The sequence below is a fragment of the Flavobacterium sasangense DSM 21067 genome (genome assembly GCF_000686885.1).
GTDB lineage: Bacteria > Bacteroidota > Bacteroidia > Flavobacteriales > Flavobacteriaceae > Flavobacterium > Flavobacterium sasangense.
This window is the reverse complement of record NZ_JMLU01000026.1, coordinates 1-45531: the sequence shown is the minus strand read 5'-3', so window position 1 is coordinate 45531 and position 45531 is coordinate 1. Positions and strand designations below refer to the sequence as shown.

The window sequence follows — 45531 nt, the reverse complement described above, 5'->3', positions numbered from 1 at the left end:
GTGTGCTACTTGGAGACCGAGGATATCTGTCTGATAGTATACAACTCGATTTATTCCAATCAGCAAATATTAAATTGGAAACGCCAAAAAGAATGAATCAAGTGAATTATAAACCACAGCCGTATGTTTTCAGAAAAGCAAGAAAAAGAATTGAAACTTTATTCTCGCAACTGTGTGACCAATTTTTAATTAGAAGAAATTATGCTAAAACTTTTGAGGGATTTAAAACTCGAATTCTAGCCAAAATAACAGCATTAACTCTAGTTCAATATATCAATAAATTTATCTTTGATAGACCAATAAATAAAATCAAAAATCAATTAATTTAATTTCACCCAACGGGTTAAAATTAGTAAGTTAGGTAAAATCGAATGGCAGAAAAGTTATGGTGGTATATATGCTGATGAATTAAGATGTTTGAACAAAACTCAAGATAAAGGATATATTATTGGAGGCAATTCAAATTCAATTATTTCAGGTTGTAAAACAGAAGAAAATTTTGGATTATCTGATTTTTGGATTTTAAAACTTGATTTGAATGGAGAAATTATATGGCAAAAAACACTTGGAGGCGACAAAGATGAACAATTAACAACATTTTTTCAAACAAAAGATAAGGAATTCATAATTGGAGGAAGTTCAAATTCAAGCAAAAGTAATATTCAACTTAAAAGTCCAACTAATGGAACAGATATATTGGTTATCAAATTAGGTGAACAATTAGATGTTATTTGGCAAAAGATGTACAATTTTGGAAAAATTGATGTATTAAATTCTTTAATTCAAACTAATAACGATGAATATTTATTAGGAGGTTATGCAAAATCTGAAATAAAGATTGGTGCTAATTCTAAAATTAAAGATGATAAGGGGATTAATGATTTTATTGCTTTAAAAATTGATAAAGATGGAAATGAAATTTGGCAAAAAACTTTTGGTAGTAATGGAGCTGATGTAATAAAAAAGATAATAGAAACAAATGCTGGAGAGTATGTTTTAGGAGGAACTTCAAATCCTATGCAATCTTGCTTCATTGATTATGATTATAGAACTTCAAGTAAAAAAGATGTAGGTTTTAATAAATTTTTTGAAGAGAATAATAGTGTAAATGAAAAACTTGAATCGTTGAAACAAGAATTTAAAGAAGAACTTAATTCTGAAATCACGAAAAACATGAATGAATTAAAATCTATGACTGGGGTTTCAGATGATTCACCAATTAAATTTAAAACTAATGAAAATTCTTTAACAGAAGGGCTTTTAAACAATAATAGTACTACTACTAAGAATCAAAAAAAACTACCTGCTTCTGGTGAAAAAAACAACAATTTTGGTGATTCTGATTTCTGGGTCATTAAATTAAAAGATAAAGAAAAAAAGAAGAAAAATTCCTTTGAAATTGAGGCATATCCAAACCCAACTAATCAATTTACTAATGTTGTTATTGATTATGAATTTAAAACAGGAACAATAATCGTTGTTGATTTAGCAGGACATGTATTACAAGAGTTTAAAACTACAGAAAAAATTAACGCTATAAACTTAGCTAGTTATCCAGAAGGCATTTACATAGTAAATGTTAAAACTAATGTACAAGAAAATTCTGTTAAAATAATTAAAGTAAATAATAGCAAATAATAATGAAAAAAATATTTTTTTTAGTTTTTTTAGTTTCAAATTGTGTTTTTTCTCAAACTGGAATGAGAAACAATTATGATGTAAAATCTCCTAATGTATCTGATTTTATTAGGTATGGAAATATAGGTTCTAACATGTATGTTGGGGAATTAAATTTATCTATTCCATTACTGAATGTGCCAGTTAATGGGCAAAACCCAGTTGATTTATCACTTTCATATAATGCCTCTGGCTTTATGCCAAATAAAAGATCTGGAATTGTTGGATTAAATTGGAATATATACGGAATACCAGCTATTACTAGAGAAGTTAAGGGTTCGCCTGATGATCATATTGGAGCTCCCACTACACAAAACGGGATTAATGGAAGGTATGAACATGGATTTATGGTTGGGATAAAATATTTAAAAGATGTTAGTGCAACCCTGCCAAATGGTGTAGTTAATTCGAGTAATTTAATTTCTTTTTTAAATAATTCAGGTGATGAATTTTATAGTTACAGATTCAAAGGCGCTTCAGGTAGTACTACGAATTCATTTGAAACAACACCTGATGTATTTAGTTTTAATGTTAATGGAATTTCTGGTAAGTTTTTTATGAGTTCGGATGGTAAAATTAAAGTGATTACTGATAATCCAAATGTTATTACAGTTGATTTAACTAATTTCAATTTTCAGCCTTATACGGTAAATTGCACACCAATTAATTTATCTGAAATTAAACTAATAGATGGTAGTGGAAATAAATACTATTTTGGTGGAGAATCAAAATATCTAGAATATACATTAAATTTAAAATTATCTACTCAAACCTCAGATAACGTTGGTAGTCAACCTGTAATAAATACATGGTTTTTAAAAAGAATTGAATACTATAACAATGAAATTGTTTATTATAATTATCAAGATGATAATATTACCAATTCAAGTGATTTTTGTTTAGCGTCTGGAATGTTCTACCACGGAGGTACATTACAAAACCCAGAAAAATTGAAATTTATTTATATGAATGAAAGTGTTAATGATTCTAGAAATTTAAAACAATTTGCTGGAACAAGCTTAACAACTGGGGGAATTGGTAATTATTACACTTTGCACAAAAAGGCTTTTCTAGATAACATTTCAGGAACTAACTTTAATATTAAGTTTAATTATAGTTCTCAAGACTATGTGTTCAATAATAATAGCAATTTATTTGCTTTTTACAAGAGTTTTAAAGAATTTAAGTTAGATAATATTGTTTTAAAATATGATACTCAAGAAATTGAAAAAATTAATTTTACATATTCTTTAAAAGGTGGAATTAATGTGGTGGATTCTTATCCAAGATTGTTTTTAGATACAGTACAGGAAGTAGGGAGGCCGCCATATTCTTTTGAGTATGATATTTTGAACAATCAACAATTACCAAAGCCATCTACTTGTGCAATTGATTTTTGGGGGTTTTATAATGGAAAACTAACAAATGATGCTCCTCCATTTGGATATAATCAGCTAATACCACAAACTAGTGTAGATGCTAATGGTGATTTAGCATATACCAATGATATTAGAAATGCCGATTTTAATTTTTCTAAAATTGGAATAATTAAAAAAGTAACTTATCCGACTGGTGGGTATTCAGTATTTGAATATGAACCACATACATATTCCAAAAGATTAGAAAGAAGATTTGCGGGTGGTTTTACACCAATTTTGTATGATATTAATGGTATTGCTGGTGGAGTAAGAATTAAAAAGATTTATGATTTTGATGGCTCTCAGATTACAAATGTAAAAGAATATCAATATGAGGTATCGCCTAATGTGTCTAGTGGCATATTAATGCAGTGGCCAAGAACTAAAATTAGCTATAATACAATAATTAATATGCCAAGCGGTTGGTATAATGGTGTTTATTATAGTGGAGGAAATACACCAACAGATGTTCATATATTTCAATCTTCATCAATTAATATGAATACAATTGAAAATGCAATTATGAATTATTCAAAAGTAACTGAAAAAACTACATCAAATGGATACACGGTTTATAATTTTAAAAATTATTTTACTAACCCAGATAATAATGACTATGTTTCTACTCAGTTAACAGCGGGAACTTATACACCTGCGGTTTTACTAAATAATATTAATTTACTTCATAATGATATAAGTATTGAAAGAGGTAAACTTGAAAGTAAATATTCTTATAGTAACAGTAATACTCTAGTTCATAAGGAAGAATATTTTTATAATATTGATCCAAATAGGTTTACTCAAAATTCTCAAACTGCTCTAACAACTTATGCTTGGTGGTATAATTCAAAACAATATTACTATAATAATTTTTTAACTCAAACAAGAAGTACTTTATATAATTCTAGCGGTAGTATTGAAAGTGTACAAAATAGCGTATACATTTCTGCTCCTTCTTATAATTCTACAACAATGTCTAATCAAGATGTTTTGAGTGAAATGACCACTTTGTCAAGTGTAAACAATGAAATTATTAAAACAGAGTATAAATATCCTTGGCAAAACTACTTGACAACAAGTACTGAATTTTTAAATTTTAAAAATGCAAATATCATGTATCCAATTCGTGAAATTGAATATAGGAATGGTATTAAATTAAGTGAAAAATTTACTTTGTTTGCTAAAGATGCCTCGACAAATTCATTAATGCTTCCAAAAAGCATTTATAGTGCAAAATTTCCAAATTCATTAACAAATATTACTAATGTTGGAAATTTGGAGAAAAAATTCACATATGATTTATATGATGCAAAAGGAAACGTGTTGCAATACACTCAAGAAAACGGTATTCCAGTAACAATTATTTGGGGTTATAATAAATCATTACCAATAGCTAAAATTGAAAATGCTTCATTATCTCAAGTCGCTAGTGCCTTAGGTACAACCACTTCTACATTACAAACCACTTATAATGAAAGTAATATAAATGCATTAAATGGTTTAAGAAGTTCACTTCCAAATGCAATGATAACTACTTACATTCATTTACCATTAATAGGAGTAAGCGCAATAACTGATCCTAAGGGAGATATTGTGACATTTACCTATGATTCAAGTAATCGATTAAAAAATAGTAAAGATAAAAATGGTAACATATTAACCGAATATCAGTACCATTATAAAAATCAATAAGAAAATGAGAGCGAAGTATATATATATAACTTTTTTACTATTAAGTGCTTTTACTCTAACTGCACAAGTAAAGAAAAACAAAACAAAAAAATCTTCTAATCAAAATGCTAGGATTATTGAGCCAGGTGAATGTTATACTGGTTTTGGATTTCTTGATAATGATGGTGATGGATATGGAACAGGTCCTCAAGTGTGTTTAGATAATGTTATTGATGATAACATGTATGCCTCAATAGGTGGTGATTGTGATGATAATAATCCAAATGTTACAATTTCAAAATATTGGTATTTAGATGCTGATGGCGACGGATTTGGAGGAACTCAAACGAGTTCCAAGTTATGTTATCCACCAAATGCTTCATATATAGCTATTGGTGGTGATTGTAATGATTCAAATACTGCAATAAACCCTAATACTATTTGGTATAGGGATGCTGATAATGATACTTTTGGAAATCCCAATGTTACATTAGTGCAATGTTTACAACCAGTTGGCTATGTTTTAAATAATACAGATTGTGATGATACAACTAATACCATTCAATCTTCAATTACATGGTATATTGATTCTGATGGAGATGGTTTTGGTAATCCCACACCAAGTGCTAATAATCCCAAATTACAATGTAGTCAACCTGTAGGTTATGTAACAAATAATACTGATTGTAATGATAATGATGTGACTTTAAATGCTTCTTCAATATTTTATTATGATGGAGATGGCGATTCTTTTGGCGATCCTAATGTTACTATCACAGCTTGTTCTCAACCAGCTAATTATGTAACAAATAATTTAGATTTATGTCCAGGTATTTCAGGTTCATATCAAGGATGTGTAGTACCCACTTCTTCATCTTCTTTTGGTAATAGAAATTATATAATTACAACAACGCCAAAGATACCTGTTACAAATATTCAAAATATTTCACAAGCTAAAGATGTTGTGGTTAATATTACGTATTATGATGATTTAGGAAAACCTAATCAACAAATCGCAAATCAACAGTCAAATTCAGGAAAAGATATTATTACCCACATTGAGTATGATAATTATAACAGACAAGTTAAAGAATATTTACCCTTTGTGTCAACTTCTACAAATATGGCATTTGATACAAGTGCATTAACGAATACCTTTAGTTATCCAGAATATAATGGTCAATTTCCATTTTCTGAGAAACAATTCGAATCATCTCCTTTAAACCGTGTTTTTAAACAAGCGGCTCCAGGAACTACTTCTGACTGGGCTATGGGGAGTGGTCATGAAATAAAATTTGATTATTTGACTAATACAAGTACAGATGCAGTAAAATTATATGCTGCAACAGCAACTTGGAATGCAACAAATGAGGTTTTTGATATTGTATTATCTCAAACAGGTTCAACAACTTATGCTGCAAATCAATTGATAAAAACAGTTACTAAAGATGAAAATTGGACAAGTGGTAAGAATAATACAACCGAAGAGTTTAAAGATAAAGAAGGCAAAGTAATTTTAAAAAGAACTTATTCTGATTATATAGAGTTTAATCAGTATGAAGTAACTCATGATACTTATTATGTGTATGATCAATACAATAATTTAACTTATGTAATACCGCCATTGGTTTCAAATGTAACTAGTCAACTAGATGGATTGTGCTATCAATATAAATATGATTATAGAAATCGTTTAGTAGAAAAAAAATTACCAGGTAAACAATGGGAGTTTATAGTTTATGATAAATTAGATCGTGTTGTAGCTACAGGTCCCACATTTTCACCTTTTAATCAAGAAAGCACTTCAGGTTGGATGTTAACAAAATACGACGCATTTAACAGACCTATCTTAACGGCATGGCAAATTCAAACAGGAACATTTTCATCTGCTATTAGAAAAACATTGCAATCTTCATATAATAGTGCTATTGTTTTAAGCGAATCAAAATCAACATCAGATGTAACAATTAATATGGTAGGATTTAGATATACTAATACAGCTTTCCCTACTTCAGGTTACCATGTGTTAACAGTAAATTATTATGATGATTATAATTTTTCATTTGCTGGTACAATATATCAATCAGTAGAAGGACAAACTGTGTTTTATAATGCAACTAATAAGCCAAAAGGATTAACCACAGGAACATGGGTTAGGATATTAGGAGATTTTTCATCTACTACTGTTCAATCTGAAAAAGTTGTTATGTTTTACGATGAAAAAGCAAGGATAATAAGGTCTATTAAAACCAATCATCTAGGAGGATCCACACAAGTAGATTCTAATTTACAACCTATGACAGGAAGAACAAATTATACAGTTACTAGTCATAAGAAAGATACAGGTTCATTAATCATTATTAAAGAAGAATTTACATATTCTGACCAAGACAGATTAATTAAACAAACGCATCAAATTAATAATGGTGCCAAACAATTAATTGCAAGTCATAGTTATGATGAGTTAGGAAAATTAATCTCCAAATACATAGGAGGTAGTAATATTTCGGGATCTACAGGATTACAAAAAGTAAACTTTGAATACAACATTAGAGGTTGGTTAACAAAAATTAATGATATAAACAATCTTTCTATTGGTTCTGACCCACAAGATTTATTTGCTTTTAAAATTAGCTATAATCAGATTCAGAATCATGGAAATACTCCCATTCCGATGTTTAATGGTAATATTTCTGAAACCTATTGGATTTCAGCTTCGGATAATAACATTCGAAAATACATATATAAGTACGATAATTTGAACAGATTGAAAGATGCAATTTATATGCGTCCTAATACCTCTATTATAGGGAATTATAACGAAAGTTTAACTTATGATAAAAATGGAAATATAACCACTTTAAATCGCTCAGGTGAAAATGATAGTACAACCCCAATCAATATCGATGCCTTAACATATGGATATGAGTCAAATACGAATAAATTAATTAAAGTAGATGATACAACTAATCATCCTGCTGGCTTTAAAGAATTAGTAAACTCAACTACTGAATATACTTATGATGCAAATGGTAATATGACCAAAGATGACAACAAAGGGATAACTAGTATAACGTATAACCACTTAAATTTACCTAAAAGAATTATTTTTTCTGGAAATAATAATATTAGTTATATTTACAACGCTATTGGACAAAAAGTAAGTAAAACAGTGAGTACATCAGGCACTACTACATTCTATTTAGATGGTTTTCAATATACAGGGAATAGTTTAGATTATTTTCCACATGCCGAAGGGTATGTTGCAACAGGCAATAAATATGTGTTTCAATACAAAGATCATTTAGGTAATGTTAGAGTTAGTTTTAAAGAAGGAACAACACCAGGTACAACTACTGCTGCGGATATTATAGAAGAAAATCATTATTATCCATTTGGATTAAAACATAATAATCCATTTAACGGAACAATTTTGAGTGGTTATATAGCTGGTAATAAGTATAAGTTCAACGGAAAAGAATACCAAGACGAGCTAGGGCTTAATGTTACAGCAATGGACTTTAGAATGTACGACAATGCTTTAGGACGTTTTCATAATATTGATAAGATGACAGATATTATGCCATCGTTATCGCCATATCGTTTCGCATTTAATAATCCAGTTTTGTGGGGCGACCCAACAGGTTTATTAGAAAGTGGTGGCGGTGGAAAGGCTGTCAATGAAGAAAACCCAATAAAACTAAAAGAAGTAGAAATTGTAGCAACAAGGAAGTCTAGTGTTCAAAGACCAGCGAGTTTTGATTATGCTTTAGTTTCTATGAGTGACTGGAGAAGTCCAAAAAGACCAACTCTAGAGCAATACAATAAACATCATGGCACAAATTATAAATCAGTAGATGATTGGTATTACCATGAGAAGTATGTGCCAGCTCATAAAAAAATGACAACCGAAAGAAACCAAGCGGGTAGAACAGTTATTGGTACATTAACAGTATTGGCTACAGCGGGGGTTGGAACTGCTTATGCTTTGCCAGTTGCTGCTGCATGTTCTCCTGCTATTCAGTCAACATTTGCAACTTTAGCGACTAATCCAGTAATACAACAAAGAGTATTAGATGTTTCACTAAATGTGGGCTCTCAATTATGGGTTAATGGTGGGAATGTTGGTGACGTTAATTTAGTTGAAGCTTCAATGTCCGCTGTAAATGGTGCTGGAGCAACTGCTTTAGGGGAAATGGTAAATGTTAATGCAAACTCAATCAGTAGAGGAGATATTTTTGAAAAATCTTCTTATTCTCAGACTGGTGTTGCTGTTGCTGGGGGGTTAGCAAGTTATGGCTTTGGAAATGCAACAGATAGGCATTTGAGTGGAAGTGGTTGGAAAGGCAAGGTAATAGGTACATATTTTAAATTATTAATTGAAACTGGCTCAAATGGGGCTCCAAACTTAGTGAAAGATGAATAATAGTATACTAAATTATTTTAAAAAGAATAAGTATGGACTTATCTTTATATGTGTTGTTTTATTAGGTATTGTTCCTTTTTATATCAACGCAAAAATTAAATACAATGAAATTCAAAAGAACGGAAAAATTGGAATTGGAAAATTTGTTGAATATGAAAGAAAGCCAAAAACAAGAAATTATTATTTTGAGTATTATAATAAAAATAAAAAAATTAGGGATTTAATAAAAAATCCGCCTGATGGATTTCATAAAAATGTTGGGAGCTTTTATAAAATTAAATACTTAGACAAATATGAAAATATAATAGTTGATTTTGATGAAAAAATTACAGATACCGTAGCCATCTTAAAAGCAGGGTTTTCAAAAGAAGATATTGCAAATATGCCAAAATAGTAACATGATAACCATTCAAAAATCCTAAATTAAAATAGGATTAGTTAACTAGTTCGCAAAAAAATAAACGGCATTGATGTATGATTCAGAAATGCCGTTTAGAAATTACGTTCTAATATACACAATGGTAATTAGCACATCTTTATAAGCTGTACACATAAAGTAAAAAAGTAAAACAGATATAAATTAATTTGCAATTTTAAAATACATCTTTTAGTATTATTTAAACTAGAGTAATAAACAATAACAATGAAAAAAATATTTTTAGCAATACTTTCTATTAGCATTTTGGTATCATGTAGTAAAGATGATGCACCTTCTAATCAAGCAGAACGACCAGTAGATTTTTATGCTGCAGGATGTGATTACCCAGAAACAGGTAATGCAAAAGCTGTTTTGTGGAAAAATGGCGAGCCTACTTATTTAACAGATGGTAATTATAATGCCTATGCCTATTCTGTATTTGTGGAATTAGAGAATACACATGTTGTAGGTTTTGAAAATAATATTGGAAAGTATTGGAAAAACGGTGTTGATCAAACCACACTAACTCCACCAGCAGATTACTTTACTAAAGTACAAGTGATAAATGATAAAGTATATATTTTAGGTAAAGTTGGTACTGATATAGTGTTATGGGAAGATGGTGTGCCTACAATTATTTCAGGCTTTGTTGGCACTACAACATATCCGTGTGATTTTAAAGTGGTGGGTAACGATAAGTATGTTTTAATAAATAGTGATAATTCAGCAACTTTGTGGAAGAATGGAGTAAATACGGTTCTCTCAGATGGTGTAACTTCTGATACTCCAAGAGATTTATGTGTAACAGGAAATAATGTATATGTTTTAGCAGAAGAATACTATAATGGTATAAAAAAAATAAAGTATTGGAAAAATGGAGTGATTAATTATATTAATAACACTTCAAATAGTGTTTATGCATTTAATATTGATGTAAATAACAATAATGTATATATTGGAGGATCGATAAATTCAAAAGCACATTTTTGGAAAAATGGTGTAGCAACTCAAATTGGTTCGTCAACTGGCAATTCTTATTGTTATGGAATGCAAGTTTTAGATAATAATGTTTTTACAGTAAATAAGGATAATGGAAAAGCTAAATTTTTGAAAAACATTTCTCAGCTTTTTATTGATAATGTAAGTTACAATAGTGATCCGAATGAATGTTTTGTAATTTACAAATAATATCATGCATTAATGAAAAAAATAGTTGCATTTGTTTTTGTATTTCTTTCTCAATTGATTTTCTCACAAGGAGAAGCAAACATTTGGTATTTTGGTCAAAATGCCGGTTTAGATTTTTCATCAGGCAGTCCCGTAGCACTAACGAATGGACAGTTAAACACCTATGAAGGTTGTGCAACTTTATCAGATGCTTCGGGTCAGTTGTTAATGTATACAGATGGTGTTACTGTGTACAACAGAAATCATAATGTTATGATAAACGGTTCTGGTTTATTTGGTGATGCAGATAGTTCACAGTCTGCAACAATAGTTAAAAAACCAGGTTCAAATTCATTATATTATATTTTTACTATTGATGCTAACACAGAAGTAAATGGTTTTTGTTATTCTATTGTCGATATGACCTTAGATGGTGGTTTAGGGGCCGTGACTTCAGATAAAAATGTATTGATTTATACACCGACTTGCGAAAAATTAGGTATTGTAAAGCATGCAAATAATACTGATTTTTGGGTGGTAACTCACGGATGGAACAACAATAATTTCTATACCTATTTATTAAATTCATCAGGATTAAGTACTACTCCTGTTACAAGTTCAATAGGTTATATAGTACAGTCAATTGTTTTTAGTGATCCTTCAGGTCCCTCAAGAGGTTATTTAAGAATTTCCCCCAATGGTTCTAAAATAGCATGTTGTAATGCTAATGGAGGTTTTACTCAATTATTTGATTTTAATAATAATACAGGTTTGCTTTCAAATGAAAAAACTATAAGTATACCAGGTGAAAATTCATTTTATGGTGTAGAATTTTCTCCAAATAATGAAGTATTGTATCTTTCATCAAGTACAAGTAGGCGTATTTATCAATTGGATATAAATGCTGTTAATGTAGGAGCTTCGGCTACATTGTTATATTCAAGTTTTGTATATCCAGGTGCATTACAGCTAGCTCCAGACGAAAAAATATATATTGCTTTCTATAATCAGAATACAATTGGTGTTATTAACAATCCTAACACATTAGGTCTAGGATGTGATTTTCAACCTCAAGCTATTGATTTAGGAGGTAATTTGTCTAAATCAGGTTTGCCTCCATTTGTAACTTCTTTTTTTTACAACCCAGCCATACAACTTTCTGATAACTGCGAAGGTGACATAACAACTTTTAGTCTTAATAACAATCAAACAGTTTTATCCTCTATTTGGAATTTTGGTGACGGAAATACTTCAAACGCATTAAATCCTTCACATATTTATGCAAATCCTGGAAATTATACAGTAAGTGTAACAGTTTCAACCCCACAAGGTACAGGAACAAATACAAGAAACATCACTATACATCCAAGACCTACTTTAAATAGTAATGTTATATCTTTAAAACAATGTGACGATAATAATGATGGTTTTAGTGCTTTTAATTTAAAACAAATCGAACAAGCTTTAGTATCAAACACTTCAGGTTTAACTTTTACCTATCATTTAACGCAAAGCGATGCAGACAATGCATTAATAACGATTCCAAATCCAATTGCACATACAAATCAAATAGTAAGTAATGATGTGGTTTATGTAAGAGTAGAAAATGATATGGGTTGTTACAGTACAGCACGAATTAATTTAACTGTTTCAACTACTCAAATATCAAATTCTATTCAAGAACATTTTTACGTTTGTGATGATTTAGCTTCAGGTTCAAACACCGATGGAATTGCTACTTTTGATTTTAGTAGCGCCAATGCGCAAATAGCCTCACAATATCCAAGCGGACAATTGTTAGATATCACCTATTACAGAAATATCACAGATGCATTAGCAGAACAAAATGCTATTCCCGACATTTCGAATTATACAAATATTGGTTATCCAAATATGCAAAATATTTACGTTCGTGTCGATAGTCAACTCAATAATGAGTGTATTGGTTTAGGACATCACATAACATTGCATGTAGAGCGAATTCCAATTATTCAACCACAAACCTACAACCAGTGTGATGATAATCAGGATGGAATTTTTGCTTTCAACACCACTACTTTACAAGCTGATGTTTTAAACGGATTAGCAAATGTTACCTTGAGTTATTGGGATGCAAATAATAGTCCATTACCAAGTCCATTGCCAAATCCTTTTAATACAACTTCACAAACCATAAGAGTTAGAGCAACCAACAATACAACATCAGCTTGTTTTTATGAATCAACTATTACTTTCAAAGTAGATGATTTACCCGAAGCTTTTGCAATTCCAACAAGTTTAACTATCGTTTGTGACGATGAAGCCAATCCAATAAATCAAGATGGTATTTATCCTTTTAATACAACTAGTTTTCAAAACACGATTCTAGGAACACAAACGGGAATGATAGTAAATTATTTCGACGGAAATGGTAATTCGCTTTCAAGTCCATTACCAAATCCGTTTTTAAGTGCTACACAGAATATTCGTGTTGAAGTTATAAATCCATTAAATACAACTTGTAAAGCATATTTGACAATTCCTTTGGTGGTTCAGCCAGTTCCTGAAATTGAATTATTTGGATATGAACTGGTTTGTAGCAATAATCCTTTGTTTACAAAAGTGATAAATGCAGGATTATTAGATGAAACTACGGTTTCAAATTTTACCTATCAATGGTTTTTAAATAATAATCCGATTAGTGGAGCAACAAATTATTCATTAACTGTAAATACGGAAGGAATTTACACTGTTTCTGTTTCAAATTCAAATGGTTGTGTAAGAACTAGAACAATTACGGTTGCTGCGTCTAATATTGCAACCATAAACGATGTTCAAGTGGTTGATTTGTCAGATGAAAATTCAGTAACTATTTTAGTAACTGGATCGGGAGATTATGAGTACAGTATAGATAATGAAAATTATCAAGATTCAAATTATTTTCCGAATGTCTCACCAGGTATTTACACAATTTATGTTCGAGATAAAAAAGGATGTGGTAGTATCACAAAAGAAATAAGTATTTTAGGTATCCCTGATTATTTCACACCAAATGGAGACGGTTATAATGATTATTGGAATATAAAAGGAATAAATAGCCGTTTTAACGCTAATACTATCATTTATATTTTTGATCGTTTTGGCAAATTGGTCAAACAAATTAGTCCACTTGGTCAAGGTTGGGATGGAACCTTTAATGGAAATCAAATGCCATCATCAGATTATTGGTATTCTGTGCAATTAGAAGATGGACGAGTTGTAAAAGGACATTTTAGTTTGAAGCGATAAATTGCCAAAGTAATACCTAATATAGTTTTATCTCTGAATCAGATTAGATAAAACTTCTTTTCCCTTAAGTTCATTTTTTATCAAAACATTAAAATTCATAAAATCTGCAGAAGTAAAATTTAAAATTCCATTTACGGAAAACCATAAAGTTTTATAAATCCCTTTATTTACCTTAGCTGTTGTAATTTCTTACGTATTTTTACCTGGTTTGAAAATCAGGTATTTTTACGGGTTGTATGGGTGTTTTTTTTGAGTTATGTTTGGGAATTATATTACAATTTATAATTGAAAAATTGAGATTAAATTTAGGGGTACAAATGTCTGGATTAAAAAAATATAAAAAGCGGTAACATATGTGGGCAGATAATGAAACGTCAGAAGACTTATTAGGATTTAAAGTACACGCAGATTTGTTAATCAATATAATCAATGATGAGTCTGTTTTGCCAATTACTATAGGAGTTTTTGGCGATTGGGGAAGTGGCAAATCCAGCATCTTACAAATAGTAAAAGAAGAATTTGACAATGAGGATGATAAGGATTCTCTCTGCATATACTTTAATGGATGGACTTTTGAAGGATATGACGATGCAAAAGCGGCATTATTAAATTCAATTCTTAAAGAATTAGAGGATAACAAAAAGATTTCAGCAGAAATAAAGGATTCAATAAAAGAAAAAACAAAAAAACTTTGGAAGTCTATTGATTGGATTCGTGGAGCTGGTATGGTTATGAAAAATGTTGCCTTGCCTGCTGTTTCTGCATATTTTACAGGAGGACTTAGTTTAGTCCCTTCTGCTATTAGGAAGCTAACTGAATGGGGAGATAACCCAGAAAAAATAATTGAAAAACTTCAATCGGAAGAAGGAAAGGAAATATATAAAGCTTTTGTAAAAGAAGGAAAAGAGAATGATAAAAACGCTACAAATGCAGTTGCAGAATTTAGAAAAGATTTTTCGGAACTTTTAGAAGTCGCAAATTTCAAAAGGTTAGTTATAATTATTGATGATTTAGATAGATGTAGTCCTGAGAGGATTATTGAAAACCTTGAAGCAATTAAACTTTTTCTAAATGTACCCAAAACCGCATTTATCATTGGAGCAGATCCTCGAATTGTGAAATACGCCATTGAGCATAAGTACAAAAACAATAAAGAAATTGAAGAAGATAATAACCGTATTGTTATTGATTACTTAGAAAAATTAATTCAGTTGCCATATTCTTTACCAAGACTTTCGGAGTCTGAAGTTGAAACTTACATATCAATGCTAATTTGTAAAAAAGAGATTGGCGATACCAAGTTTAAAAAAGTACTTGATGAGTTTAAGAAGTATAGATTAACGAATAAATATTCTGCTTTTGGATTATCCAATTTTGAAAAGATTTTAGAAGCCGAAGAATTCGGAAAAGTTAAAGACAATGTAATTACGATTCCTTCGTTAGTACCCTTAATTACAAATAGTTTGTATGGAAATCCCCGACAGATTAAAAGGTTTCTGAATATTTATACAATCAGAAAAAGACTTGCAGAAGTTGCCTCGTTACAAAGTTTTAATGATGCTGTTCTTGCAAAAATGATGATACTTGAATATTCTGAACCCAAGTTATTCAAAAAATTATTTGAATGGCAAATTATTCAGGATGGTGTACCCAAAGAGGTAACAGAAATAGAAGAATTGTGTAAAGAAAAAGGAATTGAAGATGTTATTTCAGAAATAAAAGATTCTGATTTCAAAGAGTGGGGTAAACCCAAAATAATAAAGTGGTTTCAGATTGAGCCTTTTCTATCGGGAGTTGATTTACGTGATTATTATTGGATTGCTCGTGATAAGTTAGAAAATTCTATCACTGCAACGAGTATGATTCCACCAGTAGTAAGGGCATTGTTTAATGAGTTATTACCCGATAATATGACGTCAGCAGTTACAAAATCTCTTTTGATTGAAAAATTTAAACTTTTTAGTGATATTGAAAAAGATGCGTTTTTCAATCTTCTATCATCAAATTTAAAAAGAAATCCTCAGCAAAAGCGGCTATATGATATTTTCAATGCAATGACAGAAGATAAAATAGAAAATACAGTTTATCATTACATGGAGACTCTTAAAATAATCAGTGTGTCGGATATTGAGCCAGCAGTTGCAACAAGATTAGCGGATTTTAAATCAGAGCCTGAGATAGGAGAATTTCTAAACGATTATTTTAAAGATGGTAAATCGAAATCAAGTAAAGCATTTAACTTAAAAAAATAAAAATGGGAACATCTAAATCATTTTCTGATGTAAAACACTCAATGGTTCCAAATTGGGGTACGCTTAGTTCTTCGCTTACTTCAAATTGTGATTCTTCAGTTCTTCCAGGTCAGAAGCTACAGAACATTATGGGGCATTTTGTTTCAGCATTGGGCGGAGCATCAATAGGAGGTCGAGGTGGCTCAAAAGCGGGAGGAAGAAGCAGTATTAGAACTGCAAAAAAAATCGGTGGAGTCTTTTCAAAGTTCGTTAGTTCAGGTAATAATATTAGAGAAACTCTTGAATCTACTGGTTTAACAGATATTGATAATAAGACGGTTAGCGATGTAATTAATCATTTGATTGAGTATTGTTCTGCTAGTTCAACTTCAATTGATGACAATGCGGCAAAAGAAGCTACAAGATTATTATTAGAAGAACTAATGGGACAAGCTGAATCTATTGATGAAGTACAAACTTTATTACATGAGACTTTTACTACAAATACATTGGAAGATGTAATAGTAAAATATTTTGGATATTACATTAATGAACTTTTATCAAAGTGGTTCTATGAAAATTTAATAAAAAACAAGAGTGAAACTGAATGTAATAATCTTTTCAGTCAGATAAAAAATTTCATAGTTGAAAGAGTTGACGATATGCATAAAAGAAATCCATTACAGAATATTGACTGGAGTTCTGATGAAGCCGATAGACTTGTGAAAAATATTCAACAAGATGTATTAACCGTATTTGAATAGTTATGAGAGTAAATATAGTTATTGATAACGCAGATTATGGCAAATTTTCAGACTTGCAGCTTTGTTATGCAGATAACGGAGTGAATAGACAAGTTCCATTATCTTTCTTAGGTTACGAAAGAGTTTTTGATTTCTTGACTGATTTTACTTCTGTTAAATTTGATTTTTTTCTTGTATCTGCAATAGTTTATGGTGTAGATAATTTGCTTAGTCGGGCTATTTATTCAAATGATGGTTGGACAAGAGATATAGAAGTAGAGTTTCCAGTAAATAATTTAGTTATTTGGAGTGGTAAAGAAGAAAAATTAAAACAGATTTTAGATTTTCTTACAGGAGATAATTGGCAAATTTCTTTCCGAGAAATAGAAGATGTTGATTTGTTTCAACCACGAACTAATAGAAGGAAAATTCCACGCTATGAAAATTCCACTATTGCATCCGTAAGTTTATTTTCAGGTGGCTTAGATTCTTTAATTGGAGTTATTAATGAATTGGAAAAACTTATTAATGATGACAGAATACTTTTAGTTTCTCATTTTGATTCAAAATCTCCTGGTCCGAATGGAGACCAAAGAATACTATTGGGACATTTAATGACTCAATATCCAAATAAAATATATTGGGTGCAATCAAAATTAGCACTATCAAGAAAAGATGCTGATGGCAATAGAGTAATTATAGAAAACAATTACCGTAGCCGCTCACTATTTTTCATTGGTTTAGGTTGTTATCTATCTCCAATTAATGAATTAATAATTCCTGAGAATGGAACAATTTCAATCAATTATCCATTGACCCCATCAAGAGTAAGTTCTTTAAGTACAAGAACAACTCATCCTTATGTTTTAAAAAACACTCAAGAATTGCTTACTGAATTAGGATTAGTTACTCTAATACATAACCCTTATAATTATAAAACTAAAGGAGAAATGTTTGTTGAATGTGCAAACCAAACATTTTTACAGAACATTTATCAAGATTCGGTTTCTTGTGGTAAAAGAGGTAGAAGGCAATTTCATTTTGACAATCCTAATGAAAAGCATAATTGTGGAAGATGCATGCCTTGCATATACAGACGAGCAGCATTGAATAAAGCAGGTTTGGATGATGAAAATCACTATGGAAACTTCATAACAAAAGTATCCTCTTTAGGAAATAATGATTTACCTGCACTATTCAGTTACTTAAAAAGAAATATTCCATTGGAAAAAATGAAAAGAGATTTATTAGTGAATGGTAATATTGATATTGATAGTCTTAAGGACTATGCAGAAATGGTATTAAGAAGTAAAGCAGAAGTTTTAAAATTGTTTAATGATAAAGGAAACAGATTTGTAAAATCTGAGCTGGGGATAAGATGATTATTGATGCACATTGCCATATAGATTTATATCCAAATCCTAGAAAAGTTTTGCAAGATTGCGTAAAAGCTGATATAACTGTCTTAGCAATGACCAATCTGCCAAGTCATTTTGAAAAGGGATATGCTTATTTTCAGTCTTTAAAAAAGATAAGATTAGCTTTAGGGATGCACCCTTTAATGGCTGATTCACATAAAGATGAATTTGGTTTATTTCTTAAAAACATTGATAAAACATCTTATATTGGGGAGGTTGGATTAGATTTTTCAAAAGCTGGTATTTATACAAAAGATATTCAGATAGACACTTTTTCTAAAATACTAAAGGAGGTATCAGGTCAGAAAAAGATATTAAGTATTCATTCCCGAAAAGCAGAAAAAGAAGTTTTGGAACTTTTAACAAATAACAATATCCATTCTGCGGTTTTTCATTGGTATTCAGGTGGATTAAATTTGATTGAAGCTATTTTAGAAGCAGGTTATTTTTTTTCTATTAATCCTGCTATGGTAAAATCTGTATCTGGGAGAAAAATAATATCTAAAATACCTTTAACTAGAATTTTAACTGAAAGTGATGGACCATTTATTGAAATTGAAAATAGAATTATTGAACCTAAAGATCTAAAAATAGTAAATGAATTTTTAGCCAAATTTCATGACTTAAAAGTAGTAGAAATTGAGAAAATCATTAAAAATAATTTTAATGATTTGATTAAATCAATTAGATGAATAATAGTGCAATAGAAAAAGAGAATTATTTATTTGTTATTAACAATATAGTAAAAGATGTTTCATCTATAAAAAACAAGTTATGGTTGAGTTTTTAAAGGAATTAATAAAAGAGCCTGAGAACTTTAAAAAGTATATCATAACTGCATTAAAGTTTATCTTAATTGCAATTGTTGCATCAAAAATTTACACCTATTTTTTTGGGGTTTATGAGCCAATATTAATTGGAGATGCTAATTTTTGGCATAATTTGTATATTTTTTTTATTAGTGGTAAAGTTCTAATAGTTACATTTTTATTTTTTGGATTAAAATATGTTGTATTTGAAATTTTTTCTACGATTGTTTATGTAATCATTTATTTTATCACTTCAAGTATAAAGAAGAGTAAATCAACCTTTAAAGATTCTAGTTTTTTCAGAGGATTATTGATTATTTTCAATGTCATAAAGCATAATAAAGAAAAAGATATTATCGAAACTGATAGAAATTTTAATTTTCTATATTCATTTTTAATAAGTTCAAGAAAGGAAGAAATTATCGAACAATTCGATAATTTAAAAAATTCATATTTATATGAAGTTTTTAATATTTACAGTGCATTTACAATTATATACTTTTTAATTTTAGATACTTCTTCCAATTTATTTAGTTTTTTAATTGTCTTTGGCTTTTTATTGATTTTGACTATCATTTTTTGTTTTCAATACCTTAATGAATTAGTTTTAGCCAATTATGATGATTTAATTTTTAGTTTAAAAACACTGAAGCAAATTCAAATAACTAAAGATGTCTTATTTGAAAACAATATCAAAGTCAATCATGATATAAATAATATCTTTATAAATTTCATTCTTTTTAAAGTAGATAATACAGAAATAGGAATTGAATATTTTTTAGGTAGAAAATTAAGTTCAGAGTATATTAATAAATCTAATTTACCATCAAATTCTAAACTTTTATTAATTTCTTCAAAAAAGTTACCTAGGATGTTAGATGAAAAATTAAAAGTAAACCCAAACCTACAAATTATCTATTTTGATGGTGATGAAACAGCTTTTAGAAATAACATAGAAACCGTTATTTTTAGTTGAAGCAGAATCAAATAATGAATAAGATAAAAATCGACAGTCTTGTTTGGGCGAGAAATTCATTATAAACTTGCTAATTTAATATTGTGTCAAAGTTTTGTAAACGCAAAGTTGAAAGTTTACTTGTATAGGTTGAAATAAAAGCTTCTACAGCTATTTTAGATTAAAAGTCAAAGAAGTTAGTATCAAAAGTTTTTTTGTAGTCTGATTGAGCTTATTTTTAGTTATTTAGTTTTTATAATATGGTATTTGTAAAATTATCATGAAATTTAAAATGGAATAATTATAATATTAATCAAATTAACTCCCCTTTTTACTCCCCTGAAAATAAAAATATCAATAAAAATAAAGCTTTATAAAGTATTATAGTGACCAAGGAGGGATTTGAACCCTCACGCCCTTACGAGCACCACCCCCTCAAGATGGCGAGTCTACCGTTTCTCCACTTGGCCTTAAAACAACAAAGACGTTGCAATGCAACGTCTTTAATTTTTTTTGTGACCTGGCTGGGATTCGAACCCAGGACCCCATCATTAAAAGTGATGTGCTCTACCAGCTGAGCTACCAAGTCGGTGCGTTCAAGAAATAAGTTTTATGTAGTGACCTGGCTGGGATTCGAACCCAGGACCCCATCATTAAAAGTGATGTGCTCTACCAGCTGAGCTACCAAGTCATTTTATTTCCTTGAATGCGGGTGCAAATATATAAACATTTATTTATTTTGCAATGGGAATTTCTTATAAATTTGTCTTTTTTTACAATTAATTTCTTAACCCTTTAATTTATAAGGGATTATTTATTTATGAAAATAATATTATTAGGTTACATGGGTTGTGGTAAGTCGGTAATAGGTGCTTTTTTAGCAGAGAAGCTTCAAATTCCTTTTCATGATTTAGACCAAGAAATAGAAAAAGAAACTCAAATTTCAATTGCTGAATTGTTTCAAACCAGAGGTGAAATTTATTTTCGTAAAAAAGAAAATGAAATTCTGAAAACTTTTTTAGCGAAAGAAAATGACTTTGTTTTAAGTTTAGGTGGAGGAACACCATGTTATTATAACAATCACGAACTATTACTTCAAGAGGATGTGTTTTCTATTTATTTAAAAGCTTCAGTTAATACATTGGTAAGTCGATTGATAAAAGAGAAAGCCAAACGTCCTTTGCTTCACAATCAAGATGAGGTTAGTTTGAAAGATTTTATCAATAAACATTTATTCGACCGAAACTTTTATTATCATCAAGCCACTAAAATCGTTACCGTAGATGACAAGTCGGTCGAGCAAATTGCAGATGAAATTAAGGCTTTATTAGCTTAAATAGGCATACGAGTTATTCTCTTCGAAAACAACTTGAATATGTTCTTGTAATGAAGTGGATAACGATAACCCTTTAAAATCAGCTTTTACAGGGTATTTTTTGTGATTTCTATCTACTAAAACTGCTGTTTTAAATTTGCTTAGTGGTACTTCTAAAAAGTGTTTTACGCCATAAATTAAGGTAGTCCCAGAACTCAAAACATCGTCAATCAAGACTAAGGCTTTATTTTTATAATCTTCAGGAGTTATAGAAGTGGTTACAACATCTTGTGGTTGTTGTTTGTTGATTTTAACTTCACAAAGTGTTACATTCAAATCCGAAATTAAAGCTAATTCTGCAGCTATTTTTTCAGCAAAAATAAAGCCATTGTTAGCAATTCCAGCCAAAATCACTTCCTCTTCATTAACAAAGGTTTCGTAAATTTGGTAAGCAATTCGTTTGGTTTTGTGTTTGATTTCTTCGTGCGTTAAAATAATATTTTCCATGTGTGTTGTTATTTGACTTCAAAGATAAAAAAGAGTTCCTTATTTTGTCGTGGCTTTATCGAATTATGTGCTTTTTCTAAGGTTTTAATGGTAAACTTATCTGAAAATAGATTCAAATATTCGGTTACAGAACCTCCAAATGGCGGACCTTCAGTAGTTAATGGAAAGTCAAATAATAATCCCGCTAATTTTCCTTTCGGATTTAAAAGTGAAGCCATTTTTTCAACATATTGCGGACGCATTTCAGGAGGTAAAGCGCAGAAAAACGTTTGTTCTAAGATTAAATCGAAAGTCATATCCAAGGCAAAAAAATCGGAATGGATTAAATGAGAAACAAATTCTGGTTTTCTAATTTTGATATTATTTAAAGGAGTTTCGGCAATATCAACCACATAAACATTTTGAAATCCGTTTTCAATTAAATAATCAAATTCATAACCATTTCCGGCACCTGGAATTAAAATTCTAAGATTTTTATCGGTTAATTGATCGATGTATTTTTTTAGAGGAGTTGTAATAGAACCTGCATCCCAACCCGTTTCTCCTTTTTGATAGCGTTCTTCCCAGTAGTTCATCTTATTTAATTTCTTCAGTTTCTATATTATCATCTAAATAGTCGTCGATATCTCTACGTTCTTTTTTAGTAGGACGCCCCGTTCCGTTGGCTCTGTAGTGTTCTTTAGATAATTTTAGTAATTCTAAATGTTCAAAAGCTTCTTTTGGCGTTTCGTCTTTGCGATACATGTCTAACAATTTAGCGCCCAAACGATTTTGAGGGACATCTAAAATGGTTAATTTATAGTTGATTTGGTCTTTTCGAAGTGTAATTTTATCCATAGCAAAAACCTCTCTTGAAGCTTTTGCCACCTGTCCATTAACGGTTATATGTCCTTTTTTTACAGCTTCAGTAGCTATACTTCGGGTCTTATAATATCGTAAACACCATAAAAGTTTATCTATTCGCATAATATAATTCAAAAAACCATGTTAATATTTCTACAAAAATAAATGAAAATTGTATCTTGCGCCCTATAAATTTTACAATAATGAGAAGTCTTTTAAAAATAGCCCTTTTATTAACATTCGTTTCTACTTTCTTTTCTTGTAAGTCTGATGATGGAGTAAACTCTACGCCAATTAGAGATTTTCAGGAAGTTTATGATGAAGATATTGTTGAAATAGAAGAATATTTAAAAACAAACTATTTAGAGCTTGACGCTAACCTAAATGCTACAGTTACAAAAATTCCAGAAGATGGAACTCAAACATCAATTTGGGATCAAACGGAATATCCTTTACAATCGATAACAGTTAAAAATGATGTTAAATCTAGCTTAGCTTCAGATTATGTGTCTAAAGATCAAGTAGATTATAAATTGTATTATATTTTGTTAAATGAAGGTGGTGGAACAAATCCAATTACTATTGATTCTACACTTGTTTCTTATAAGGGATGGAATTTAGTAAATGAAGTTTTTGACCAAAACAATGTAGGTTTGTGGTTTTCTTATCCAGATGCTAGTGAAGCTATTTCTGGATTCAGACAAATATTAACTAAAATGAAAACAGCTGCATCATCTGTTGTAAATAGTGATGGATCGGTTTCCTATGTAAATACTGGTAATCTTATCGTTTTTATTCCTTCTGGATTAGCTTATTTTAATTCAGGAAGTACATACATTGCCTCTTATTCTCCAATTGCTTTTCAAATACGATTATTAGCAAGAAAAGAAAGAGATCATGAACGAGATAGAGTTTTAGGTAAATACGAGGACACTAATGGCGATGGAGATTTCTTTAATGACGACTTGGATGGAGATAGAGTTCCAAATTTTTTAGATGTTGATGATGATGGAGATGGAGGGTTAACCAAATATGAGGTTAGATTTCCGGTAGTAACAGGAACTCCACCTAATGAGATTACAACTTATTATTATTATCCTTTTAATGGCGCTGCAACAGATGATCCTGCTACTCCATATGACGAAAGAAAAGGTATTCCTAGTTGTTCTGATGATTATCTTTCTCCAACAAGATTAAGAAGACATTTAGATAGTAGTTGTAGATAAACAAGCTATAAAAAAAAGTCCCAATTTCATTGAAATTGGGACTTTTTTATATTTTAGATATTTCAACTTCTGCAACTTTATCACTAAAATTAGAAGTTACTTTTACAAGTAATTTTGTGTCTTCAATTTTAATGATTTCAACAGTTATAACATCTGTTGGCTGCATTACAAATTTAGAAGTGCCTTCTAGCACTTTTCTGTTTCTTAATTCATAACGGCATTCATTTATCCAAACCAAATCATAACTAGTTTTTAAGTTCATGGTCTCGTTTGTTTCTGTTTGCGTATTTTTTGTACGTTCTATAATAGTTGTTCCAGAAGTTTTGGATGTTAATTCAAATTTCCCAACCTGCATTTTTTTACAATCTAAAGATTGTGCAAATGAGATAGAACTAAGAAAAGTTAGAATTGCGAGGAAAAAAAAGGATTTCATTATTAAGGGATTGTTTTTTTGTGGTGATTATATATTAGCTTTTAAACAGGCGCTGCTTTTATTTTTTAGTTTGTTGTTTAACTCAATTCAAATATACAAAACGAAGTTTCAGTTTTACAAAAGCCTTCAAGTGATTAAAACGAATTTTATGTGTTCGTTTTTACTTTATTGCAATTCTATATGATTGTAACTTTTTTTTGTTTGCACATTCATAATAATAGCCGTAAATGAAGATGTTTCCGTTTTCTTTTTTTATAGTATCTAACTTAAAATCATTAGATAAAAAATCTTCATGAATAATTTTATTTCCTTCAACTGTATTTGCAATAATTGCATAGTGTGGTAAAACACAAGAACCATTTTTGAATGGTTCACAATTATAGTATCTGACCAAAGTTGCAAAATTATTAATTGGTTTAATTTCGAGAAAATCAATGGCCTTTTTTTCAAAATATTCTTTTGCTTCAGGATCAAATGTTGCAAAATCTAATTCTGATTCGATTAGAAAACCATTTTTTTTGAAGTGTTGATTTAAAATTGTTTTGGCTTTTTTTGAATTTAAATGATTTGGTTTTGTATTAGCATGAAAATCAAAAACTGTTAAAGTAGAATCTCTATAGACGCTTTTCTCATATTTTGCAATCTTACTTTCCTTTGTACAAGATGGTAATGCTAAAAATGCAAATAGTATTAGTTTTTTCATTTCACATAATCGTTTTTTAGAATGAAGTGCGGTTGTTCCGCGGCTTGGCGCAGTAGCGACTGCGTGGAACGATTATTTTCTTGCTAAGATAAGATTTTCCGCTGGAAAATCGAACGTGATGTTAAAGATAAAAGTAGTTATTGAGCCAAACCGCTGTTGTGCGTAGTTTTTATTTTGCGATATGTTTTTTCAAATCCACGATGCTCCTGTTAGCCCTTCAAGTTCAAGCAAAAGGGCATATATTTTTTCAGGACATTTTTGACAAATAGTAATTTTAGGAAATTCTTTTACGTAGGATTTAAAAGATTTAATTTCACCGTTGCAAACTTTACAGTTTCCAGCTTCGGTTTCTATATTTATTAACCTCAAATTAGCAATTTCGATTTGAATATTTTTTATTGCCTTTTCAATATCATTGTATTGTTTTGGGAATATATTTTTACAAAATATCAACATTTCATCACATTCACTTTTCATCTTTTAAATGTTAGTTGTCTTTCTTCGAAAGTTTGATTAATATATGTTTGACAACCAAATTTTACCTTATCGATATAACCTGATGCTTTAAAAATATTGCTTGTCTGTGGATGATTTAAATCTAACATTTTTTTGAGTCACTGTTTTCGTTTCGTTTTTCTAAAATTACGCACAACGTTCTCAGGCTTTGCGAGGTTGCGGACTAAATAAGCCGAAACTTTCGGTTAAACACTGAACTCAAAGATACAAAACCAACTTTAAATTTAGCCTAAAACCCGCAATCTTGCAAAACCTGTGTTAGCAGATGTATTTATTCATGTCCATCTCCATCAAAATATATTTCACTTATCGCAATTTTGTCGTTTTTCCCTTTGTAAATTTCAATAATTTCAAATTTAATTGACCATGTTGTATTTTTTATTGGTTCATAGTTTTCATCTTTTATATGTCCAATAGGTTCAAATCTAAATACTTGTTCCTCATTAGTGTCTTCCAAAGTAAGGTAAGCAATAGGTTTATTTTCAATATACAACTTAATTTTTTTTACCCTTGAATATGTCTCAAATAAATCATCTTTTCGGACATAACCATTAACGATTATTATATCCTCAATTCTTGAACTAATTGGAGAAAATACATATTCAATCCAATTCTTTTCGTTATTTATATCTGCTATCCAAGGTGTTCCGTAATCGTTGTCGTGAATGTTTTTAGTAAAATCATATGGAATATTTGAATTTATGGTATCTACTTGTCCTCCACAATACCAACTACAACCTTGAAACTTTTTAGTCCAAGGGTTACCTTCAAACTCATCGCAAAATTTTAGAGTTTCTCTTTCCTCGTCAGTCAAATGGTCATATCCTTTGGTAGCCCATATCTTTCTACAAGCTTCTAAACTTTCCTCAGAATTATACTTAGACACAAATTCGTCCGAAAAGTTTGTTTCAACTTTATTGAACTTAATTGGTTTCATTTCTTTTAGATTTTGTCCGTAAAAAACAAAATTTAAAAGAAGTATTATCATTAACGGTATTTTTTTCATAATATATCTGCTAACTTGCATATATGCGCAACAAACTTTCACATAAACACCCAAATTTGGGCAGATTGTCGCTGCTGAGTTGCGTATCCCAAATATAATAAAATATTTACAAATCCCTTAAACAAAAAAATCCCCAATTGCTTGAGGATTTCTATATGAATTTAAAAGAATATTACTTTCTTTTGATAACTCTTTCTACTGCTTCCACAATCGCTTGATTGTTTAATTTGTATTTTTCCATTAATTGGTCAGGTGTTCCACTTTCTCCGAAGCTATCGTTTACTGCTACAAATTCTTGTGGTACTAAATGGTTTTGTACTAACGTTCTTGAAACGCTTTCTCCTAAACCACCAATAATGTTATGCTCTTCCGCCGTAACCACACAACCTGTTTTCTTCACCGATTTTAAAATTGCTTCTTCATCTAACGGTTTAATCGTGTGAATATTAATTACTTCAGCCGAAATACCTTTTGCTTCTAACGCTTCTGCTGCTACTAATGCTTCCCAAACTAAATGTCCAGTTGCAATAATCGTAACATCAGTACCTTCGTTTAACATGATTGCTTTTCCAATTACGAAAGGTTTGTCAGCTGGCATAAAGTTAGGCACTACTGGACGACCAAAACGCAAATATGCTGGACCATGATGATCTGCTAAAGCTAAAGTTGCGGCTTTGGTTTGGTTGTAATCGCAAGTGTTGATTACGGTCATTCCAGGTAACATTTTCATTAAACCAATATCTTCTAAGATTTGGTGAGTTGCTCCGTCTTCTCCAAGCGTTAATCCAGCGTGAGAAGCACAAATCTTCACATTCTTATCTGAATACGCTACCGATTGACGAATTTGATCGTAAACTCTTCCTGTAGAAAAGTTAGCGAAAGTTCCTGTGAAAGGAATTTTACCACCAATCGTTAATCCAGCTGCAATTCCAATCATGTTCGCTTCTGCAATACCGATTTGGAAAAAACGCTCTGGGTGGTTTTTCTTGAAATCATCAAATTTTAATGATCCAATTAAATCTGCACAAAGTGCTACTACGTTTTCGTTTTTCTGACCTAATTCAGTCATTCCAGCTCCAAATCCTGAACGGGTATCTTTGCTGCCTTGATTTGTATATTTTTTCATAATTCTAGTAATCTCCTAAAGTTTCAACATTTTGTTCTAACGCTTTTGCTAATTGCTCATCATTTGGCGCTTTTCCGTGCCAAGCGTGCGTGTGCATCATAAAATCAACACCGTTACCCATTTCAGTATGTAATAAAATACAAACTGGTTTTCCGTTTCCTGATTTCGATTTTGCATCTGTCAAACCAGCTTTAATAGCGTCAATGTTGTTTCCTTCTTTGATTTCTAAAACAATCCAATCGAATGCTTCAAACTTCGCTTTAACGCTTCCCATTGCTAAAACTTCGTCTGTAGTTCCGTCAATTTGTTTTCCGTTTAAGTCGATAGTCGCAATTAAGTTGTCTACTTTTTTCGCAGAAGCATACATAATTGCTTCCCAGTTTTGTCCTTCTTGTAATTCACCATCACCTAAAAGAGCAAAAACCAGATGATTGTCGTTGTTCAATTTTTTAGCTTGCGCTGCTCCAATTGCAACTGACATTCCTTGTCCTAACGAACCCGAAGCCATTCTGATTCCAGGTAAACCTTCGTGAGTTGTTGGGTGACCTTGTAATCTTGAATTTAATTTTCTGAATGTTGCTAATTCTGCTACTGAAAAGTAACCGCTTCTCGCTAAAACACTGTAAAAAACAGGAGAAATATGTCCGTTTGATAAGAAGAATAAATCTTCACCAATTCCGTTCATATCAAAACCTTCGTTACGTTTCATAACGTCTTGGTAAAGGGTAACCAAAAATTCAGCACATCCCAAAGAACCTCCTGGGTGACCTGAATTTACGGCATGAACCATACGAAGAATATCTCTTCGAACTTGTGTTGTAAAATCTTGTAGTTGTTGCGTGTTAGACATTATAAAAAGATATATATGTGTTAATTGGATGCAAAAGTAATTTTATTTTTTTGGTGTTACAAATCATTTTGTTAGAAGTTATTAAGAATTGATTTGTGATGGGGAAAAGTAATGGAACGCGGATGAAACTAATGCTTCGCAACGCTGAAAATTACGGATTTTGTTTTTTAACTCGCAAAGTCACTAATTTTTTTCAAATTAAAAATCAGTTATAATCTGCGTTTTGCACAAGCGAATCTGTTTCATCCGCGTGCCAATGTAATGTCTTATCATAAATAATTCTAAATTCCAATTTCTAAATTCTAAAATAAATTATCTTTGCCGTTCGTAAAAGCACAATATGAAGTTTGATTTAATTACCAAAGACCCAAAAAGTAAAGCCAGAGCTGGAAAAATAACAACCGATCACGGTGTTATTGAAACCCCAATTTTTATGCCCGTAGGAACCGTGGCTTCTGTAAAAGGAGTACACCAACGTGAGCTTAGAGACGATATTAATCCAGATATTATTTTAGGAAATACCTATCATTTATATTTAAGACCTCAAACCAAAATTTTAGAAGCGGCTGGAGGTTTGCATAAATTCATGAATTGGGATAGAAATATCTTAACCGATTCTGGTGGATATCAAGTGTATTCGCTTTCATCAAACAGAAAAATTAAAGAAGAAGGTGTTAAGTTCAAATCGCACATTGATGGTTCGTATCATTTCTTTTCACCTGAAAATGTAATGGAAATTCAACGTACTATTGGTGCTGATATCATCATGGCTTTCGACGAATGTACCCCTTATCCTTGTGATTATCGTTATGCAAAACGTTCGATGCATATGACACACCGTTGGTTGGATAGATGTATCAATCATTTAGAAAAATTACCATTTAAATACGGTTACGAACAGACGTTTTTTCCAATTGTTCAAGGAAGTACGTATAAAGATTTAAGAGAACAATCGGCGGAATATATTGCAAATGCTGGTGCACAAGGAAACGCTATTGGAGGACTTTCGGTAGGAGAACCAGCAGAAGAAATGTATGCAATGACAGAAGTTGTTACCGCTATTCTTCCAGAAGACAAACCAAGATATTTAATGGGTGTAGGAACGCCAATCAATATTTTAGAGAATATTGCGTTAGGAATTGATATGTTTGATTGTGTGATGCCAACACGTAACGCCAGAAACGGAATGTTATTCACGGCTCACGGAACAATGAATATGAAAAACAAAAAGTGGGCTGAAGATTTTTCGCCAATTGACGAAATGGGACACACTTGGGTGGATACCGAATATTCAAAAGCTTATCTTAGACACTTGTTTGCAGCTGATGAATTTTTGGCTAAACAAATTGCAACCATTCACAACTTAGGTTTTTATATGTGGTTAGTACGAGAGGCTAGAAGACAAATCATTGCCGGAACGTTTAGAGAATGGAAAGATAAAATGGTGATTCAAATGAGTCAACGATTATAAATTCAGCCAATGAAAATAATAGATAAATACATTTTAAAACGCTACTTAGTAACATTTTCAGTAATGTTGATACTCTTTATTCCTATTGGAATTACTATTGATGTGTCTGAAAAGGTGAACAGGATGATTGAGCGAAAAGTTCCGATATCTGCTGTTCTTGTTTATTATGGTGATTTTACAATTTATTTTGCCAATTTATTGTTTCCAATTTTCTTGTTTTTATCTATTATTTGGTTCACTTCAAAATTAGCTAACAATACTGAAATTATTGCTATTTTAAGTTCAGGAATTTCATTTTCAAGATTTCTTCGTCCTTTTATATTTGGTGCAATTATCGTTTCTATTTTTTCCTTAATTATGGGTTTCTTTTTACTACCGAAAGCTAGTAAAGGATTTAATGATTTTAGATATGAATATTTAAGGGGGAATAATAATAAGACAAGAGAAACTTCGGATATTTTTCGACAAATTAAAAAAGATGGAAAAATAGAGGAAAATATCTATGTGAGTAATTATAATTATTTATCGCAAACAGGGTTTAATTTTACTTTTGAAAAGTTTAAGGATAATGTTTTGGTTGAAAAAGTAACGGCTAATAGAATTCGTTACAATGATGTTACAAAACGTTATATGTTATATAGTTACAACCAAAGAATTGTTGGAGAAACTAACGATCAGATAACATCAAGTGAAAAAATAACAAAAGAATATGATTTTGAACCCGATGATTTAACGCCAGTAGTTTATGTTGCCGAAACCATGACTATAGGGCAGTTAAATGCTTTCATTAATAAAGAAAGAGAAAGAGGTAACGCAAACATCAATACTTATTTAGTAGTTTTTTACAAGAAGTTTAGTTTGCCAATTTCTGCATTTATCTTAACTATTATTGCTGTTGCCGTTTCTTCTATGAAGCGTAGAGGAGGAATGGGAATCAATCTTGCCATCGGAATTGTAATCGCCTTTACTTTTATATTTTTTGACAAGGTTTTCGGAACTTTAGCCGAAAAATCAAGTATTCCTCCGTTTTTAGCGGTATGGTTTCCAAATATTGTTTTCGGAATTTTAGCTGCTTATTTATTACGCAATGCAAAACGATAATCTAAAAAGCTATTTACATCTTCATGTAATTGTATTTATTTGGGGATTTACAGCCATCCTTGGTAAATTAATTTCTTTAGAAGCCTTAGATTTGGTTTGGTATCGAATGCTTTTTGCATCTGTAATCATGACTTTTGTAGTGCTTTTTAATAAAGAAAAAATGAAAGTTCCTTTTAATGTTTTAATTGGATTCATTGTTTGCGGAATTATCATTGCAGCACATTGGCTTACATTTTATCAAGCTATTAAAGTTTCAAATGTATCCATTACTTTAGCTTGTTTGTCAACTGGTGCATTTTTTGCGTCCATTTTAGAACCTATTTTTTACAAAAGAAAAGTTATTTGGTATGAATTGCTTTTTGGAATCATTGTAGTTGTAGGTCTAGGAATCATCTTTAATGTAGAGGCCAAATACACTACGGGAATTTATTTAGCAGTAACCTCCGCATTTTTATCAGCATTATTTTCGGTTATAAACGGAAAATATGCTAAAGAATACGACCCTAATATCATCTCGCTTTACGAATTATCAAGCGGTGTCTTCTTTATTAGTATTTATTTATTCTTTGCTGGAAGTTTTACGCCTGCTTTCTTTGCAATTTCAATCAATGATTTGATTTGGCTGTTCTTGTTATCATCCATTTGTACAGCTTATGCGTTTTCGGCATCGGTTAAAGTAATGAAGTTTTTAAGTCCTTTTACGGTAATGTTAACCATTAACCTAGAACCTATTTACGGAATCATTTTAGCGTTGCTAATATTTAAAGATGGAGAAGAAATGACCCCTTTGTTTTATGTAGGTGCTATCATAATTCTAGCCACTGTTATAGCTAACGGAATTGTAAAAAGTTATAAAAAAGTAACAACTAATTAACGATTAGTTTACTAAAGTTAATTGAAAATTTTATCTTTGTAGCAACAAACACAAACCCTAATAAACCGATTATGGAATATTTAGATTTTGAATTACCAATTAAAGAGCTTGAAGACCAATTAGATAAATGTGAAATCATTGGTCAAGAATCAGATGTGGATGTATCGAATACATGCAAACAAATTGAGAAGAAATTAGAAGAAACTAAGAAAAAAATATACAAAAACCTTACCGCTTGGCAACGTGTACAATTATCACGTCATCCAAATCGTCCTTATACATTAGAACATATTACTAATATTACTAATGGAACGTTTTTAGAACTTTTTGGAGATAGAAATTTCAAAGATGATAAAGCCATGGTGGGAGGTTTAGGTCAAATCAACGGACAATCTTTCATGATTATTGGACAGCAAAAAGGTATTAATACTAAAATGCGCCAATATAGAAACTTCGGGATGGCAAATCCAGAAGGATATCGTAAAGCATTACGTTTAATGAAAATGGCAGAGAAATTCAATCTTCCTGTTTTAACATTAATCGACACTCCTGGAGCTTATCCAGGTTTAGAAGCGGAAGAAAGAGGGCAAGGAGAAGCTATTGCAAGAAACATTTTCGAAATGGCTCGTTTGAAAACGCCTATTATTTCAATTATTATTGGAGAAGGAGCTTCGGGTGGAGCATTAGGAATTGGAGTAGGAGATAGAGTATATATGTTAGAAAACACTTGGTACTCTGTAATTTCTCCAGAATCGTGTTCGTCAATCTTATGGAGAAGTTGGGAATATAAAGAACAAGCTGCTGAAGCTTTAAAATTAACTTCATTCGATATGAAAAAACAGAAGTTAATCGATGATATTATTCCAGAACCTCTAGGCGGAGCTCACTACGACAAAGAAACGACATTTAAATCGGTTGCTGAGTATGTAACTAAAGCTTTTAATGAGTTAAAAGATTTATCAACAAAAGATTTAGTGGCAAAACGAATGGATAAATATAGCAAAATGGGTGAATTCAAAGAGTAATCACTTATTTCCAATTATAAATAAAAATCCGAAGCCACAAGTTTCGGATTTTTTTTGGCTTATCAACACTTTTTTTAAGTTATTAACAGTTGAGTATTAAGAACTCAAAACGTTTTTTTGTAAATTTTGGTTAACTTCGCAATATGGAAAATGTCAGAAATATGAACCCGATAAAAGTAGATAAAACTACGATTATCAATTTGGAAAAAGGAAAACTACCTCCTCAGGCGTTAGACCTAGAAGAAGCGGTACTTGGTGCCATGATGATTGATAAAAAAGGGGTAGATGAAGTAATTGATATTTTACAACCAGACGCCTTTTATAAAGACGCACACAAGTACATTTTTGAGGCTATTGTTCAGTTGTTTAACGAAACACAGCCTATCGACTTATTAACCGTTTCGGCTCAATTAAAGAAAAACGGAAAACTAGAACTTTCAGGTGGTGATTTTTACTTGATTCAGTTAACGCAAAAGATATCATCTTCGGCTCACATTGAGTTTCACTCACGTATTATTCTTCAAAAATTCATCCAAAGAAGTTTGATTAAAATTTCAAGCGAAATTATTGAAGAATCGTATGATGAATCTACCGATGTCTTTGATTTATTAGATAAAGCGGAATCAAAATTATACGAAGTAACGCAAGGAAATATCAAACGTAGTTCGGAAACCGCGCAAAGTTTAGTAATTCAAGCCAAAAAACGTATTGAAGAAATTGCTGGAAAAGAAGGTTTGAGTGGAATTCCAACAGGATTTCACAATTTAGATAAATTAACTTCTGGATGGCAACCTTCAGATTTAATTATTGTGGCGGCTCGTCCCGGTATGGGTAAAACGGCTTTCACCTTATCAATGGCTCGAAATATGGCTATCGATTATGGTGCGCCAGTAGCCTTTTTTTCATTAGAGATGTCTTCTGTACAGTTAATTACACGTTTGATTTCATCTGAAACCGGATTGTCATCGGAGAAATTAAGAACCGGAAAATTAGAAAAACACGAATGGGAGCAGTTGTCTATCAAAGTGAAAGACTTAGAAAAAGCTCCTTTGTTTATTGATGATACACCATCATTATCGATTTTTGATTTACGTGCAAAAGCAAGACGTCTTTCATCTCAATATGGCATCAAAATGATTGTAATCGATTACCTTCAATTAATGACAGCAGGTGGAAACGGAAAAGGAGGAGGAAATCGTGAGCAAGAAATTTCAACTATTTCTCGAAATTTAAAAGCATTAGCAAAAGAGTTGAACGTTCCAGTAATTGCACTTTCACAGTTATCACGTGCCGTAGAAACTCGTGGTTCTAGTAAACGTCCATTACTTTCTGACTTAAGGGAATCAGGAGCAATTGAGCAAGATGCCGATATCGTATCGTTTATTTATCGTCCAGAATATTATAAAATTGACGAATGGGATGATGAAGAACGTTCTCCAACTCAAGGTCAAGCCGAATTTATCGTAGCAAAACACCGTAATGGTGGTTTAGATAACATCCGATTGAAATTCATTGGTAACTTAGGAAAGTTTGATAATTTAGATGATTTTAGTTCACCATTTGATGCATTACCATCTAAAATGAATCTAGACGATAGTAATCCATTCATCACTCCAAATTTACCAACACCAAATGAAGCTTTTGGTAGCACCATGAATTCATATGATGATGATTCAGATGTTCCTTTTTAGTAAGAAAAATAGATAAAATAGTAAAACAGGCAATTAGCCTGTTTTTTTTTATTACTTTTTTTACTACATTTATAATTCAATTATAAAAAACCTCAAAATATGTCTGATTTTACAATTACTCTCGATGAAGCCAAAGAATGGGCATCATCATGGAGAACCAATCCTCCAGAAGATTTAGCAAAAGGTCATTTAATTCCAGGCGAAGCCTTATCAGAATTATTAGCAACAGAAGGTGTTGTTAATGTGAGAGCTTATATGGGAGTTGACACAACAGGAACACAAAAATTAATGTTTGTAGGCGTTGATGCTGATGGAAAAGATTTAATAGATGCTAATCACTTAATTTATGACAATACACAACCTTGTCCAAAGAATTGTGATCCAACGAGTCCTCTTTATAATCCATAGTAGATAGTATTGAAACCTTCATATTATTTATACATAACGTCAGCAATATTATGCTTACTTTATCTTATAGGCTTTTTCAGGAACGGAAAAGTCTATAAGATTTTTACAATATATCTTGTTGGTGTTCTAGTAATTGATTTTATTAGTTCAAAATTGTATAGCTGGTTCAGAATTTACAATGTTTTTATGCAACATTTTTATGAATTGTTTCAATTTGTAATCTTAAGTTATTTTTTTTCTTTATTGTTAAAAACAAGAGCACAATTATTTACCGTCTATATTATTCTAATTGTACTTCCAATATTTTTATTAGCACGTTATCTTATAGATCCTAATTTGTTTTTTGAATATAATCTATTAGAAACATATTTAACAACAATGCCTTTGATTGTTTATTCAAGTATGCATTTGTATAATAATCTTGGGGAAAAATCAGATTTTTATTATGGGAATCTTGGCTTATTGTTTTATTTATTTACAAGTACTTTTATTTTTTTATTTTACAGATTACTTTCTGTTTTTGATCTTGAAGAGAAAATAAATGATTTGATGGTTAATTTAAACATTACGTTACAATACATAAAATTTGGATTCTTCTTTTACCAATGGAAGTTAATTTATTTTAATAAAGATGAACGCAATTAATTTAGAAAATAGTGAAATAATCCAAGCAGTATTTTTTGTACTACTTGCTTTTATATCCATGTTTTTAGTACTGATTTTATTTTTCTATTTTTCTAGAAAAAAAATCGTTCAAATTGAAGTTGATAAAAAAAACTTAGAAATTGAACATCAAAAAGAACTTCTTAACTCGGTTTTAATAACTCAAGAAGAAGAGCGTAAACGCATTGCTCAAGACTTACATGACGATATTAGTTCGAAATTGAATGTAGTTTCTTTAAATAGTCATTTATTAAAAACTCCCAATCTAAACGAAAGCGAACAACTAGAAATCACTAATAATATCATCGATTTAACGCAAAAGGCATTGGAGAATTCAAGACGTATTGCGCACGACTTATTACCACCAGTTTTAGAGAAATTTGGACTTCATGCCGGAATTGAAGAACTCGTAGAAGAGTTTAATAGCACCAAAACTGTTAAAGTTTCGTACGAAAACCAAATTGACTTCGAAAGCTATCCTGTTGAAAAACATTTACATATATTTCGCATTCTTCAAGAATTGTTAAATAATTCGCTTCGACACGGAAAAGCTACTGAAATTTCAATTCAATTTACTATTTTCGATTACCAAAAACCTGTACTTATAGTGATAACGGATTGGGTTTTGATAGTTCAAGTGAAGAAAATCAAAAAGGTTTGGGAATGAAGAACATTGAAAGTAGAATTAACTTCTTAGGAGGAGATTTCAATTTCACTTCAAAACCAAACAAAGGAGTAAAAATGGTGTTTAATTTCAACTAATGGAAAATAAAATTAAAATTATTTTAGCGGACGATGAAGAGCTATTCAGAAAAGGAATCTATTTCTTACTTCAGCGCGAGCCTAATTTTGAAATTATTTTCGAAGCTTCTAACGGAAGTGAATTAGTTGAACATTTAAAAACTACAACAGAACTTCCAGATATTATCATGATGGATTTAAAAATGCCATTATTGAATGGAGTGGAAGCAACAAAACTTATTCATAAAGATTTTCCAGCTATTAGAATCATAGCTTTAACAAGTTACAACACAAAATCATTCATTGCGAACATGATTAACGTGGGTGCAGCATCGTATTTAGTTAAGAATGCTTCGCCACTAGATATGATTAAAACTGTTAACGAAGTAGCACAAAAAGGTTTTTACTATAATGAAATCGTGATGGAAGTAATTCATCAAAATATGATTTCGAATGCGACTTCAAGAACCGTTTTAGATGAAGATTTCTTAACAGAAAGAGAAAAAGAAGTATTGGAATTGATATGCAAACAATACAGTTCGGCTGAAATTGGAGAAATGCTAAGCCTAAGCACGAGAACAGTTGATGGTCACAGAAATAACCTTTTGTTAAAAACAAACTCTAAAAATATGGCAGGATTAGTCATTTTTGCCATACAAAACAAAATCATCAACTTAGAAGACTCTAATACTGATATTGAGTCTTAATTTGTTTTTTTTAATACTGCAAATTAATAAATTCTACAGAATTGAAAAACTAAAACAAAATACACCAGGATAGTTATAATAAGCACTATATATCCGATTCTTTTTAACAATTTCATTTCTTTCGAGTTTATTAACGATAAATTACTACTGTTGGTGTTCATCTTTCTTTCTTATTTTGATATTTGTAAAACTATAATAAAAAATATTCTTGTGTAAGAGTAAAAATACCTGATTTTCAAACCAGGTATTTTTACGGGGGTAACCAGGTATTTTTACGGGGGTACTACTTTAACATTTCGATAAATGATTTTTCCTAGAAATGTTTTAAATTAGTCGATTATATCCGTAACCTATGAAATCTAAAGCGCTCAGCTTATATATTATATTTTTTTTACTTTGCTCTTTTTCGAGTAAAGCAGCTTTTGTGTTGTTGCCAATGGAAGCTGAAGGTCAACAAAATCACTTAAAAGCATACGGAATTACCTATTGGGCTTTAGATAAAAGTTATAAAGTAAGTTGGTTGTTAAACTACAGAGGCGGCTCGTTTTTATTACCTGATGCTCCAGAAATCAGAAAAGAATGTCAAATTAGAGGCGTAACTTTTGAAGTATTATCTGATGCAGCAACGAATTCAATTTTAGAAGATATCAGTTCGCCATCGCAAAATATGGAAACGGTAGTTTTGGAAAAAGCTCCTAAAATTGCGGTATATACTCCAAAAGGAAAACAACCTTGGGACGATGCCGTAACCATGGTGTTAACGTATGCCGAAATTCCATACACCGAAATTTACGATGAAGAAGTTTTGTCTGACCAACTATTATTGTACGATTGGTTGCATTTACATCACGAGGATTTTACAGGGCAATATGGTAAGTTTTTTGGAAATTACAGAAGCACTCCATGGTACATCCAACAAAAAGCTGATGCTGAAGCTTTGGCAAAGAAGTTAGGTTACAATAAAGTTTCGGAAGAAAAGTTGGCTGTTGCAAAAAAAATCAGAGATTTTGTAATTGGTGGCGGCTTCATGTTTGCGATGTGTTCGGCAACCGATAGTTTTGATATTGCGCTTTCAGCAGAAGGTGTTGATATTTGTGAACCCATGTTTGATGGAGATGATTCCGATGCCAATTATCAAGCTAAAATAGATTACACCAGTACGTTTGCTTTCAAAGATTATACTTTAGTTCGTAATCCAATGGTTTACGAATTTTCCGATATTGATACTACAGAGCAACACGGAAAAGGCGCTTTTTCTATGGATAAAGACTACTTCACTTTGATGGAATATTCGGCAAAATGGGATCCAATTCCTACCATGTTATGCCAAAATCATACGCAATTAGTAAAAGGCTTTATGGGACAAACTACTGCTTTTGATGCTGAAAAAATAAAATCGAATGTTTTAGTGATGGGTGAATGTAAAATCAATGGAGAAGCAAGGTACATTCATGGAACCAAAGGAAAAGGAATGTTCACCTTTTATGGCGGTCACGATCCAGAAGATTATCAACATAGAGTAGGAGATGCGCCTACGGTTTTAGATTTACATCCAAACTCTCCGGGTTATCGTTTGATTTTGAATAACGTACTTTTTCCAGCGGCTAGAAAGAAAAAACTAAAAACCTAATTTCTATGGAAAACAAATATTTATTTTCTTTTGTTATTAGTCTATTGGGATTATTTTTTTTAGTTTTCAATACGATTCTTTTTTTGAGAAATAGTCAGATTAAAAAACAAATTTCAAAAGTTTTTTTAATTTATTTAGTTACTCTTTCTATTATTGAAGTAGCTTGTCATGTTATTGGAATTTTAAAGCCCAATTCGAATTTTTTTATATCTCACTTTTATTTCATTTTTCAATTTACTTTTTTGAGTTATCTCTATCATAAACTTATTGGAAGTAATTTTATAAGTAAAATTATCTTGTTTGTTTATCTAATTCAAATGACGATTTTAGCAGTCATGTACATTTTTGACCCGAGTTTGTTTTGGAGGTTTAATGAATACGAAATTATAGCAACATCCTTTATTTTAGTTGTATATGCTTTTTATTTCATTTATAAAGAAATGGATAAGGTACATTATTACTATAATTTTTCAATTGGATTGATTTTATACCTTCTTTGTAGTGTGTCTATTTTTCTTTATGGGAATCTAGAATTGGTTTTAATTGAAAATCCTCATATTGATATTTGGATTTTCAATACCGTTTTTTATATCATATTTCAATTTATGATATATAGAGAATATGCTTTTTTTACTTCTAAATTACATAAAAACGATAATGAAGAAGACGATGTTTTATTAGGAGATTTATAAAAGGAACTAACTTTTGAGGATATCCTTTATAATCATTACATGATGTCTGGTGTGTAATATCAAGAATTTTTCCGTCTCTTTCTTATTTAAAATTCCAAAAAACGGATGCGGAAAATGAGCATTTTTATCCAAACTTTTCCAATCCTTAATATTTTCTCTCACTTTTTCTAAACTTAAAGCCAAAGTTTCAGGAGAAATATCACCTTCAGGTCTTACGATTTTTGGAGCTTTTGCTTTTCCTCTTGGAATCTTTTTCGCTACTGACATAATCAAAAAGCGTTTAAAATTAAAATGCCATTGATATTCCGACGGATTTGAATGTTTACAAGCCGTTACAATTTGGTCAATCGTTTTTAAGCTATGCGCAATATGCCAACCCACACTTCCCGAAGAAACCGCTAAATTCACTTTCTCAAAAGACGAAATATCCGATTCTAATTGATCTAAAAGCTTATGTAATTCTTGCATAATGTTATTTGTTAATATATTACTCTTACGTCACTTCGAGTGTTTTGTATTTCTAAATCCTAAGATTTATAAATACAAAATGTATCGAGAACTATTGAAAAAATTTAAAACCTATTACTCCTTAAACGTCCAAAACAAAATTCTACTCACTTTATTCCCGTGTTTCATTTCTGTAATTTGGTAGGTTGCTTTTACTTTTTTAAGATGTGAAAGCAAGGGTTTCAAATTATCTTTTTTAGAAACTAAAGATGAAAACCATTTGCATTGCGATTTAAAATGCACGCTTTCATATATCATATTACTGATGAATGTTAGTTCGCCACCTTCGCACCATAACTCGTTATTTACGCCACCAAAGTTTAACGTTGGTTTCTTCGAATCTTCAATACCTAAATTCTTGTTTTTTCGAATCGTACCTTTATTCGCTTCTTCCTTTGAACTATGGAAAGGCGGATTACAAATCGTCATATCAAATTGATCTTCTGGAAGAATGATATTTTTGAAAATATTTCGTTTAGAAGTTTGCAATCGCAACGTAACGTTTTCTTTTAATTTCTGATTTGAATTGATATTTTCCTGAGCCGCTTCAAAAGCTTGTTTATCAACTTCGCTACCCACAAAGCGCCAATCGTATTCCGACACACCAATAATTGGATAAATACAATTCGCCCCAATTCCGATATCTAAAATGCGAATTTTATGCTTGGTTTGAAGCGTGCCATATGTATCTTCCAAAATATCGGCAACTTGATGAATATATTCTGCTCGTCCTGGAATGGGTGGACAAAGAAATCCTTTTGGAATATCCCAGTTTTTCAAACCATAATAATGCAACAACAACGCTTTGTTTAACATTTTCACCGCATCAGGATTCGCAAAATCAATCGTTTCGGTTCCATATTCATTTACCGCAACAAATGGCGCTAAATCTGGATTAGATTGGATTAAAGTTTTAAAATCGTAATTGCCGTGATATTTGTTTTTCGGATGAAAGCCGGTTATGGTTTTGGTAGTATTCAAAGTATTGTTTTTAAAGTGTAAAGGTATTGAATTCTGTGGAATAATGAATGATTGTGTTTTAGGATGGTTTTTAATGTTTTGAATTAAATTTCTTATATTTGATAATACGTTAAGCGAATGGTAATTTTAATTCAAAAAAATGTCAAAAAAAATATCAATTATCACAATAGTACTCTTCATAATATTTTTATTTTTTTCTTGTAATAATTCAGAAAGGAAAGGAATAAAGACAATTGATAATTTAGAATCGCTTTCAAATTTTGTAATTAACTCTAAAAAAATATGTGATACAATTTTAAATCTTAAAAATAAAGAAAGTAAACTTTTGATTTGTACTCAAGAAATAGGAAGATCTGGCAGAATTATTGAATTAACAGAATCTTGTATTCCTTTTCGAATCAAAAATGATTTTATTTATAAAAAAATTAATGGTTTAGATGTAATTTTCTATGATTTTGAAAAACCTTTAAGTAAGAAAAAAAATCAAAAAGAAATAGAATCCTTAATCAAAAAAGGTATTATTAAAATTGAACCAAATAATAATTGGATTTGTTGCAAAATGCCGTATTATATTTTTTCGACTTGTAATAAAAGTAATGAATTGAATTGCTATGATTTTGATACTAAAGTAAAAATAGAAAAAGAATATTTTAAAAGTAGACAAGTTGGTGGTTCAATAAGTACATATAATTTACTATGTGCACATTGTGAATAAAAAACCGCCCGCTTGCGCGGAATTGCATTCCGTGCCCACAATCAAACTTATTACAAATAAAAAACCCCGATTTTCATCGGGGTTTAATATATAAGTAAGATAAACTGAGTTAGACGTAATTATTTAATTTTGTTAACGATAGCTGTGAAAGCAGCTGGGTGGTTCATAGCTAAATCAGCAAGAACTTTACGGTTCAATTCGATATTGTTAGCTTTTACTTTTCCCATAAATTGAGAATAACTCATACCATGTAAACGTGCACCAGCATTGATACGCGTAATCCATAAAGCACGGAAATTTCTTTTGTTTTGTTTTCTATCACGGTAAGCATAAGCCATTGCTTTTTCTACCGCGTTTTTAGCTACAGTCCAAACGTTTTTACGTCTTCCAAAGAAACCTTTGGCTTGTTTTAATACTCTTTTTTTTCTAGCTTTAGTAGCTACTGAATTTGTTGCTCTTGGCATAATTTTAAATGTTTTTTGCAGTAAGGCGGTTTCTCAACACTTATAAACTCCGCACTTTGTACTTTTTACTTTGTACTTTTTACTTCGTTCAGCCCACTCCAGGGTTACTAAATTGTTTTAACCAAACAACGAATTAAATAATATTCAATTGTTGTTTAATGCTTCTCTCGTCTGTTGGGTGAACCAATGTAGAGTGAGTTAAAGCTAATTTACGCTTTTTAGATTTTTTAGTCAAAATGTGACTTTTAAAAGCGTGTTTTCTTTTGATCTTTCCAGAACCAGTAACTTTGAATCGTTTCTTAGCACTAGATTTTGTTTTCATTTTAGGCATTTTCTTCCTGTATTTATAATCTATCTTACTTATTATTTTTTAGTTTTCAGTCTCTGTTTTCAGATTAACTACTGAACACTGCGACTGCTAACTGCTTACTTTTTCTTTTTCGGAGCAATGTACATAATCATACGTTTTCCTTCTAAAACTGGCATGGCTTCTACTTTACCATATTCTTCCAATTCTTGAGCCAAACGTAACAATAAAATTTGTCCTTGCTCTTTGTAGATAATCGAACGTCCTTTAAAGAATACAAATGCTTTTAATTTAGCACCATCTTGTAAAAACTTAAGGGCATTCTTTTTCTTAAACTCATAATCATGCTCATCTGTTTGAGGTCCAAAACGAATCTCCTTAATTACAATCTGAGTAGATTTTGCTTTAAGTTCTTTATCTCTCTTCTTTTGTTGGTACAAAAACTTACCATAATCCATCAATTTACAAACGGGTGGCTCAGCATTTGGAGAAATTTCTACCAAATCAACTTCTTGCTCTTCAGCTAAACGAAGGGCTTCCGCTATTTTGTAAACTCCAGGCTCAATGTTTTCGCCTACTAAACGTACTTCAGGAACACGAATCAAATTGTTGATACGGTGCGCTGCTTTTTTCTCTTCGCGAGGTTGAAAACCTCTGTTGTTTCTAATTGCTATGGCTTTAAGATTTTAGTTAAACTTAAAATTGTTTTAATGTTTTATTGATTTCTTCGTTTATCATTGCCGCAAATTGCTCAATAGTAACCGATATATTTCCTTTTCCTTCTTGTCCGCGTTGTCTCACAGAAATCGTTCCGTTTTTCTCTTCTTCCTCGCCAACAATCAGCATAAACGGATATTTGTTCATCTCCGCTTCTCTAATTTTCTTACCGATTGTTTCGTTTCGGTTGTCAATTAGGGCGCGAATTTCGTGAATTTCTAGCAAATCTAAAACTTTTTTCGCATAATTTTCATATTTCTCACTCAAAGACAAGATTATAGCCTGCTCTGGCATCAACCAGATTGGGAAATTTCCTGCTGTGTGTTCCAATAAAATAGCGATAAAACGTTCCATTGATCCAAAAGGTGCTCGGTGAATCATAACTGGGCGATGCAACTTGTCATCAGCACCTTTATATGACAATTCAAAACGCTCTGGTAAATTGTAATCTACCTGAATAGTTCCTAATTGCCAACTTCTGCCTAAAGCATCTTTTACCATGAAATCCAATTTCGGACCATAGAAAGCCGCTTCACCAGCTTCAATCACATAATTTAATCCTTTATCTTTCGCTGCACTGATAATTGCATTTTCTGCTTTTTCCCAGTTTTCAACGCTACCTATATATTTATCCGGATTATCTAAATCACGAACCGAAACCTGAGCCGTGAAGTTTTCAAATCCTAACGAACCAAAAACATACAATACCAAGTCGATTACATTTTTGAACTCCGCATCCAATTGGTCAGGCGTACAGAAAATATGCGCATCATCCTGAGTAAATCCTCTAACACGAGTCAAACCATGCAATTCACCTGATTGCTCATAGCGATATACTGTTCCAAATTCAGCATAACGCTTTGGTAAATCTTTATATGACCAAGGTCTAGCGTTATAAATCTCGCAGTGGTGTGGACAGTTCATCGGTTTTAACAAGAACTCTTCACCTTCCGCTGGTGTATGAATCGGTTGGAAACTATCCGCTCCATATTTAGCATAGTGGCCAGAAGTCACATACAAGTCTTTCATCCCAATGTGAGGCGTTACTACTTGCTCGTAACCTGCTTTTTTCTGTGCTTTTTTCAAGAATTGCTCTAATCTATCGCGTAAAGCAGCACCTTTTGGTAACCATAAAGGTAAACCTTGACCTACTTTTTGTGAAAAATGGAATAATTCTAATTCTTTTCCTAATTTTCTATGGTCTCTGCGTTTTGCTTCTTCTAATAATTCTAGGTAATCTGTTAAGTCTTTTTGTTTTGGGAACGAAATTCCGTAAACACGAGTTAACTGCTTGTTCTTTTCATCACCTCTCCAGTAAGCACCCGCTACCGATAAAATTTTCATCGCTTTGATAATTCCTGTATTCGGAATATGACCACCACGACACAAATCAAAGAAGTTCGAATGATCGCAGAACGTAATGGTTCCGTCTTCTAAATTCGAAATCAATTCGGTTTTGTACTCATTATTTTTATAAACCTCCAATGCTTCCGCTTTAGAAACCGAACGCATTTTAAATTCATGCTTCTCTCTCGAAATTTCTAACACACGGTCTTCAATCTTTTTGAAATCCGCATCCGTAATTTTTTTATCACCAAAATCCACATCGTAATAGAAACCATTATCAATCGCAGGTCCAAGTGTTAATTTAATTCCAGGGAAAATTTCTTCCAAAGCTTGCGCCATCACGTGCGAAGTCGAATGCCAAAAAGCTTTTTTACCCTCTTTGTCATTCCATGTATATAATATAAGTGTACCGTCCGTCGTTAAGGTCGTCGTCGTTTCAATAGTGGTACCATTATAGGAAGCCGAAATCACGTTTCTAGCCAAACCTTCACTAATGCTTTTCGCAACATCCATTGGAGTAACTCCTTGAGCCATCTCCTTAACCGACCCGTCGGGTAAAGTAACTTTTATCATTGTTTAAAATTTATAAGGTGCAAATATAAACGAATAATAAAATCCATACAATATATATAAGGTATAATGTTAAAAAAGATTAGAAGCAGCCATATAGCATTCCATAAAGACTTTTAGTCCCGCTGTCCGCTACAATTTTTTCTTTTTTGTTGCTCGAGGTTTTCTTTTTTGTTGCCTGAGGCACTCGAAGGC

Annotated in this window: 40 protein-coding genes and 3 tRNA genes; 25 read left to right on the top strand and 18 right to left on the bottom strand. The window is 31.1% G+C overall.

The genetic code is table 11. The features are described from left to right. The 12 genes from BP92_RS0111270 to BP92_RS0111205 all read left to right on the top strand — a co-directional run. Positions 1 to 329, top strand: a 329-nt coding sequence (locus BP92_RS0111270) for a transposase (RefSeq protein ID WP_026726161.1), incomplete at its 5' end; no start/stop codon positions are given. Positions 330 to 534: 205 nt separating this feature from the next. Beyond that, positions 535 to 1638 carry a T9SS type A sorting domain-containing protein gene (locus BP92_RS0111265; RefSeq protein ID WP_150111927.1) on the top strand — a complete coding sequence of 368 codons (1104 nt, stop codon included), beginning with the start codon at positions 535 to 537 and terminating at the stop codon, positions 1636 to 1638. A gap of 62 nt (positions 1639 to 1700) precedes the next feature. After that, complete coding sequence (locus tag BP92_RS0111260) at positions 1701 to 4787, top strand: hypothetical protein (protein ID WP_150111926.1); 3087 nt, start codon at positions 1701 to 1703, stop codon at positions 4785 to 4787. Between the two features lie 4 nt (positions 4788 to 4791). Next, a complete protein-coding gene (locus BP92_RS0111255; protein WP_026726158.1) occupies positions 4792 to 9192 on the top strand; it encodes a DUF6443 domain-containing protein in 4401 nt (1466 codons plus the stop codon). Continuing rightward, entirely contained in the window at positions 9185 to 9586 is a 402-nt protein-coding gene (locus tag BP92_RS0111250) for a hypothetical protein (RefSeq protein WP_026726157.1), read from the top strand. The genes BP92_RS0111255 and BP92_RS0111250 overlap by 8 nt, the downstream gene beginning before the upstream one ends. A 249-nt stretch (positions 9587 to 9835) precedes the next feature. Beyond that, a complete protein-coding gene (locus tag BP92_RS0111245; RefSeq protein WP_026726156.1) occupies positions 9836 to 10798 on the top strand; it encodes a hypothetical protein in 963 nt (320 codons plus the stop codon). Between the two features lie 12 nt (positions 10799 to 10810). Beyond that, positions 10811 to 14044, top strand: a complete 3234-nt coding sequence (locus BP92_RS0111240; protein WP_026726155.1) for a T9SS type B sorting domain-containing protein — start codon at positions 10811 to 10813, stop codon at positions 14042 to 14044. A gap of 353 nt (positions 14045 to 14397) precedes the next feature. Then, a complete protein-coding gene (locus tag BP92_RS16185; RefSeq protein WP_051604455.1) occupies positions 14398 to 16296 on the top strand; it encodes a KAP family P-loop NTPase fold protein in 1899 nt (632 codons plus the stop codon). 2 nt (positions 16297 to 16298) lie between these two features. Continuing rightward, positions 16299 to 17039 carry a hypothetical protein gene (locus tag BP92_RS0111225; RefSeq protein ID WP_026726154.1) on the top strand — a complete coding sequence of 247 codons (741 nt, stop codon included), beginning with the start codon at positions 16299 to 16301 and terminating at the stop codon, positions 17037 to 17039. Between the two features lie 2 nt (positions 17040 to 17041). Next, entirely contained in the window at positions 17042 to 18400 is a 1359-nt protein-coding gene (qatC, locus tag BP92_RS16785; protein WP_051604454.1) for a Qat anti-phage system QueC-like protein QatC, read from the top strand. After that, entirely contained in the window at positions 18397 to 19128 is a 732-nt protein-coding gene (qatD, locus tag BP92_RS0111215; protein ID WP_026726153.1) for a Qat anti-phage system TatD family nuclease QatD, read from the top strand. Before qatC ends, qatD begins: the two co-directional genes overlap by 4 nt. 82 nt (positions 19129 to 19210) lie before the next feature. Continuing rightward, complete coding sequence (locus tag BP92_RS0111205; protein WP_026726152.1) at positions 19211 to 20221, top strand: hypothetical protein; 1011 nt, start codon at positions 19211 to 19213, stop codon at positions 20219 to 20221. 366 nt (positions 20222 to 20587) lie between these two features. On the opposite strand, the gene BP92_RS0111200 is transcribed toward BP92_RS0111205, so the two are convergent. The 3 genes from BP92_RS0111200 to BP92_RS0111190 all read right to left on the bottom strand — a co-directional run bounded on the left by BP92_RS0111200 (position 20588) and on the right by BP92_RS0111190 (position 20891). After that, positions 20588 to 20670 (bottom strand) — tRNA-Leu (locus BP92_RS0111200). Positions 20671 to 20716: 46 nt separating this feature from the next. Beyond that, positions 20717 to 20789: transfer RNA gene (locus BP92_RS0111195), tRNA-Lys, on the bottom strand. Positions 20790 to 20818: 29 nt separating this feature from the next. Continuing rightward, positions 20819 to 20891 (bottom strand) — tRNA-Lys (locus BP92_RS0111190). 129 nt (positions 20892 to 21020) lie between these two features. On the opposite strand from BP92_RS0111190, the gene BP92_RS0111185 reads away from it, so the two are divergent. Next, positions 21021 to 21536: a shikimate kinase gene (locus tag BP92_RS0111185; RefSeq protein WP_026726151.1), complete on the top strand. Its 516-nt coding sequence runs from the start codon at positions 21021 to 21023 to the stop codon at positions 21534 to 21536. Here the strand turns inward: BP92_RS0111185 and BP92_RS0111180 are convergent. From BP92_RS0111180 to BP92_RS0111170, 3 genes are read right to left on the bottom strand one after another with little or no spacing between them, the layout of a single operon-like run. After that, positions 21528 to 22022 (bottom strand): phosphoribosyltransferase family protein, encoded by a 495-nt coding sequence (locus BP92_RS0111180; protein WP_026726150.1) that lies wholly within the window; start codon positions 22020 to 22022, stop codon positions 21528 to 21530. The genes BP92_RS0111185 and BP92_RS0111180 overlap by 9 nt on opposite strands. Before the next feature lie 8 nt (positions 22023 to 22030). Next, positions 22031 to 22597, bottom strand: coding sequence for a methyltransferase domain-containing protein (locus tag BP92_RS0111175; protein WP_035693349.1), 567 nt, complete (start codon positions 22595 to 22597; stop codon positions 22031 to 22033). Position 22598: 1 nt separating this feature from the next. Next, on the bottom strand, positions 22599 to 22988 hold the full coding sequence (locus tag BP92_RS0111170) for an RNA-binding S4 domain-containing protein (protein WP_026726148.1): 390 nt from the start codon (positions 22986 to 22988) through the stop codon (positions 22599 to 22601). 80 nt (positions 22989 to 23068) lie between these two features. Between BP92_RS0111170 and BP92_RS16175 the strand changes: the two genes are divergently transcribed. Continuing rightward, on the top strand, positions 23069 to 24091 hold the full coding sequence (locus tag BP92_RS16175; protein ID WP_051604453.1) for an FKBP-type peptidyl-prolyl cis-trans isomerase: 1023 nt from the start codon (positions 23069 to 23071) through the stop codon (positions 24089 to 24091). A gap of 46 nt (positions 24092 to 24137) precedes the next feature. On the opposite strand, the gene BP92_RS0111160 is transcribed toward BP92_RS16175, so the two are convergent. The 6 genes from BP92_RS0111160 to BP92_RS0111130 all read right to left on the bottom strand — a co-directional run bounded on the left by BP92_RS0111160 (position 24138) and on the right by BP92_RS0111130 (position 28725). Further along, the gene (locus BP92_RS0111160) at positions 24138 to 24446 is read right to left on the bottom strand and encodes a hypothetical protein (RefSeq protein ID WP_026726147.1); all 309 of its coding nucleotides are present in this window, start codon (positions 24444 to 24446) and stop codon (positions 24138 to 24140) included. Between the two features lie 238 nt (positions 24447 to 24684). Further along, the gene (locus tag BP92_RS0111155) at positions 24685 to 25227 is read right to left on the bottom strand and encodes a hypothetical protein (RefSeq protein ID WP_026726146.1); all 543 of its coding nucleotides are present in this window, start codon (positions 25225 to 25227) and stop codon (positions 24685 to 24687) included. 189 nt (positions 25228 to 25416) lie between these two features. Then, complete coding sequence (locus BP92_RS0111150; protein ID WP_026726145.1) at positions 25417 to 25704, bottom strand: hypothetical protein; 288 nt, start codon at positions 25702 to 25704, stop codon at positions 25417 to 25419. Between the two features lie 310 nt (positions 25705 to 26014). Beyond that, positions 26015 to 26680: an NADase-type glycan-binding domain-containing protein gene (locus tag BP92_RS0111140; RefSeq protein WP_150111925.1), complete on the bottom strand. Its 666-nt coding sequence runs from the start codon at positions 26678 to 26680 to the stop codon at positions 26015 to 26017. A gap of 241 nt (positions 26681 to 26921) precedes the next feature. Then, positions 26922 to 27875, bottom strand: a complete 954-nt coding sequence (locus tag BP92_RS0111135; protein ID WP_026726143.1) for a transketolase family protein — start codon at positions 27873 to 27875, stop codon at positions 26922 to 26924. Positions 27876 to 27879: 4 nt separating this feature from the next. After that, complete coding sequence (locus BP92_RS0111130) at positions 27880 to 28725, bottom strand: transketolase (RefSeq protein WP_026726142.1); 846 nt, start codon at positions 28723 to 28725, stop codon at positions 27880 to 27882. Between the two features lie 340 nt (positions 28726 to 29065). On the opposite strand from BP92_RS0111130, the gene tgt reads away from it, so the two are divergent. From tgt to BP92_RS17045, 10 genes are all read left to right on the top strand, one after another. Further along, complete coding sequence (tgt, locus tag BP92_RS0111125; RefSeq protein ID WP_026726141.1) at positions 29066 to 30196, top strand: tRNA guanosine(34) transglycosylase Tgt; 1131 nt, start codon at positions 29066 to 29068, stop codon at positions 30194 to 30196. Positions 30197 to 30205: 9 nt separating this feature from the next. Next, positions 30206 to 31297, top strand: coding sequence for an LptF/LptG family permease (locus tag BP92_RS0111120; protein WP_026726140.1), 1092 nt, complete (start codon positions 30206 to 30208; stop codon positions 31295 to 31297). Further along, positions 31284 to 32171 (top strand): DMT family transporter, encoded by an 888-nt coding sequence (locus tag BP92_RS0111115; RefSeq protein ID WP_026726139.1) that lies wholly within the window; start codon positions 31284 to 31286, stop codon positions 32169 to 32171. The genes BP92_RS0111120 and BP92_RS0111115 overlap by 14 nt, the downstream gene beginning before the upstream one ends. Positions 32172 to 32242: 71 nt before the next feature. Continuing rightward, complete coding sequence (locus BP92_RS0111110) at positions 32243 to 33196, top strand: acetyl-CoA carboxylase carboxyltransferase subunit alpha (RefSeq protein WP_026726138.1); 954 nt, start codon at positions 32243 to 32245, stop codon at positions 33194 to 33196. Positions 33197 to 33339: 143 nt separating this feature from the next. Beyond that, complete coding sequence (gene dnaB / locus BP92_RS0111105) at positions 33340 to 34887, top strand: replicative DNA helicase (protein WP_026726137.1); 1548 nt, start codon at positions 33340 to 33342, stop codon at positions 34885 to 34887. A 99-nt stretch (positions 34888 to 34986) separates the two neighbouring features. Further along, positions 34987 to 35295 carry a hypothetical protein gene (locus BP92_RS0111100; RefSeq protein ID WP_026726136.1) on the top strand — a complete coding sequence of 103 codons (309 nt, stop codon included), beginning with the start codon at positions 34987 to 34989 and terminating at the stop codon, positions 35293 to 35295. Positions 35296 to 35926: 631 nt separating this feature from the next. Continuing rightward, positions 35927 to 36625: a sensor histidine kinase gene (locus tag BP92_RS16170; RefSeq protein ID WP_245598379.1), complete on the top strand. Its 699-nt coding sequence runs from the start codon at positions 35927 to 35929 to the stop codon at positions 36623 to 36625. A 94-nt stretch (positions 36626 to 36719) separates the two neighbouring features. Beyond that, positions 36720 to 37406, top strand: a complete 687-nt coding sequence (locus BP92_RS0111085; protein WP_026726134.1) for a response regulator transcription factor — start codon at positions 36720 to 36722, stop codon at positions 37404 to 37406. Between the two features lie 352 nt (positions 37407 to 37758). Next, positions 37759 to 39036, top strand: coding sequence for a hypothetical protein (locus BP92_RS0111080; protein ID WP_026726133.1), 1278 nt, complete (start codon positions 37759 to 37761; stop codon positions 39034 to 39036). A gap of 317 nt (positions 39037 to 39353) precedes the next feature. After that, positions 39354 to 39728: a hypothetical protein gene (locus tag BP92_RS17045; RefSeq protein WP_150111924.1), complete on the top strand. Its 375-nt coding sequence runs from the start codon at positions 39354 to 39356 to the stop codon at positions 39726 to 39728. 6 nt (positions 39729 to 39734) lie between these two features. On the opposite strand, the gene BP92_RS0111070 is transcribed toward BP92_RS17045, so the two are convergent. Together BP92_RS0111070 and rlmF are read right to left on the bottom strand one after the other, a co-directional pair. Continuing rightward, entirely contained in the window at positions 39735 to 40196 is a 462-nt protein-coding gene (locus BP92_RS0111070; RefSeq protein ID WP_035693346.1) for a DUF1569 domain-containing protein, read from the bottom strand. Between the two features lie 114 nt (positions 40197 to 40310). Next, entirely contained in the window at positions 40311 to 41216 is a 906-nt protein-coding gene (rlmF, locus tag BP92_RS0111065; RefSeq protein WP_026726130.1) for a 23S rRNA (adenine(1618)-N(6))-methyltransferase RlmF, read from the bottom strand. A gap of 139 nt (positions 41217 to 41355) precedes the next feature. Here rlmF and BP92_RS0111060 point away from each other — a divergent pair, with 139 nt between their 5' ends. Next, positions 41356 to 41931: a hypothetical protein gene (locus BP92_RS0111060; protein WP_026726129.1), complete on the top strand. Its 576-nt coding sequence runs from the start codon at positions 41356 to 41358 to the stop codon at positions 41929 to 41931. Between the two features lie 119 nt (positions 41932 to 42050). On the opposite strand, the gene rplT is transcribed toward BP92_RS0111060, so the two are convergent. The 4 genes from rplT to thrS all read right to left on the bottom strand — a co-directional run bounded on the left by rplT (position 42051) and on the right by thrS (position 45339). Further along, positions 42051 to 42395 (bottom strand): 50S ribosomal protein L20, encoded by a 345-nt coding sequence (gene rplT, locus BP92_RS0111055; RefSeq protein WP_026726128.1) that lies wholly within the window; start codon positions 42393 to 42395, stop codon positions 42051 to 42053. Between the two features lie 133 nt (positions 42396 to 42528). Continuing rightward, positions 42529 to 42726, bottom strand: a complete 198-nt coding sequence (gene rpmI, locus BP92_RS0111050) for a 50S ribosomal protein L35 (RefSeq protein WP_026726127.1) — start codon at positions 42724 to 42726, stop codon at positions 42529 to 42531. A gap of 95 nt (positions 42727 to 42821) precedes the next feature. Further along, positions 42822 to 43370: a translation initiation factor IF-3 gene (gene infC / locus BP92_RS0111045; RefSeq protein WP_084329735.1), complete on the bottom strand. Its 549-nt coding sequence runs from the start codon at positions 43368 to 43370 to the stop codon at positions 42822 to 42824. 28 nt (positions 43371 to 43398) lie between these two features. Continuing rightward, entirely contained in the window at positions 43399 to 45339 is a 1941-nt protein-coding gene (gene thrS / locus BP92_RS0111040; RefSeq protein ID WP_026726125.1) for a threonine--tRNA ligase, read from the bottom strand. Positions 45340 to 45531: the final 192 nt, after the last annotated feature.

Excerpts from the sequence above, each read along its gene's own strand:
- BP92_RS0111260 (WP_150111926.1), top strand. The coding sequence starts at position 1,701 with ATGAGAAACAATTATGATGTAAAATCTCCTAATGTATCTGATTTTATT.
- BP92_RS0111255 (WP_026726158.1), top strand. The coding sequence starts at position 4,792 with ATGAGAGCGAAGTATATATATATAACTTTTTTACTATTAAGTGCTTTT.
- BP92_RS0111250 (WP_026726157.1), top strand. The coding sequence starts at position 9,185 with ATGAATAATAGTATACTAAATTATTTTAAAAAGAATAAGTATGGACTT.
- BP92_RS0111245 (WP_026726156.1), top strand. The coding sequence starts at position 9,836 with ATGAAAAAAATATTTTTAGCAATACTTTCTATTAGCATTTTGGTATCA.
- BP92_RS0111240 (WP_026726155.1), top strand. The coding sequence starts at position 10,811 with ATGAAAAAAATAGTTGCATTTGTTTTTGTATTTCTTTCTCAATTGATT.
- BP92_RS16185 (WP_051604455.1), top strand. The coding sequence starts at position 14,398 with ATGTGGGCAGATAATGAAACGTCAGAAGACTTATTAGGATTTAAAGTA.
- BP92_RS0111225 (WP_026726154.1), top strand. The coding sequence starts at position 16,299 with ATGGGAACATCTAAATCATTTTCTGATGTAAAACACTCAATGGTTCCA.
- qatC (WP_051604454.1), top strand. The coding sequence starts at position 17,042 with ATGAGAGTAAATATAGTTATTGATAACGCAGATTATGGCAAATTTTCA.
- qatD (WP_026726153.1), top strand. The coding sequence starts at position 18,397 with ATGATTATTGATGCACATTGCCATATAGATTTATATCCAAATCCTAGA.
- BP92_RS0111205 (WP_026726152.1), top strand. The coding sequence starts at position 19,211 with ATGGTTGAGTTTTTAAAGGAATTAATAAAAGAGCCTGAGAACTTTAAA.
- BP92_RS0111185 (WP_026726151.1), top strand. The coding sequence starts at position 21,021 with ATGAAAATAATATTATTAGGTTACATGGGTTGTGGTAAGTCGGTAATA.
- BP92_RS0111180 (WP_026726150.1), bottom strand. The coding sequence starts at position 22,022 with ATGGAAAATATTATTTTAACGCACGAAGAAATCAAACACAAAACCAAA.
- BP92_RS0111175 (WP_035693349.1), bottom strand. The coding sequence starts at position 22,597 with ATGAACTACTGGGAAGAACGCTATCAAAAAGGAGAAACGGGTTGGGAT.
- BP92_RS0111170 (WP_026726148.1), bottom strand. The coding sequence starts at position 22,988 with ATGCGAATAGATAAACTTTTATGGTGTTTACGATATTATAAGACCCGA.
- BP92_RS16175 (WP_051604453.1), top strand. The coding sequence starts at position 23,069 with ATGAGAAGTCTTTTAAAAATAGCCCTTTTATTAACATTCGTTTCTACT.
- BP92_RS0111160 (WP_026726147.1), bottom strand. The coding sequence starts at position 24,446 with ATGCAGGTTGGGAAATTTGAATTAACATCCAAAACTTCTGGAACAACT.
- BP92_RS0111155 (WP_026726146.1), bottom strand. The coding sequence starts at position 25,227 with ATGAAAAAACTAATACTATTTGCATTTTTAGCATTACCATCTTGTACA.
- BP92_RS0111150 (WP_026726145.1), bottom strand. The coding sequence starts at position 25,704 with ATGAAAAGTGAATGTGATGAAATGTTGATATTTTGTAAAAATATATTC.
- BP92_RS0111140 (WP_150111925.1), bottom strand. The coding sequence starts at position 26,680 with ATGAAACCAATTAAGTTCAATAAAGTTGAAACAAACTTTTCGGACGAA.
- BP92_RS0111135 (WP_026726143.1), bottom strand. The coding sequence starts at position 27,875 with ATGAAAAAATATACAAATCAAGGCAGCAAAGATACCCGTTCAGGATTT.
- BP92_RS0111130 (WP_026726142.1), bottom strand. The coding sequence starts at position 28,725 with ATGTCTAACACGCAACAACTACAAGATTTTACAACACAAGTTCGAAGA.
- tgt (WP_026726141.1), top strand. The coding sequence starts at position 29,066 with ATGAAGTTTGATTTAATTACCAAAGACCCAAAAAGTAAAGCCAGAGCT.
- BP92_RS0111120 (WP_026726140.1), top strand. The coding sequence starts at position 30,206 with ATGAAAATAATAGATAAATACATTTTAAAACGCTACTTAGTAACATTT.
- BP92_RS0111115 (WP_026726139.1), top strand. The coding sequence starts at position 31,284 with ATGCAAAACGATAATCTAAAAAGCTATTTACATCTTCATGTAATTGTA.
- BP92_RS0111110 (WP_026726138.1), top strand. The coding sequence starts at position 32,243 with ATGGAATATTTAGATTTTGAATTACCAATTAAAGAGCTTGAAGACCAA.
- dnaB (WP_026726137.1), top strand. The coding sequence starts at position 33,340 with ATGGAAAATGTCAGAAATATGAACCCGATAAAAGTAGATAAAACTACG.
- BP92_RS0111100 (WP_026726136.1), top strand. The coding sequence starts at position 34,987 with ATGTCTGATTTTACAATTACTCTCGATGAAGCCAAAGAATGGGCATCA.
- BP92_RS16170 (WP_245598379.1), top strand. The coding sequence starts at position 35,927 with ATGAACGCAATTAATTTAGAAAATAGTGAAATAATCCAAGCAGTATTT.
- BP92_RS0111085 (WP_026726134.1), top strand. The coding sequence starts at position 36,720 with ATGGAAAATAAAATTAAAATTATTTTAGCGGACGATGAAGAGCTATTC.
- BP92_RS0111080 (WP_026726133.1), top strand. The coding sequence starts at position 37,759 with ATGAAATCTAAAGCGCTCAGCTTATATATTATATTTTTTTTACTTTGC.
- BP92_RS17045 (WP_150111924.1), top strand. The coding sequence starts at position 39,354 with ATGACGATTTTAGCAGTCATGTACATTTTTGACCCGAGTTTGTTTTGG.
- BP92_RS0111070 (WP_035693346.1), bottom strand. The coding sequence starts at position 40,196 with ATGCAAGAATTACATAAGCTTTTAGATCAATTAGAATCGGATATTTCG.
- BP92_RS0111060 (WP_026726129.1), top strand. The coding sequence starts at position 41,356 with ATGTCAAAAAAAATATCAATTATCACAATAGTACTCTTCATAATATTT.
- rplT (WP_026726128.1), bottom strand. The coding sequence starts at position 42,395 with ATGCCAAGAGCAACAAATTCAGTAGCTACTAAAGCTAGAAAAAAAAGA.
- rpmI (WP_026726127.1), bottom strand. The coding sequence starts at position 42,726 with ATGCCTAAAATGAAAACAAAATCTAGTGCTAAGAAACGATTCAAAGTT.
- thrS (WP_026726125.1), bottom strand. The coding sequence starts at position 45,339 with ATGATAAAAGTTACTTTACCCGACGGGTCGGTTAAGGAGATGGCTCAA.